Origin of the sequence: Exiguobacterium sp. s64, assembly GCF_018618035.1 — a bacterium.
GTDB lineage: Bacteria > Bacillota > Bacilli > Exiguobacteriales > Exiguobacteriaceae > Exiguobacterium > Exiguobacterium mexicanum_A.
Map to the genome: position 1 here is coordinate 1 of NZ_JACSLH010000014.1, position 47,392 is coordinate 47,392.

Annotated in this window: 48 protein-coding genes and 5 pseudogenes; 40 read left to right on the top strand and 13 right to left on the bottom strand. The window is 46.1% G+C overall.

The annotated features are described in order from the left end of the window. From KNP64_RS13915 to KNP64_RS13925, 3 genes and pseudogenes are all read left to right on the top strand, one after another. On the top strand, window positions 1-242 hold a 242-nt coding region (locus tag KNP64_RS13915; protein WP_214794064.1), incomplete at its 5' end, for a hypothetical protein. Between the two features lie 158 nt (window positions 243-400). Next, window positions 401-784: a hypothetical protein gene (locus KNP64_RS13920; protein ID WP_029595509.1), complete on the top strand. Its 384-nt coding sequence runs from the start codon at window positions 401-403 to the stop codon at window positions 782-784. 195 nt (window positions 785-979) lie between these two features. Further along, window positions 980-1,108: pseudogene (locus KNP64_RS13925) on the top strand (ATP-binding protein); the annotation flags it as partial. A gap of 378 nt (window positions 1,109-1,486) precedes the next feature. Here KNP64_RS13925 and KNP64_RS13930 read toward each other — a convergent pair. The 3 genes from KNP64_RS13930 to KNP64_RS13940 all read right to left on the bottom strand — a co-directional run bounded on the left by KNP64_RS13930 (window position 1,487) and on the right by KNP64_RS13940 (window position 5,836). Beyond that, window positions 1,487-1,879 (bottom strand): FixH family protein, encoded by a 393-nt coding sequence (locus KNP64_RS13930; RefSeq protein WP_029336184.1) that lies wholly within the window; start codon window positions 1,877-1,879, stop codon window positions 1,487-1,489. A gap of 770 nt (window positions 1,880-2,649) precedes the next feature. Then, window positions 2,650-3,987: a murein hydrolase activator EnvC family protein gene (locus tag KNP64_RS13935; RefSeq protein ID WP_029336183.1), complete on the bottom strand. Its 1,338-nt coding sequence runs from the start codon at window positions 3,985-3,987 to the stop codon at window positions 2,650-2,652. Between the two features lie 307 nt (window positions 3,988-4,294). Further along, on the bottom strand, window positions 4,295-5,836 hold the full coding sequence (locus tag KNP64_RS13940; protein WP_081828362.1) for an N-acetylmuramoyl-L-alanine amidase: 1,542 nt from the start codon (window positions 5,834-5,836) through the stop codon (window positions 4,295-4,297). Between the two features lie 384 nt (window positions 5,837-6,220). Here KNP64_RS13940 and KNP64_RS13945 point away from each other — a divergent pair, with 384 nt between their 5' ends. The 7 genes and pseudogenes from KNP64_RS13945 to KNP64_RS13975 all read left to right on the top strand — a co-directional run bounded on the left by KNP64_RS13945 (window position 6,221) and on the right by KNP64_RS13975 (window position 12,254). Next, window positions 6,221-6,895: a thioredoxin domain-containing protein gene (locus KNP64_RS13945; protein ID WP_029595508.1), complete on the top strand. Its 675-nt coding sequence runs from the start codon at window positions 6,221-6,223 to the stop codon at window positions 6,893-6,895. Beyond that, the gene (locus tag KNP64_RS13950; RefSeq protein WP_029336179.1) at window positions 6,892-7,311 is read left to right on the top strand and encodes a disulfide oxidoreductase; all 420 of its coding nucleotides are present in this window, start codon (window positions 6,892-6,894) and stop codon (window positions 7,309-7,311) included. Before KNP64_RS13945 ends, KNP64_RS13950 begins: the two co-directional genes overlap by 4 nt. A gap of 420 nt (window positions 7,312-7,731) precedes the next feature. Beyond that, complete coding sequence (locus KNP64_RS13955) at window positions 7,732-8,070, top strand: ArsR/SmtB family transcription factor (RefSeq protein WP_029336177.1); 339 nt, start codon at window positions 7,732-7,734, stop codon at window positions 8,068-8,070. Window positions 8,071-8,093: 23 nt separating this feature from the next. Next, window positions 8,094-9,035 (top strand): cation diffusion facilitator family transporter, encoded by a 942-nt coding sequence (locus tag KNP64_RS13960; protein WP_029336176.1) that lies wholly within the window; start codon window positions 8,094-8,096, stop codon window positions 9,033-9,035. A 124-nt stretch (window positions 9,036-9,159) separates the two neighbouring features. Then, window positions 9,160-9,975 carry a ZIP family metal transporter gene (locus tag KNP64_RS13965; protein WP_029336175.1) on the top strand — a complete coding sequence of 272 codons (816 nt, stop codon included), beginning with the start codon at window positions 9,160-9,162 and terminating at the stop codon, window positions 9,973-9,975. Between the two features lie 321 nt (window positions 9,976-10,296). Further along, window positions 10,297-11,190: pseudogene (locus tag KNP64_RS13970) on the top strand (arsenic resistance protein). Between the two features lie 212 nt (window positions 11,191-11,402). After that, window positions 11,403-12,254, top strand: a complete 852-nt coding sequence (locus KNP64_RS13975; RefSeq protein ID WP_029336174.1) for a cation diffusion facilitator family transporter — start codon at window positions 11,403-11,405, stop codon at window positions 12,252-12,254. Window positions 12,255-12,751: 497 nt separating this feature from the next. On the opposite strand, the pseudogene KNP64_RS13980 reads toward KNP64_RS13975, so the two are convergent. After that, window positions 12,752-13,876, bottom strand: a pseudogene (locus KNP64_RS13980) (heavy metal translocating P-type ATPase); the annotation flags it as partial. Here KNP64_RS13980 and KNP64_RS13985 point away from each other — a divergent pair. From KNP64_RS13985 to KNP64_RS13995, 3 genes and pseudogenes are all read left to right on the top strand, one after another. Next, window positions 13,868-14,663, top strand: a pseudogene (locus tag KNP64_RS13985) (IS3 family transposase); the annotation flags it as partial. The pseudogenes KNP64_RS13980 and KNP64_RS13985 sit on opposite strands and share 9 nt — an antisense overlap. 59 nt (window positions 14,664-14,722) lie before the next feature. Further along, window positions 14,723-15,109: pseudogene (locus tag KNP64_RS13990) on the top strand (DUF6036 family nucleotidyltransferase); the annotation flags it as partial. A gap of 32 nt (window positions 15,110-15,141) precedes the next feature. Further along, window positions 15,142-15,492 (top strand): hypothetical protein, encoded by a 351-nt coding sequence (locus KNP64_RS13995; protein ID WP_029336171.1) that lies wholly within the window; start codon window positions 15,142-15,144, stop codon window positions 15,490-15,492. A 188-nt stretch (window positions 15,493-15,680) separates the two neighbouring features. Here KNP64_RS13995 and KNP64_RS14000 read toward each other — a convergent pair whose 3' ends face one another. Further along, the gene (locus tag KNP64_RS14000) at window positions 15,681-16,427 is read right to left on the bottom strand and encodes a hypothetical protein (RefSeq protein ID WP_214794061.1); all 747 of its coding nucleotides are present in this window, start codon (window positions 16,425-16,427) and stop codon (window positions 15,681-15,683) included. Between the two features lie 516 nt (window positions 16,428-16,943). Between KNP64_RS14000 and KNP64_RS15020 the strand changes: the two genes are divergently transcribed. The 10 genes from KNP64_RS15020 (at window position 16,944) to KNP64_RS14050 (ending at window position 24,688) form a co-directional block, all read left to right on the top strand. Then, window positions 16,944-17,084 carry a thioredoxin domain-containing protein gene (locus tag KNP64_RS15020; protein ID WP_353048191.1) on the top strand — a complete coding sequence of 47 codons (141 nt, stop codon included), beginning with the start codon at window positions 16,944-16,946 and terminating at the stop codon, window positions 17,082-17,084. 113 nt (window positions 17,085-17,197) lie between these two features. After that, window positions 17,198-17,656 carry a CopY/TcrY family copper transport repressor gene (locus KNP64_RS14010; RefSeq protein WP_128124343.1) on the top strand — a complete coding sequence of 153 codons (459 nt, stop codon included), beginning with the start codon at window positions 17,198-17,200 and terminating at the stop codon, window positions 17,654-17,656. 45 nt (window positions 17,657-17,701) lie between these two features. After that, complete coding sequence (locus KNP64_RS14015; protein WP_029336168.1) at window positions 17,702-17,917, top strand: heavy-metal-associated domain-containing protein; 216 nt, start codon at window positions 17,702-17,704, stop codon at window positions 17,915-17,917. Window positions 17,918-17,935: 18 nt separating this feature from the next. Further along, a complete protein-coding gene (locus KNP64_RS14020; protein WP_214794058.1) occupies window positions 17,936-20,395 on the top strand; it encodes a heavy metal translocating P-type ATPase in 2,460 nt (819 codons plus the stop codon). Between the two features lie 14 nt (window positions 20,396-20,409). Beyond that, window positions 20,410-20,685 carry a glutaredoxin family protein gene (locus KNP64_RS14025; RefSeq protein ID WP_034781864.1) on the top strand — a complete coding sequence of 92 codons (276 nt, stop codon included), beginning with the start codon at window positions 20,410-20,412 and terminating at the stop codon, window positions 20,683-20,685. Window positions 20,686-20,827: 142 nt separating this feature from the next. Then, window positions 20,828-21,070 (top strand): heavy-metal-associated domain-containing protein, encoded by a 243-nt coding sequence (locus tag KNP64_RS14030; RefSeq protein WP_214794055.1) that lies wholly within the window; start codon window positions 20,828-20,830, stop codon window positions 21,068-21,070. 50 nt (window positions 21,071-21,120) lie between these two features. Then, window positions 21,121-21,798 carry a hypothetical protein gene (locus KNP64_RS14035; protein ID WP_235420268.1) on the top strand — a complete coding sequence of 226 codons (678 nt, stop codon included), beginning with the start codon at window positions 21,121-21,123 and terminating at the stop codon, window positions 21,796-21,798. 79 nt (window positions 21,799-21,877) lie between these two features. Further along, window positions 21,878-23,299: an MATE family efflux transporter gene (locus KNP64_RS14040; RefSeq protein WP_128124340.1), complete on the top strand. Its 1,422-nt coding sequence runs from the start codon at window positions 21,878-21,880 to the stop codon at window positions 23,297-23,299. A gap of 226 nt (window positions 23,300-23,525) precedes the next feature. After that, window positions 23,526-23,801 carry a helix-turn-helix domain-containing protein gene (locus KNP64_RS14045; RefSeq protein WP_214794052.1) on the top strand — a complete coding sequence of 92 codons (276 nt, stop codon included), beginning with the start codon at window positions 23,526-23,528 and terminating at the stop codon, window positions 23,799-23,801. A 5-nt stretch (window positions 23,802-23,806) separates the two neighbouring features. Then, window positions 23,807-24,688, top strand: a complete 882-nt coding sequence (locus KNP64_RS14050) for an IS3 family transposase (protein ID WP_371815596.1) — start codon at window positions 23,807-23,809, stop codon at window positions 24,686-24,688. A 63-nt stretch (window positions 24,689-24,751) separates the two neighbouring features. Here the strand turns inward: KNP64_RS14050 and KNP64_RS14055 are convergent, their stop codons facing one another. Further along, the gene (locus KNP64_RS14055) at window positions 24,752-25,471 is read right to left on the bottom strand and encodes a peptidoglycan DD-metalloendopeptidase family protein (protein WP_211779490.1); all 720 of its coding nucleotides are present in this window, start codon (window positions 25,469-25,471) and stop codon (window positions 24,752-24,754) included. 455 nt (window positions 25,472-25,926) lie between these two features. Continuing rightward, window positions 25,927-27,047 (bottom strand): IS3 family transposase gene (locus KNP64_RS14060; protein WP_214794049.1). Its coding sequence is split into 2 segments (ribosomal slippage): window positions 25,927-26,798 and window positions 26,798-27,047, totalling 1,122 coding nucleotides; the frame shifts between segments, so codons are not numbered across the junction. A 131-nt stretch (window positions 27,048-27,178) separates the two neighbouring features. On the opposite strand from KNP64_RS14060, the gene KNP64_RS14065 reads away from it, so the two are divergent. From KNP64_RS14065 to KNP64_RS14115, 11 genes are all read left to right on the top strand, one after another. Then, window positions 27,179-28,120 carry an ISL3 family transposase gene (locus KNP64_RS14065; RefSeq protein WP_256441406.1) on the top strand — a complete coding sequence of 314 codons (942 nt, stop codon included), beginning with the start codon at window positions 27,179-27,181 and terminating at the stop codon, window positions 28,118-28,120. Between the two features lie 158 nt (window positions 28,121-28,278). Next, window positions 28,279-28,713 carry a hypothetical protein gene (locus tag KNP64_RS14070; protein ID WP_051627722.1) on the top strand — a complete coding sequence of 145 codons (435 nt, stop codon included), beginning with the start codon at window positions 28,279-28,281 and terminating at the stop codon, window positions 28,711-28,713. Between the two features lie 91 nt (window positions 28,714-28,804). After that, complete coding sequence (locus KNP64_RS14075) at window positions 28,805-29,488, top strand: hypothetical protein (RefSeq protein ID WP_214794046.1); 684 nt, start codon at window positions 28,805-28,807, stop codon at window positions 29,486-29,488. Between the two features lie 71 nt (window positions 29,489-29,559). Then, window positions 29,560-30,336: a hypothetical protein gene (locus tag KNP64_RS14080; RefSeq protein ID WP_125318011.1), complete on the top strand. Its 777-nt coding sequence runs from the start codon at window positions 29,560-29,562 to the stop codon at window positions 30,334-30,336. 284 nt (window positions 30,337-30,620) lie between these two features. Next, a complete protein-coding gene (locus tag KNP64_RS14085; protein ID WP_131472743.1) occupies window positions 30,621-31,268 on the top strand; it encodes a DUF2750 domain-containing protein in 648 nt (215 codons plus the stop codon). A 143-nt stretch (window positions 31,269-31,411) separates the two neighbouring features. Continuing rightward, window positions 31,412-31,669 carry a hypothetical protein gene (locus KNP64_RS14090; protein WP_029595493.1) on the top strand — a complete coding sequence of 86 codons (258 nt, stop codon included), beginning with the start codon at window positions 31,412-31,414 and terminating at the stop codon, window positions 31,667-31,669. A 92-nt stretch (window positions 31,670-31,761) separates the two neighbouring features. Beyond that, the gene (locus tag KNP64_RS14095) at window positions 31,762-32,271 is read left to right on the top strand and encodes a GNAT family N-acetyltransferase (RefSeq protein ID WP_214794043.1); all 510 of its coding nucleotides are present in this window, start codon (window positions 31,762-31,764) and stop codon (window positions 32,269-32,271) included. A 43-nt stretch (window positions 32,272-32,314) separates the two neighbouring features. Further along, the gene (locus tag KNP64_RS14100) at window positions 32,315-32,797 is read left to right on the top strand and encodes an SRPBCC family protein (protein WP_214753368.1); all 483 of its coding nucleotides are present in this window, start codon (window positions 32,315-32,317) and stop codon (window positions 32,795-32,797) included. 6 nt (window positions 32,798-32,803) lie between these two features. Further along, window positions 32,804-33,280, top strand: coding sequence for a GNAT family N-acetyltransferase (locus KNP64_RS14105; RefSeq protein WP_214753366.1), 477 nt, complete (start codon window positions 32,804-32,806; stop codon window positions 33,278-33,280). Between the two features lie 19 nt (window positions 33,281-33,299). Further along, on the top strand, window positions 33,300-34,280 hold the full coding sequence (locus tag KNP64_RS14110) for a Gfo/Idh/MocA family protein (protein ID WP_214753364.1): 981 nt from the start codon (window positions 33,300-33,302) through the stop codon (window positions 34,278-34,280). Between the two features lie 61 nt (window positions 34,281-34,341). Beyond that, window positions 34,342-34,707, top strand: coding sequence for a hypothetical protein (locus tag KNP64_RS14115; RefSeq protein WP_214719616.1), 366 nt, complete (start codon window positions 34,342-34,344; stop codon window positions 34,705-34,707). Here the strand turns inward: KNP64_RS14115 and KNP64_RS14120 are convergent. Beyond that, window positions 34,701-35,246 (bottom strand): ATP-binding protein, encoded by a 546-nt coding sequence (locus tag KNP64_RS14120; RefSeq protein WP_214753362.1) that lies wholly within the window; start codon window positions 35,244-35,246, stop codon window positions 34,701-34,703. The genes KNP64_RS14115 and KNP64_RS14120 overlap by 7 nt on opposite strands. Before the next feature lie 218 nt (window positions 35,247-35,464). Between KNP64_RS14120 and KNP64_RS14125 the strand changes: the two genes are divergently transcribed. Then, the gene (locus KNP64_RS14125) at window positions 35,465-36,031 is read left to right on the top strand and encodes a histidine phosphatase family protein (RefSeq protein WP_214753360.1); all 567 of its coding nucleotides are present in this window, start codon (window positions 35,465-35,467) and stop codon (window positions 36,029-36,031) included. Window positions 36,032-36,190: 159 nt separating this feature from the next. Here KNP64_RS14125 and KNP64_RS14130 read toward each other — a convergent pair whose 3' ends face one another. Together KNP64_RS14130 and KNP64_RS14135 are read right to left on the bottom strand one after the other, a co-directional pair. After that, window positions 36,191-39,571 carry a dynamin family protein gene (locus tag KNP64_RS14130; RefSeq protein WP_214761715.1) on the bottom strand — a complete coding sequence of 1,127 codons (3,381 nt, stop codon included), beginning with the start codon at window positions 39,569-39,571 and terminating at the stop codon, window positions 36,191-36,193. Window positions 39,572-39,588: 17 nt separating this feature from the next. Beyond that, window positions 39,589-40,209 carry an NAD(P)-dependent oxidoreductase gene (locus KNP64_RS14135; protein ID WP_214761714.1) on the bottom strand — a complete coding sequence of 207 codons (621 nt, stop codon included), beginning with the start codon at window positions 40,207-40,209 and terminating at the stop codon, window positions 39,589-39,591. Window positions 40,210-40,384: 175 nt separating this feature from the next. Between KNP64_RS14135 and KNP64_RS14140 the strand changes: the two genes are divergently transcribed. After that, window positions 40,385-41,476 carry an FUSC family protein gene (locus KNP64_RS14140; protein ID WP_214753354.1) on the top strand — a complete coding sequence of 364 codons (1,092 nt, stop codon included), beginning with the start codon at window positions 40,385-40,387 and terminating at the stop codon, window positions 41,474-41,476. Window positions 41,477-41,521: 45 nt separating this feature from the next. Here KNP64_RS14140 and KNP64_RS14145 read toward each other — a convergent pair whose 3' ends face one another. From KNP64_RS14145 to KNP64_RS14155, 3 genes are read right to left on the bottom strand one after another with little or no spacing between them, the layout of a single operon-like run. Then, a complete protein-coding gene (locus tag KNP64_RS14145; RefSeq protein WP_214753352.1) occupies window positions 41,522-42,568 on the bottom strand; it encodes a DUF58 domain-containing protein in 1,047 nt (348 codons plus the stop codon). A 5-nt stretch (window positions 42,569-42,573) separates the two neighbouring features. Further along, window positions 42,574-43,500 (bottom strand): AAA family ATPase, encoded by a 927-nt coding sequence (locus tag KNP64_RS14150; protein WP_214753350.1) that lies wholly within the window; start codon window positions 43,498-43,500, stop codon window positions 42,574-42,576. After that, window positions 43,500-44,201 carry a hypothetical protein gene (locus KNP64_RS14155; RefSeq protein ID WP_214753348.1) on the bottom strand — a complete coding sequence of 234 codons (702 nt, stop codon included), beginning with the start codon at window positions 44,199-44,201 and terminating at the stop codon, window positions 43,500-43,502. Before KNP64_RS14155 ends, KNP64_RS14150 begins: the two co-directional genes overlap by 1 nt. A 294-nt stretch (window positions 44,202-44,495) precedes the next feature. On the opposite strand from KNP64_RS14155, the gene KNP64_RS14160 reads away from it, so the two are divergent. The 4 genes from KNP64_RS14160 (at window position 44,496) to KNP64_RS14175 (ending at window position 47,274) form a co-directional block, all read left to right on the top strand. After that, window positions 44,496-44,834, top strand: a complete 339-nt coding sequence (locus tag KNP64_RS14160) for a WGR domain-containing protein (protein ID WP_214761573.1) — start codon at window positions 44,496-44,498, stop codon at window positions 44,832-44,834. 15 nt (window positions 44,835-44,849) lie between these two features. Beyond that, entirely contained in the window at window positions 44,850-45,191 is a 342-nt protein-coding gene (locus KNP64_RS14165) for a hypothetical protein (RefSeq protein WP_214794040.1), read from the top strand. A 74-nt stretch (window positions 45,192-45,265) separates the two neighbouring features. Next, the gene (locus tag KNP64_RS14170) at window positions 45,266-45,775 is read left to right on the top strand and encodes a PH domain-containing protein (protein ID WP_214761572.1); all 510 of its coding nucleotides are present in this window, start codon (window positions 45,266-45,268) and stop codon (window positions 45,773-45,775) included. Beyond that, entirely contained in the window at window positions 45,772-47,274 is a 1,503-nt protein-coding gene (locus tag KNP64_RS14175; protein WP_214761570.1) for a PH domain-containing protein, read from the top strand. The genes KNP64_RS14170 and KNP64_RS14175 overlap by 4 nt, the downstream gene beginning before the upstream one ends. The last annotated feature ends 118 nt before the right edge of the window (window positions 47,275-47,392 follow it).

Consider the following 47,392-nt stretch of genomic DNA (forward strand, 5'->3'; position numbering starts at 1 on the left):
AATCAATCCTTTTTGATTTTATTCCCATAATGTCGGTATCACTACCTCACCAACATTGCGTAAGAACCACTCCTATTTTGCATTACACACTTCGACGCCTTCCTGACCGGCTCCAAGAAGATTTTGACGACTTAAAACTTGTGAGCATGGATCTTCTTTGTGATGTGAAGGAAGGAGAACGCTTGACCCACCTCACCGTCTTTTTCAATACCAATATGATTCGACGGAATCGTCGTACATAAGAACAAAAATATTTGTATACATGTATACATGTAGATTTGTATACGCGTATACATGTATACATTTTTTAAAGTCGTCATTTCTGTAGTTTCATGAACAAGGACTGAACTGGCTCTGGACGGGGAATCGTTCTATAGCGAAGCGGAAGGGGGGAGACGTGATGGATGAGGGGCTGCTTGATGACTATGCGTTCGCTGGATTGGATCCGTTCGTCCGGACGGTGTTCTCGGAACTGATGGAACATCCCGAATGGATGCGTGTCGTCGACAGGGAACATTGCGTCGAGAAGGTCGTCCGGTTCGATGACGGACGGAACTCGCCTTACTTCCGGGTGCTGATCTATCTGGATGCAGAAGAGCGTCCGATCAAGAAAGTGTATCTATACGGGACATGGGTGGTGGCGGATGGAGAAGTCAGCTTCGTCGTCTCAGAGCTATCCAAGGGTGTATTCGAATATGAAGTGATGCATGTCCATTGGCTCATCAAGTATCGGTTCGAGGATTGGGGCGTGTCTGAAGACGGGGCATGGGAGAAGGAATGGTGATCCGGGCTCATGCGTGAGCGTCTAACGCCAGGAGGCGAAGTCGCTCATCGCACCGCTGCCCCCCTGACGGCCCGATAACAAGAGCTGCTGGCTCACCGCCGCATCTCTATGTTCCTGGCCCTTTCTAACGGGAGGCACGGAGCGTAAGGGCAACGTCAAAAGCAAGAGCGTGGGCGCGTCTAACGCCACGCGGAGTGGCATTCGAATCTAGGACAGGCCCAAATCGCGGACGCAATTCTCGACAGGATCGTACACGACTCCTATAAAATCCTGGTCGATGGCGAAACCTCAATGAGGGAACACCACGGGCTAGGGATAAGCTAAGATCTTGGCCATCGATGAGTCGATGGCCTTTTTCTTCATATTGACTCGCTCAGTCGTCCGCACTAGTGGCTCTCTGTATCCGCAATACTCAGCAGGACAAAAAACGCATCCTTCGAGTTTTTGAGGATGCGTTTGAGCAATGTGACTCTATTTGACTCGCGTTTATATTCCTACATATAAGCATACAACTGATGGTAGTTTCCAAGGTGGAGCGACGGAATGGACGTATCAGACATTGGAGCGGAAAGGATATATCATAAAATTGGTATTTTTCGAGCATATATCACAAGGTTGATGTTGTCGCGCGATTCAATAAAAACGAGTTTTTTCATCATGGATTAGCTCGTCTATATTATTAATTGTAATAATTAAAATTTATTATTTTACTAATATTTCGTTTTTGGGCATAGAATGATAGCTTCTTGCTGTCGTATGTGAATATATAAAGTATTTACCGGGCTCTTCAAAAATATAAGAAATTACATACAGTCCGTCTTGTTGATAATTGGCTTCAATTTTTTCGTGTTGGCTTTCCTCTTGGCCTTCTTTCCATATCTCGAATTCAACTTTATCCGCATCGTCTACTTTCTCGTTTCCTTGAGAAACAGTTGCTATAAGTTCAATAACTTCGTTTGCTTTTACTATTTCAGGATCTGTTTTAAATTGTACATCAATTAATTCTGGAATCACTTCAGGTCCATTATTGCTTACTGTACTTCCACAACCAGATAATACTAACAAAACAATCAACAGTGAAAAAAACCTTGCCATCTTTTTTCTCTCCTTTAAACGATTTAATATTAACATACACGAAAATGTGATGTATTGATTATTACATTAAAAGTGACCTGATCATGCAATCTTATTAGCTATCGAGCATAGACCCCATGTCACTTTTAAGGTTCAAGACTTTATAGAGCGTCGTATGCTCGATTGGTTTACTTTTCTATATAAAAAATAAAGAAATGTACATTTTATATATTAAGTTCAATTTTATATATTAAGTTCAAAAGATATTAATTGAACTTAATCCAAAAAGTTGGATCATGAAATAGATCATCTGGTGACTTCGACAACCTAGGTTTGAATTTGGACCTTCATATCCGTAAATTTATCATCGACCGTTAGACACGGCCTTAGTAACCTAAGGTTCGTCTCGACGTATATTGCCAGTTGAAGGTCATCAAAGGAGAGAAGAGTCTGTACTTCAAGATTGAATCGATTAAAGATTGTCTACCCATCCATATCGTTTTTAATATCTACATAGTGAATGTGTATGTCGCACCTGAGATTGTATTCCCCAGGCACTCGTAGGGGGGTGGGGGCACGAACGAAAGCTCATCCTAACTTTCTGAAGTTTTTCTTGCGAGTCAGTTAGCGTTTGGTCACCGAGACTTTAAAAGCTTTCGGACATAAAAATCGCCCCATAAAAATTAGATTATCAGGTCCAACTTTTACGGGGCATCTAATATTCTGTGGTCTAAATATTAAGTGATTTACTGAAGTAATTATATAGTGTTAAACAATTTCGCCTCTGAAATTCAGAAAAATTGGGATGGGTTGACTGTATTCCCTGCACTTGTAGCTGAGTACGAATAGTTTCCTCGATGGACTTCAAAGTGTAAATGAGAACCGGTCGAATTTCCGGTACTCCCCATCGCACCGATGTTCTGTCCTCGGGTCACACGTTGTCCGGCGGAAACGGACAATGAGCTCATGTGAGCATAAAGGGTAGTCCAAACTTGACCGCCTATGACATGCGTAATGATGACATGATTTCCATAAGGTCCACCCCAGCCTGCTCGAGTTACAGTTCCTGTTTGAGCAGCCATAATAGGAGTTCCTACTGGTCCAGCTGTATCTAGTGCATTATGGAAGCTGTAGCCATTGGCCCCGCCTGCTGGACCCCATCCTTGGGTTACGATACCTGAGGTTGGACGTTGAAAAACTCCGCCACTTGTTGGAGAAGCGAGTGAATCCGTAGTCTTTGAAGTGTTTACCACTTTCTCAGAGTTTGGTGATTTTTCGAGAGAGGCTTTATTCTCGCTGATTTCATTTTTTTCGGCACTTTTTGCTTCTGCAGCTTTACGCGCAGCCTCTTTGGTACGAATTTTAGCTTGTTCTTCAAGCCTTTGGGCTTCAATCTCTGCTTGAATTGATTTTTCTTGTTCTTGAAGCGTCGATTCCATTTGTTGCAAGCTTACCAATTTAGATGTGAACTGGATTTTTTCGGCCTCTAATTTTTTTATTTGAGCAGCCCGCACTTTAATTTTGCCGTTCAATTTTTTCTGACTATTCTCTAGCTCTTCTTTTTGACTAATAAGCTTATCTTTTTCAGTGTCCAATTCAGCTTTAGCAATTTGAAGCTTATTTTTTGTTGATTGATATTCTTTGAAAAGTTCTTGATCATTTTCTTGAATCGTCCCTGCGGTGATCATGCGTGAAACCAGATCACCAAAGTCTTTTGAACCAAAAATAAATTCAGCCCAGTTTATAGAAGAACCACCGTTTTTTTGCATCGTGACCATGCGTTCTTCCATCAATGTCTTTTGAGAGCTCATTTTTTTCTGGAATTCTTTAATTTGAGTTTGAATCTGAGCAATTTTCTTTTGGGTTGTCCGAATTTCAGCCTTCTTCTGGGTGACCTCATTGATAATATCCTGTAACTCGGATTCCAAGTCATTCAGTTTCTGTTCTTCGAGTGTGATATCTTGTTCACGCTGCTGAATTGACGTATTAGCTTTACGTTGCTCTGTAGAATTTTGCGCTTGCTTCTGCTGGATATTTTTTTGTTTTTCAGTCAAGTTTAAAGCGTAAGAAGGGGATGCGCTTTGAACTAACATAACACCAAGTAAAGTTGAAGCTATAATTTTTTTCATGGTAAACAATGTTGTTGCCTCCGTAACTTATCTCTATTATAAAAAATGCGTTGCTGGATAAAAGTATTCGTATCATGATTAAAACTCGAACCGGAATCATTGTATCAATATTACTTCACCATCTATATTTCTATTTCTTTTCATTTCTATGTCAGTTGTTCTTTTGAGTTTATTGTCATTCGAGTATATCAAGAGAAATACTTATAATGCCATTTTGATGAGGAAATGAATGATGACCACTGAATTTAGGACATTTTGTCTCAAATTCAGTGGTCAAATCGTTTGTTAGTATTTGTTTGGTGTTTATTTAGTAGTAACTCTTCATAAATTTATCAATTCCTTTGGCGGTTGCTTTGATCATGTTACTTCCCGACATATAGGAGCGATCTACTGAGTTAGCAATAAAGCCATATTCGATGAGAGTAGAAGGTACCGTGTTTCTTCCTACCACATAGACATCTTGTCGCTTAACGCCTCGATTTTTAAAATCTGGAACGTTCATGGCGATTTCTTGATTAATTACTTCACCTAATCTGCGGCTAGCGTTCGCATATGGATTTGTGGTGTACGCGCTAGAAGTAGGGACGAGTGCTTCATGACCTGTAGCGAAAGAAGGTGAAGAATTAATGTGGACGCTTATGAAAGCGTCAGCATCAAGCCTTTCTGATAGATTGGTCCGCTCAACAAGTGACAAGTATCTATCATTTGAGCGCGTTAGTTTCACTTCATAAAGCTCATAGTTTTTCTTTAGTTCGTCGGCCACACGATTAGCAATGTTTAGGGTGAGTACTTTTTCTTGAACTGTACCGTTTGAAGTCACTGCACCAGCATCTCCCCCACCGTGTCCAGCGTCAATTAAAATCACGTGTTTGTTAGCTGGAATCACCGGTGATTTTATAGGAGTTTTTCCGGTAAATGGTTGCACAAAACCAGATGATACGTAACCGACTTGATTGTTATATCGCACCTTGTACCAACTGGCGCTTTTCGATATGACAGAAATCGAAGTGCCTGAGGGAATTGTTGTCAAAATAGATCCGTAACGACTCGCTTGGTTACGTAAATTAAGATTTTCGATAGTAATATATGTTGGATAAGTGGATAAAGAATCCCCCGGTGCCACTTGCACTATATAATGTCGAGCAGGTGTGAATCCTGTAATACCGTTATACATAACTTTTAACCAAGAACCCGTTGTGCCCGATTTTCCTAGTACAGTCACTTCAGTAGATGCTGGAATCGTAATAAGGACCTTTGAGTTCACTAAAGACATGCTTGAGCGAATCTCGGTCGTTTGCTTACTTCGTGACTTCATAGCCGAGGGCGATATGGTTACATACTGACTTGCCACATAGCCTTGAGTCCCATTGTATGATACTTTATACCAAGGGCCTGAGGCAGCATGGTACATTAGTGGGCTGGACTTTGGGATAGTCATTAAAACGGGTGATTTGACAGATGGGCCCTTACGCAGATTTAGTGAAGTTTTAGTTTTATATATTGTGTTTATTGAACTGACTGAATTTTTAGGTATAGGTTTTGGCGTCACGTACTTCGTTGAGACATAACCGATTTTTGAATTAAATGAAACTTTAAACCAGGATTTATCTTCTCCATATACACCTATCTTCTTAATGGTTTTTCCTTTTGGAATCGTCAAAAGGACTTTGCTTTTTGAAGAGAACGAGGAACGCAAATTCAAATTTTCAGTTGTTATGAATAGAGATTCCTCTGCATGTACGACGTTTAGGACGTTAACACTAGTTAAAAGCTTAAAGGGATAGAAAAAAGAAGTTAATAAAGCCAAGGAAATTACTAAGCTTATTCGAAATTTATGTTTAGACTTCATAATAGACTCCTCATATGTAGTTTTTTTGGTTGTAAAGACCCATGAATGGTTTTTTACTATCTGTATGGTACTTATCCTTTAAATATTAGTCATTCTATGCAACGATTATTGGCTTTCGTCTATCTACAGTTAAAAGTTTTCTTGCCCTGTTTTAAAATGCACTATTATTAAGGGGAATAGACGTATTTTAAGAAATAAATTGGCCCTCCTTTCATCTGCATAAAAGTTTAGTTGCATGAATGTGTTAGAATGTAACTTGTTTGACTCATAGATTTCGTTTTTAGAAGTCCATGGATTCAATGTTGAAAAACTAAGGATACTCTAGTATTTTTAGCTATAATTCTGATAAAAGAAATAACGAATTTATAAAAGAGGTGAATTGTTTTGAAAACTAATCAACTATTGACTATTTTTACATCCGTATTAGTAATTGCAGTCTTAGCTTTTTTATTTTTAAATGATCAAAGTTCCGAAAAATCAAAGACTAAAATTGTTCAAGATGAAAAGATATCAGTTAATAATCAACCTACAATAGGTAAAAAGGAAGCGCCGATATCAATTGTAGAATTCGGAGACTATAAATGCCCTTCGTGTAAAGAGTGGGGTGAAACAATCTATCCTCAACTTGTAAAAGATTACATTGAAAGTGGGAAAGCTTCCTTTAGTTACATTAATGTTTTGTTTCACGGAGATGAGTCCACTTTAGCTGCCCTTGCATCAGAATCTGTTTACAAAAATCACCCAGAATCATTTTGGCAATTTCACAAAGCTATTTATGAAGCTCAACCTGACGTGCAAATACACGATAATCCATGGGTTACGGTGGAGAAAATGGAAGAGATTGCGACGAAGACTGTCCCTTCTCTAGATTTAAATAAATTTAGAGAAGACCTATCAAGTCGTTCTTCTAGATTAGAATCAGTTAAAATGGATGCGGCGCTCGTAGAAAAATACAATGTTACACTGACCCCGACGATTGCAGTTAATGGGGTCATCCTTGAAAATCCATTCGACTATACCTCTATAAAAAAACAAATTGAAAAGGAGCTAACCCAATGAGCGCTTCAGTAATAAACCGATATGGACTGTACCTCGCCTGGGTTGTTTCAATTACTGCAGTACTTGGAAGTCTATATTTTAGCGAAATTCGTGGTTTTATACCTTGTGAACTCTGTTGGATTCAACGTATCTTTATGTACCCAATAGCTTTGATTCTTGCAATTGCAGTTTTCAGAGAAGATAGCTCAATCAAATTTTATGTTCTCCCTTTATCAATAATCGGATTCTGTATCTCTTTTTACCACTATCTTGTACAAAAGGTGCCCGGCTTTTCGGAAGTCAGACCATGTGAACAAGGAGTTTCCTGTAATGCACAGTACATTGACTGGATGGGTTTTATCACAATTCCGTTTTTAGCGTTGACCGCCTTTTTTCTGATTACAGTCATTCTTGGACGAATCAGTACCAAACAGTAGTTTTTGATTTGGATTTGAAAAATGAAGAACTAATTGTATCAAATTGGTATGCTTACTAAAAAACAGCTTTGATTTAGAAAAACATGAAAAGCTTTTTGAAGTTGGAAAATAGATTAGACAATACCCAGTAAATAATTCAATTGACGTTTTCTTAAAACGTTAGTGTACTATATTGATTTTTTGAAAAAGCGTGACTACCTATCGAGTATGAGATCTAACTAGCTCTCTAATAGGTAGTTTTTGTATGGCTAAAAATAAGAAATAATCGCAAAACCAGAGAAAGTATCTCAAATCTTCAAGTATGTAGAGCTGATAGAATAAATGTTTTTTAAATTAAGTGTTGACGGCACAGCAAAAGTCTAATAAGTTATATATGAACATATGAACATGTATAGTTATCATGAGCGGAGGTACTGACTTATGGATGAACCGATTGAAGATACTACAGAAAATGAAATAGAAATAGGGGCGCAGATTGACGATGAGACTCTATTTATTGTATCTCAGACGTTCAAGGCACTTAGTGACCCGACAAGAATTAAAATATTAACCCTGCTATGCACAAAGGAACATTCGGTCAACGGAATAGCTGATCTTCTTAACTTAAGTCAATCAAACGTGTCTCATCAGCTACGTTTTTTAAAAAATCTTCGACTTGTCAAGTTTAGAAGAGAAGGAACTACTCTATTTTATTCAGAAGATGATCACCATGTCATGAACTTACTAAGACAGGCGATTGAGCATGCGAAACACCACTAAATATAGTAAGGAGAGTTAATCTTATGGCACATAATCATGCACATGATCATTCTCATACCTCTAACAAAAAGATTTTGATCATTTCATTCTTTATTATTTCGGCATACATGGTTGTAGAGGCGATTGGAGGGTACCTTACAAATAGCTTAGCACTTTTAGCGGACGCAGGTCACATGCTTAGTGATGCGGCTTCGCTCGCTATTGCATTACTTGCCTTTAAATTAGGTGAACAAATAGCGAACAATCGTAAAACGTTCGGATATAGACGCTTCGAGATTCTAGCAGCTGTTTTAAACGGGGTCACACTCATACTGATTTCCATATATATCTTTTATGAGGCCATCAATCGATTTATTCAACCACCTGAGGTCGCATCCGTAGGAATGTTAATTGTTAGCAGTATTGGCCTTGCTATAAACCTTCTTGTTGGATGGATTATGTTAAGAGGTGCAGACGTAGAACATAATTTGAATATGCGAGGTGCTTATCTACATGTTGTAAGCGATACGTTGGGTTCAGTCGGTGCAATACTGGCAGCGCTTCTTATCATGGCATTTGGATGGAACTGGGCAGATCCGCTCGCAGGAATCATTGTAGCGGGACTTGTTTTACGAAGTGGTTATTTCGTGACGAAATCCGGATTGAACGTATTAATGGAAGGTGCACCACAAAACGTTGATGTCGAAAAGGTTCTTCAAGTCATTCACAACAAGGAGGGGGTACGGAGTATACACGACTTTCATCTTTGGAGTATCACAAGTGGAATGAATGCACTCTCATGTCATGTTGTCGTTGATGGTAATTTACAAATCTATGACAGTGAGAATCTACTTCAAGAAATTGAACACGATTTAGCACATCTGAACGTTCAACACTCTACGATTCAATTCGAAACTCTTTCTCATCCTCACAGCGATGAATTGCTTTGCAAACTGAAGGTAGGGGAAGTAGTACATCAACATTAAAAAAATCACCTGTTGAGTAGGATTGACAATCAAGAGGAGGAGACAGCAATGCTGATTTTGGATAATAGTTACTTAATTTTGAGCATGTATAGAAACTCGATTTTTGGCAACGGAGTTTTGATAGATGATTGAATATATTTCTTCGTTAGAACCCCTTACTCAAGCATTGCTGGGTACTTTATTCACTTGGGGGATGACGGCGCTTGGTGCCGCGTTAGTGTTTATGACAAAATCAATGAATCAAAAGCTAATGGATGGGATGCTCGGTTTTGCTGGAGGAGTAATGATTGCCGCTAGTTTTTGGTCATTACTCTCACCTGCAATTGAGATGGCGGAACAAGATTCTCTTCCGGCGTGGTTACCAGCTGCAATCGGTTTCTTACTTGGAGGATTCTTTTTATCAGGTGTTGATAAAGTGATTCCACATCTGCATCCCACTTCACCGATGGATGAGGCTGAGGGTATAAACCCTAAGAAGAGAAAGCGGAGCACGTTACTGGTGTTAGCAATAACATTGCATAATATTCCAGAGGGACTTGCCATAGGCGTTGCATTTGGAGCAGTTGCAGCAGGATTCCCTTCATCATCAATCACGGGAGCTATCGCGCTGGCAATCGGAATCGGCATACAAAATTTCCCTGAGGGTGCTGCTGTGTCAATGCCATTGAGACGAGATGGATTATCTCGTCGTAAAAGTTTTTTCTATGGCCAGTTATCTGGTATGGTTGAACCGTTCGCGGCGTTGGTAGGAGTAGTAGCAGTACTCATAATGGAGCCTTTACTTCCGTTTGCGCTAAGCTTTGCTGCAGGAGCAATGATTTTTGTTGTAGTGGAGGAGGTAGTCCCAGGATCTCAAGAAAATGGAAACAAGGACTTGGCTTCTGTTTGTTTAATGTTTGGCTTTACAATCATGATGATTTTAGATGTGGCTTTAGGCTAAAATAATTATTTTTTTAATGGTTATCACTTTATTTTTTGACTGATATATATTCAAGATACTAACTATATTCGGAAGTGTAAATAATGAGCCTTAATTATATTTACTTTCAGTCGGTATTTTTACTGTTGGATAAATAAAAATACTAGAAGAAAAAATATAAAACCTCTTGCCCTGGCAATTAAAATCGTGGAGTTATCTATTTCATTCTGAAATTTCCTGAAAATTTTGGGGGTGATTTTGATAGAGAAGGAAAGCAAATTCGGAATTCAAGTGCTAGAGAAGGTGGAAGCCCACCAAGTCAGTATATACATCATTTTTTTGATGTTGGCAGTAATCTTTGGTCTATTGAATACAGAAGCTGTATATCTCGATATTTTTATTTCTCCCCTTTTAGGAGTTTTGATGTATGGGATGTTCGTTCAAATTCCGTTTCTGAAATCGAATGGATCTGCTACAAACATGAGGTTTGTGGTAGCTCTTTTATTAGGAAATTTTGTTGCCGTTCCTTTAATAGTTTAGGTTTTGGTTATCATATTTCTTCAAGATTCATCACTAATGCTGGGGGTGTATTTGGTGTTGTTAACACCGTGCATCGACTATGTGATTGTTTTTACAAAGATGGGAAAGGGAAACGAATCAATATTGTTAAAAGTAACACCGATTCTTTTAATTTTACAGACGATACTCTTACCCATATATTTATTCGTATTATTAGGAGAAAAGGCTATTAGTATCGTTAGGATGGGTCCATTTCTAGATGCATTTCTATTTTTGATTTTTATACCGCTTCTATTAGCGATAATGACACAATTGTGTTCTAAAAAGAGTTCTTTAGGTAATCGTATCATGAAAATGCCGCCATGGATTCCCGTTCCATTTATGTCTTTTGTACTTTTTGTGGTAGTTGCCTCTCAAATTAGGGAAGTGTATAGTGACCTCGGGACATTAATAGATGTAATACCAGTTTATATTTTATTTCTACTTATCATACCATGGGTGTCAAAGTCCCTTGGTAAGTTGTTCAAACTAGATATTGCTTCAAGAAGAGCAATTACATTTAGTATGGGAACAAGGAATTCACTTGTAGTTCTTCCATTAGCATCTATATTACCAGAGCCCCTATCAACACAAGTAGCTGTAGTGATCATTTTACAGACCGTTACCGAATTGTTCGGAGAAGTCTTATATATAAAATTAGTGCCTAAATGGTTCTAACAAATTAGATACATGTATTTAATTTCGCTTTCAAAAATTACGTCCTTCGATTGTTTATTAAAATATTAAGAACTGCGCTTAAGTTCTCAAGTATGCGTTGTTTACAATCAATAGGCAAAGAAATTTATTATATTGCAGAACGCTAGAGACCAGTATTATTCTAACAACTAACCTTTTTAAGGATGGACTACCAAGTGAGGAGAGATCGAACAATGGCGAGTACTGATAAGGCATCAAAAAATATCAAACTAGCATTTATAATTAATCTTGTTTTCTCGATTGGTGAATTTATCGGGGGATTTTTGATTAATAGTGTTGCAATCATGTCGGACGCCATTCACGATTTAGGTGATGCTCTTGCATTGGGCCTGTCCTGGTTCTTACAAAAATTTTCGAACAAAAAACCCGATCATAACTTCACTTTTGGATATAATCGTTTTTCCCTTTTAGGAGCATTAATAAATGCGACAATATTAATAATTGGATCTGTATATATTTTTACTCAAGCAATTCCTCTACTGTTTGAACCGGAGCATTCTAATGCACAAGGAATGATTTGGTTTGCAATTTTTGGTGTGCTTTTAAATGGTTTTGCGGCATTCCGTCTACACAAAGGAAAATCAGTAAATGAGGGAGTACTATCTTGGCACCTTTTAGAAGATGTTTTAGGTTGGATTGCCGTTCTTGTAGTAGGGATAGTTTTACTCTTCAAGGATATACATATACTTGACCCCATCCTATCAATTGCTATTGCGTTGTTTATATTAGTGAATGTGTTTCGTAATTTAGTTAAAACAATGAAAATACTTTTAGGTGCTGTCCCTGATGGTATTGACATCGATGAGGTGAAGCAAAAGATTGAAGGTATTGAAGAAGTGATTTCTGTTCAAAACCTATATGTCTGGTCAATTGATGGCGAAGATAACGCCATGAATTTACACTTAATAGTAGAAGAGATGAATCTAAAGGATTCAACTATTGTTAAACAAAAAGTCAAAGAAGTGACTTCAAAACTAGATATTAAACATTCTACAATAGAGTTAGAATCAAAAAAACACAACTAAAGAAATAAGTCATCCTTGCACCAAATCCACACTGAGGTTCGACATATGAGTAAAAATTCTATACTTCATACCGTCTGATACCAATAAATACTTTTCTACGTGCAAGGAAACTGAATATCGAATGAGGGTATATTTAGAAACCCCCTCATTCGTTTTTTTTTTGAACACTATCGAAATTTCGTCTCTTAAAATAGGATGTATTCGAATGAATGAATGATTCCAAAACGAACGTTCAAATATTTAGATTTAATTGTCATAGTTTAGTAGACCTATCGACCGGATTTTCTTTCCATACTTCGGAGAATATTCCGGTCAATGAATAAGGTTCGGCCTCGATTAAAACTGTCTGATGATAAAAAAGCTGATAATGAAACCTAAAAAGATGACTCGGGAACAATACCGAAGTCATCTTAAAGCCGTCTTAAAAAACAGAGATCATTTATTTTTATCATACCCAGTACAAATTCGAGGATATAAAAATGAATATTTTTGTTTTTTTATTCTTTGACATTCATCAGTCTTAAACTGTTCAGTGCTACCAGAAGAGTTGCCCCCATATCGGACATAATAGCTATCCATAGGGTGAGCCAGCCCGGGATGACCAAGAGTAATGCAATCGCTTTGATACTGATAGCGAACGCGATGTTCACTTTGATAATATTTAGGGATTTTCGGCTCAATTTTATCGTAAACGGTAGTTTGCTCAAATCGTCGCCCATCAGGGCGACATCTGCTGTTTCCAAAGCGGTATCCGTTCCAGCACCACCCATGGCAATTCCAACAGTAGAGGCAGCGAGTGCCGGAGCGTCATTTACGCCGTCCCCGACCATCGCGACATTGTCGTACTCAGCTCGCAAGCGTTTAATGACATTTAATTTATCCTCTGGCATCAATTCTGCCTGGATTTCGTTGACGCCAACTTGCTGGCCGATAGCTTTGCCTGTCCCTTTGTTGTCACCCGTCAGCATAATTGTCTTTTTAATACCCATATCATGTAGTTTCCGGATGATTTCTTTGCTGGATTCCCGGACTTCGTCGGCTACGGCGATAACCGCCAATATGCTTTGTTTCGTTCCGATAATCATCGAAGTCTTACCTTGCTGTTGCAGAGCCGTTACGGTTTGGTCCAGATTATTATCAATACTTTCAACACCTAGCTCGTTAAAGAGAAGCGGGCTTCCGATAAAGTAGGTGGTGCCGTCTATCGTTCCTTTAATGCCTTTTCCTGTGATGGAAGAGAAGTCCTCAACTCTGATAGAGGTGTAAGGTATGTTTTCCTCGTCCGCTTTTTTCATGATGGCAGAGGCCAACGGATGCTGAGAACGATATTCCAATGCCGTCACGATAGAAAGCAGTTCTCTCTCGTTTACCTGCTTGTTCGTGATTTTAAAGTCTGTGACGACAGGTACACCTTTGGTCAGGGTACCGGTTTTGTCAAATGCAATAGCTTTCAGCGCGCCCATTTCTTCCAGGTATACGCCGCCTTTAATCAAGACCCCTTTTTTGGCAGCATTACCGATGGCGGAAACAATCGAAATCGGCGTCGAAGTGACTAAGGCACACGGGCAACCCACTATTAGAACCGCCAATCCTTGATAGACCCAGGTTTCCCAGCTGGCATCTCACGTGCGGCCTATTACAAATGGTTGAATCGCACCATACCGGTGCGTCAAGAAGAGAACGAGAAGCTTCTGGAGGACATCCGTCTACTCTATGACCAGGCGAACGGCACATACGGGTACCGTCGGATCACGATGACGATCAACCGGTTGCGCCGACAACAAGGACTGTCCCCGTTCAATGAAAAGCGAGTCTATCGCTTGATGCATATCCATGGGATCCAATCGGTCATCCGCCGGAAGCGGAAGAAGCATAAGAAGTCAACGCCGCAGCACGTGGCCGAGAATCTGATGAACCGAGAGTTCAGCGCGTCCCGACCGGACGAGAAATGGTGCACCGACGTCACCGAGTTTAAATATGGTGCCGGGAAAAAGGCATACCTGAGCGCAATCATCGACCTGTACGACGGCTCGATCGTCGCCTATCGCATCGGAAAGTCCAACAACAACGTTCTCGTCTTCCAGACGATGATGCCAGCCATCACGGGGCTCGCACAGGAGCGCGTCCGATGATCCATAGCGCCAATATACCTCGAGAGGGTTCAAACGCATGGTGGAAGACGCGGGACTGACCCACAGCATGTCCCGGGTCGGACGTTGCATCGACAACGCCCCGATCGAGAGCTTTTGGGGTACCCTGAAAGTCGAGATGTACTACCTGCGTGAGTTTCAGGCCTATAGCGAACTCACATCGGCCATCGAGACCTACATATCGTTCTACAACCATGACCGTTTCCAGAAACGGCTAAACGGCTTGAGCCCTGTCGAATACAGGTCTCAAGCCGCCTAGTTCGGTTTTCATTATTTGCCCTGTCTACTTGACGGGGGGCAGTTCAGTATCGTCCGACGCGAGATATTGATATTCGCGTGACGGAGGGCGTCGTGACACCTGAATTGAAAGAGGCGCTTCATGAATATGAAATTGAAATTGTCGAAGGGGTGATTCAGTTCCCACCCCGTGAAGACTTTAGGGAAAATGAATTCCGGCATAAGATTGAAGGGCTGTTCGAGGCGATTGATGTGTATATCCCCGACATTGAACTTTTAGCATGTACCAAGATTTTCTCCTCTCGCCAAAAGGATCTAGAGGATCTCGAAAAAACGAATCTATTGGCACTTTGCGATAAAGATAAACTTCTCGACCTTGTAGAGGAATACAAAGCAAACATGACGTGGGACAATCCATTTTGTAACGTGCATGACTTGAGTCGAATTTTTCAGGAAAAGGGTATATAATAAATCAAAAGAAGAGTAGAGGAGGGTGACCGATGTCAGACAGTAATCATGTACTTCTGCAAAGCGAGCTAGCGGATGAACTGAATCGTATGCAGGCAGGCGGGACAAGCTATCGCTTAGAGACGGCTCAATTGGCCCTGGCATTAAGTCGTCATGTATCGGTCCCTGAATCGCTACGTGACCGAGAAATGGCTCGCCAGTATGTTCGATCTTCACTGCATGATTTACAGGACGACCGGGCAGAGGATGTGGCAAAAATGCTTAGTATGGCAGCACGGCGTGCCTACAACACTCCTGAAAATACGTTCTCGGTAGATATGAAAGTGAAATTAGAAGAAAAGCGTAATCGATTCAAGGTGCGTGGATTGCAGGTGAAATCTTAATTGGACCAAGCGGAGTCATTCTTTATACTCTCATGAGGTTATGATTCTACGTGTGAATGAAGCATCTTTGGTCAAGTCATTGAACATGTATCAGACGATTTCTTCAAACCGTTAAATACTTTGTTTGTAATAAACATAAGGGTACTAGATTCAGTCACTGGTTGACTCAACCTAGTACCCTTTTCGTATCATTGTTTATTTTGTTGGGTGCTCCGCTCACGCAGGACCGCGAGCTCGACCTGTTCCTGTAACCGGTTCTCGAATGTCTCTTTCTCTCGACGGAGGAGCTGGACTTCTAAGTGCAGTTTCTGGTTCTCTTCTTCAAGCTGGTCAAGACGGCGTGTACGAGCTTTTAAGTCGTCGACAGCGTCCATATGACTTTGATTTTGCCGATAGAGCTGGCTACGTTCATCTTCTAGCTTTTTCATGTCTCCTTCTAGATGAAAAACTGTTTTTTTCTGCTCTTTTAGTTCTTCTTTGTTAGACACACGTTCTGTTTCCAATGCGTCTTCAACGATTCTCTTTTCAGCGATTAGTTGGTTGATTTGATCTTGTAATTGAGTGAGTGCAATTTCATGTGACGACACCTTTCGCTCATACTCCTCTTGGAGTCGTTCAGCTTCTGCAATTACGCTTTGTTCAAGGTCATGAATGGTATTTTTATATCGCGCGTTGATTCGTTCATGTTCTTTTTGTTGCGTTTCTAGTCGAGTGGCTCGTTCATTGAACAGGGCAAGCACTTGATTCAGTGCTGCTTCGAGTGATTCGTTCTCCTTGACGACTAAGGGGTCCGGTGACTGTTTATCGGCCAATGATATTAATTGCTCGAATAATTGGTTGGTTGATATTTGACGTTGCTCCATTAAACGCTGAATATGTTCTTTCACTTCTTGTGACACGCGGAATGACGTCACCTTGGTCTCGTTTGATTCCAATTCTAATCCCTCATTTGGTTATTATTTTGTATACAGCATATGTAGTTCCTATATTTAAATCATTTAAATACAAGTTGTTATAAAAAAAATCACTCATAAACTGGCACTTTGTGGTGTAGGAAGGTATACATTTCGACGTCGAAATGTATACCTTCCTACACTTTTTACTTATGAGAATGTCTCAATAGTAAGCTAGTAGTCGAATCATCTATTTAATCCTAGCGACTAAGCAACAAAACGCTTAAGACAATTCCTACTTTGTTTTATTACATCATATAAGAGATGACAGTAGTTAACAATTTAAAGCTGTATGAGTTCAAAATAAATACGACCCAACTAAGTACGAATCGAATTAGTGTTTTGAGAGAAACAATAAGCTTAAAGAAACATACAAAATGGACACGAATATATAGATTGACAAATAACGTTTACAGTTGTAAATTTAAATCGATTACAAACGTAAACGAAAAGAGAGGAGAAAAAATGCTTTCGAAATTTCAATTATCTGATTTGCAAATGGTTAATCACTCTACGCAGCCTGTAGTCTTAAAGTTCACCACCGATTGGTGCCCGGGATGCCGTCAGCTCGCACTACTATTTGAAAGCGTTGCTGAAGGATATCCAGATGCGTTTTCTAGACAAGAATATAGCCAATGAAGACTGAATAGCGAACCCAAAAACATAATGGTTGACAGACGACGTTTACGATTGTAAACTTAAATCAAACAAAACGTTTACGATTGTAAACTTAAAATTTGGAGGTTAGACAAATGGCTGGACATGTCGAAAAACAAATCACGGATTCAGAATGGGAAGTCATGCGTATCGTTTGGGCCCAAAATCACGTGACCAGTAAAGAAATCATCGAGGTATTGGAAAAGAAGATGAGCTGGAAGCCTGCGACGACGAAGACATTCATTGGAAGGCTCGTGAAAAAAGGGATGCTCTCAACCGAGGCCGAGGGGAAGAAATTCATCTACTCCGCGAACGTCGTTGAAGGTGACGTCATCAGAGAGACGTTACACGATCTACTCGATCATATCTGTGACAGGGATGTCGGTAACACAATCGGAACGATGATCACACAGGCGACACTGAGTGTACAGGATATCGAGAATCTCAAAAAAATCCTTGAGATGAAGGAAAGTGAAGCGGTGGAGGACATTCCATGCACCTGTACCCCGGGTCAATGCAGATGTCAGGACCATTCTTGTGGATCCAGACATTGAGTTTGAAATGATGTCATGAATGTAGTGAATAGGAGGAGACTCAAGATGAAAAAAACGATTTTAACGATTAAAGGTATGTCATGCGCTCATTGTGTCAACAAAGTCGAGTCAGCACTTGAAGGTCTGAATGGGGTTGAAAGTGCGAAAGTCAACTTAAAGAAAGGCATTGCAAAAGTGAAGTACGATGAAACACGACTAGATGTGAATGAATTTAAAGAAGTTGTGGGCGAGGTCGGTTACGAAGTCGAATCAGCCCAATAATAATGGAGGTAAGACGATATGGAGAGTAAGACATTTGCCGTGGAAGGGATGACCTGTGCGTCCTGCGTTCAGACAGTTGAAAAAGCAACAAAAAAATTGCCTGGCGTAGTGACCTCCAACGTCAACCTAGCGACTGGGAAATTGAGCATTCATTACGATGAGACGAAAATCTCGCCGCTGGATATTCAGACGACCGTCGAGAAGGCTGGCTACAAGGCCTCAACCGAGACCGAGCAAAGATCATTTGTCATCACAGGGATGACTTGTGCCTCGTGTGTGCAGACGATTGAGAAGGCCACGAGGAAAATGGTGGGTGTGACTGAGTCGAATGTGAACCTGGCGACAGAAAAATTAGTCATTCGATATGATCCTCAGCTGGTGACTGTATCAGATGTCGTCCGAGTGGTGGCAAACGCCGGATATGAGGCAAGAGAAGATCAAGAATCAGCGGATAGTCAAGATACCGAGAAAGAAAAGAAACTGAAAAAAATTCAATCGATGTGGAACCGATTTGTAGGGTCGGCGATTTTCACGATTCCATTACTCTATGTGGCGATGGGGCATATGATCGGCCTACCCCTACCGATGGCATTGCATCCAACGATGAACCCAGAATTGTTCGCTGTCTTGCAGCTCATGATGACCATCCCAGTGATGTTGTTCGGATGGAAATTCTTCTCCGTCGGATTTAAGACATTGTTCCGAGGGCATCCGAATATGGATTCACTTGTCGCCCTAGGGACGAGCGCAGCCTTCTTCTATAGCGTCGGTGCCACCATGGCTATCCTCTCAGGTTATGAGGGATACGTGAATAGCCTCTACTATGAGACAGCCGCAGTCATTCTCACGCTGATCACATTAGGTAAATATCTTGAAGTCCGGTCGATGGGTAAAACATCCGAAGCGATTGAAAAATTGATGGGACTGGCACCTAAGACAGCAAAGGTCGTCCGCAACGGACAAGAGTTAGAAGTATCAATCGACGAAGTCATCGTCGGCGACACGATTATCGTAAAGCCTGGTGAGAAGATTCCGGTGGATGGCGTGGTTCTATCAGGTAATACGTCTGTAGACGAATCCATGCTGACCGGTGAAAGTATCCCTGTTGAAAAAAATGTGGGTGCTCAAGTCATCGGTGCCAGCATCAACAAGAACGGGATCATCCAATACCGAGCCACGAAAGTCGGTAAGGATACAGCGCTATCTCAAATCATCAAATTGGTCGAGGATGCACAGGGCTCTCGAGCTCCTATCGCAAAACTGGCCGACATCATCTCCGGATACTTTGTACCGATTGTCATCGTCGTCGCGATCCTTTCAGGGATTGCATGGTATTTAGGCGGTCAGACCGGCCTCTTCGCCTTGACGATCACGATTTCAGTACTGGTCATCGCCTGCCCTTGTGCACTAGGTTTGGCCACACCAACAGCAATCATGGTGGGTACGGGCAAAGGTGCTGAGAATGGTGTGTTGATCAAGAGTGGCGGCGCCTTGGAGACGACCCATAAAGTCCAGACGATCGTGTTCGACAAGACAGGGACGATTACTGAAGGAAAACCGAAAGTGACAGATATCGTGACAGTGAATGGACATCAAGAAGATGAGTTGTTACGCTTGACCGCTTCCGCTGAAAAAGGGTCTGAACATCCATTGGGCGAAGCAATCGTAAGAGCGGCAGAGGACAGAATGATGCGTGTCATGGATATCGATCGTTTTGAAGCCATCCCAGGGCACGGGATCGAAGTACTGATCGATGGAAAAGTCTTGCTTGCCGGAAACAGAAAATTGATGAAAGACCGCGGCATCTCACTGGATGTCCTTGAAGGCGCTTCAGACAAACTCGCACACCAAGGCAAGACGCCGATGTATATCGCGATTGACCAACAAATCGCAGGGATCATCGCTGTCGCAGACACCGTCAAAGAAAACAGTCGTAAAGCCATTCAGAAACTTCAACGAATGGGTATCGAAGTAGCCATGATCACCGGAGACAACAAAGGTACGGCCATGGCGATTGCGAGACAGGTCGGGATCGATCGGGTACTGAGTGAAGTGTTACCTGAAGATAAAGCGAACGAAGTGAAGAAGTTACAGGCCGAAGGGAAGAAGGTCGCAATGGTCGGTGATGGAATCAATGACGCACCAGCCTTGGCCCAAGCAGACATCGGAATCGCGATCGGTTCGGGTACTGACGTTGCGATCGAATCTGCAGACATCGTCTTGATGCGAAGCGATTTGATGGATGTACCTACAGCTGTCGAATTGAGCAAGTCAACCATCCGCAACATCAAACAGAACCTGTTTTGGGCATTTGCCTATAATGTCATGGGTATCCCGTTTGCGATGGGGATTGTTTATCTACTCGGCGGGCCCTTGTTGAACCCGATACTTGCCGGAGCGGCCATGAGTTTAAGCTCAGTCTCGGTCCTGGTGAACGCACTCCGTTTAAAACGATTCAAGCCTTCGATGATCAAATAAAAGGAGGGAGTGGGATGGATACAGCCCTACAGCTCGAGCTTTACACGCGTCCGACGTGTTCAGATTGTCAGGATGCCAAAAAATATTTAAAAACAACCACAGTCCCTTATGTGAACAAAGATGTGGGTGCGAACCTTGACCTTGAACAAGAAATGGTAGCGATATCAGGGAATCGAATCGTACCACTGTTTGTCTTCTACAAAAAAGGGATGCTCAGAAAAAGAAGAGTAGTGAAGTACTTTGTTGGCTTCGAGAACAACAAAGAAGAGATTCTAACATTGCTACGATAAGCAACGATAGCTCACTCTCAGAACCTGTTGAAAGCGTGTCGCGCAATGAGGGACACGAACATAAGGTGGCGAGGGTGTAAAAAAATCGATACTTTTACACCCTACCCATGTATGGTAATTAAATAATCAGGAGGAACATATAATGAAAAAATCAACATTTCAGGTAGCGGGTATGTCTTGTGGATCTTGCATCAATAAGATTGAAGGACACGTTGGAAAGTTAGCGGGTATTGAATCAGTGAAGGTCAATCTTTCGGCGGGAGAGGTGGACGTGACGTTCGATGAAAGCCAACTCACACTTTCTGAGATTGAAACCGCAATTCAAGAGACTGGCTACGAGGTACCGGAGGCGACCGTTAAAATCGGTTGTTCTTGCTGCAAGTAATGGAGGTCGAGTGACGGTGCGATCAAGGACTACACAAAGGAGTGTTAAACGTGAAAGACCATGGACATCATCATATGAAGAACTTGACGGGAAATGAAGTGTCTGTAGAAGCCAAATATGAATTCGGGAAAATCAGTATCGAGTTAAAGGATCAACATCAGCAAGCCCCGGAACTCGAAGTCAGCCATGAAAAGGAATTCCATTTGATTCTCGTGAACGAAGACCTAACTGAGTACCGACACCTCCATCCGTTTAAAAAGGGTGAGGGTCGATTCGAGCAACCCGTCCAACTTGAGGCAGGGGCGTATAAACTCTTCGTGGATATTCAGCCTAAGGGACTGGCATATCAAGTGAAGCCGGTTCACTTACAGATTGATCATCAGTCCTCTTCCTCTATCGAATCGTCACTTAAAGTGGATGAGCGTCTGACGAAGACGATCGAAGGTCATACCGTCGAGCTGTCGATTGACTCTTTAAAAGCGCATGTCCCGACTGTCTTCAGCTATGACACCAAAGAAAGTAACCCGGAGCCATACCTTGGAGCACTTGGTCATGTCGTCATCTTGGATGAAGCCGGAGAACAGTTTATCCATGTGCATCCTTCTTCTCATGATACGACGGAATTTGAGACGGTCTTCCATAAACCTGGCCTATACAAGGTCTGGGCCGAATTCCAGTTCCATGGGACTGTGCACACCTATCCTTTCGTCATTCGTGTCTCAGATTGACCATGAGCGACCCATGGTTCCTCGTTGGGTCGCTTTCCTGTAATCGTTGTAAGCATAATTTTCGAAGGAGAGGACTCAGATGATAGAAAGTGAGCGGCTGGACACTCATGGTGATCGAAAAACCAAGATGAAATTCATCCTTCTACTCGCGTTACCAGCGGTTGCCGAGAATTTTTTCCAAACGTTGCTCGGATTTGTCGATACGCTGTTCGTCTCAAGAATCGGCCTAGCAGAAGTGTCAGCGGTAGGAGTGACGAATGCCATCCTCGCCATCTACTTTGCTGTCTTTATGGCAATCGGTGTGGCAGTAAACGTTTATGTCGCCAATAACTTAGGCGCAGAACGAATCGAGCGCGCGAGACATATCGCGCAGCAGGCCATCGTCCTATCTGTCGTGGTCGGGGTGACCTTTGGGGTCGTGACGCTATTTTTCGCTGAGCCTCTCCTGCGGTTGATGGGGGTGGAGAATGACGTTTTAGAAGCTGGTAGCACCTACTTCAAAATTGTCGGGATCCCATCGATCGTGATGGCATTGATGTTTGTGCTCAGTAGTATCTTACGAGGTGCGGGAGATACAAAATCACCGATGAAGGTGAGCATCGTCATCAATGTCGTCAATATTGTGCTCGACTATATGTTGATTTTCGGTTTTTGGATCATCCCCGAACTTGGTCTCGTCGGAGCGGCACTCGCGACCGTCATCGCCCGGCTCGTCGGGACGCTCTTATTGATGAACTATATTCGTAAGACGGAAGTCATCGCCTTCAGGAAAGATTTCTGGAGACCGGATCTCGAACACCAGTTGGAGCTCGTGAACCTTGGAAGCCCGGCGGCTATCGAGCGATTGGTCATGAGAGCCGGACAGATCGTGTATTTCGGATTCATCGTGGTACTCGGGACGAACACCTTCGCCGCGCATCAAATTGCAGGGAATCTAGAGGTGTTCTCTTATATGTTGGCATATGGTTTCGCGACAGCAGCAACCATTCTCGTCGGTCGCAACATCGGAGCGGGAGACCACGAGACCGCCAAAGAATATGCCAGATTGAGCACGTTCATGGCGATGGGCTTCATGTCCTTATTCGGGGTTGTCTTATTCTTCTTCGGAGGATGGGCAGGTTCACTTTTCACCGACGATCCCCAAGTCATCAAAGACATCGATGTCGCGTTAAAAATAGCAGCGGTCTTCCAGCCTTTCCTAGCAGTTGTCCTTGTATTGACCGGTGGATTCCAAGGAGCGAACAATACGAAGTTTCCAATGTATCTGACCACGATCGGTATGTGGGTGATCCGGACTGGGGCAGTATATGTATTGGCGATTCAGATGCAGATGGGCATTGCAGGAGTGTGGATCGCCATCGGTCTAGACATCGTCTTTAAGGCGATCGTCCTTTGGATTCAATTCAGCCGAGGGCGTTGGATTGTAGTGGAATCCGAACCGCAGAAGCCCTGTCATCCCAAAACTAAGCATGAAGACGTGCGATGTATAAATAATTATTAACACTTGGCTGAAATTGTAGGAAAGAGCAAAGTTGTTCTTTCCATTTATCTTTTCTAAAAAAGTTATTAAAGGAGCACGTCACGCCGACCTAAAGAAATCGAATCAGTGGTGAAAAACACACATATGTCATGCGGCCTATTGGGCTAACCTAAATTTTTGAGACAATATAAAAACACCTTCGCAGTGGTACACTTAAAAAAAGTGCTAGCATCGGAGGTGTTTTTGCGTGGGCAAAAACGTATATTCAAGTGAAGTTAAATGGGCAGTGGTGAAAGACAAACTGAGCGGTGAGTTGACGAATAGAGAGATCATGGAGAAACACGGAATCAAAAGCGAGTCCCAAATCCACACATGGATGAGATGGTATCGGTCCAATGAAATCTATCGATTTGACCAGCCGATCGGTAAGCAGTACACCTACGGACTCGGTCCTGATTCCGCCAGCGAGGATAACAAGAAAGAGCGTCAACTATCCCACCTGAAGACGGAGAACGAAATCTAAAAAAAATTCATGGGGATCGAAAGAGAGTTGAGAAAGAAGTAGTCCTAAAGGTTTTAGAGCTCCTGAGGAGCAAATATACAGTCACGACAATCCTACGTGTGCTAGACGTTCCGCGGGCAACCTATTACCGTTGGGCCAGAGAACCGGTGAAGCACCCTTCGGTGCTAGAGCAAACAATCGTCGCAGTATGTAAGCTCACGAAGTATCGATATGGACATCGAAAGATAAAGGCCCTGTTAAAGCAAACCTATGAATTGGCAGCAAACCGGAACACCGTACAGAGAATCATGAAGAAGCACCATCTCCAGTGTCGGATCAAACCCAAACGAAAATGGAAGTCTCAGGGTGGGAGCATCGTCATCGCCCCTGACCTTCTCAAGCGAGACTTCACTGTCAGTAGACCGAATAAGAAGTGGGTGACGGACATCACCTACATCCAATACGGGGGCACGACGAAGTACCTCTCCACGATCATCGACCTATTCAACAATGAGATTGTTGCCTATAAGCTAAACGATCATCAACAGACGCCCCTCATCATCGATACGTTAAGGATGGCGTTGGAGAGTCGGAACAATCCCGAAGGGATTATCATCCATTCAGATCAAGGAAGTGTCTATACATCATATGCCTTTCAAGATTTCGTAAAGAGGAAGCATCTGACGAGCAGCATGTCTCGAAGAGGCAACTGTTGGGATAATGCGGTGATCGAATCGTTTCATTCGAACTTGAAGTCTGAGGAGTTCCAGTACGTCAAGTTCAACTCGTTAAGCGACCATGAAGTGCGTGAGCAGGTGAATCATTACTTAACTTACTACAACGAAGAACGTATCCAAGAAAAATTAGGCTACCTCACACCGATAAAATATGGTGTGGCGGTAGCCTAATCAAGGTATTTTTATTAGTGTCTCATATAGCTAGGTCAGTCTAATCTTTTCTTTTTTTTTAGGTTACAAATAGTTCATTGGGTTGACACTATTCGCTGCAGAATAACTGCTGTATTTATAACTGTTTTTATGAATCTCAAAGTGCAAATGATTTCCGAACGAGTTTCCTGTATTCCCAACTGTTCCAATCTTCATACCTTTAGAGACTGTCTGACCACTTTTTACCGAAAGGCTGTTCATATGAGCATAAACGGTTACGTATTTTTGATTCTGTAGACTATGTGAAATCATAACGTGTTTACCGTATGCACCGCTGTTTTTAGATGTAATGACTTTTCCACTGGCAGAAGCGTAGACGGGTGTGCCTTTTGCTGCAGCTAGATCAACGCCATTATGGAATGTATAACCGTAAGCACCATTAGAATTTCCGTATCCTTGGGTCAGCCGACCTTCTGTAGGAGAAGCAAAAAGAGAGTTATTATATGATGTTTTTTTGGCAACGTGGCTCTTATATTTTTTTAGGTAAGAACTATAGATATACCGTGTGTTTCCTTTGTAAAGTACTTTTGTCCAAGCTCCTTTTTTTCCCAAATAAGAAAAGGTCTGCCCAGTGTTAGTGATGCCGACAATTTTGTGATTGAGAGAAGGACCAGTCCGAACACGAAGATCGTCTGTCTTCACTTTTACGTTATATGCACTACTTGCTTCGACTTTTGGACTATGCATCGAAAAAGTTGTTGTGAGTAAGACACTAGAAGCGATAAGTATTACCTTGTTTTTCATTAGTTGTACTCCTTTAAAGATAAAGATACAGTGACGAACGATTTGTTAAAAGGAGTATAGCATCACTATATTACAAAAAAGTATATCAAATTCATTTCAAAAATTGACAAGAGATTTAATCAAAAAATGCATAGTTTTTTCACAAACGGATTTTATGATAAGATGGTTTGTCAAATTAAGCGCAACACTTCCTCGGTGAAGGCCTCGTGTGCGGTTTTCCAGTCCAGGCACTTCTGAACTGAACCCTGAATGATAGACACTTGATAAAAAGTGCTCATTCAGGGTTTTTTGCGTGCGGTCGAATCGATATAATGAACCTATTCATACAAACGGGGGAACGCATCCATGAGTAAAATCATCTTCAACGAACATCAAATCAGGCAGCTTGAGTTAAATCCGAACGTAGCGTCTGTCTCGGACCGGTCGATCCAGTACACTGGATTGTCAACACTTAACTAGACATTTTTTAAGAGGTCTCTTTTTTTGTATTCTTTCGGTGTCAGGTAACCTAATGTCCCATGGATTCTGATGTTATTGAACCAATGTATGTAATCACGTAATTCACGGTCGAGAACCGTCAGATTCGGGAAAGTCTGCTTCTTGACGAACTCGATTTTGAGAACCTTGTACGTCGCCTCTGACACTGCGTTGTCGTAAGGACACCCCTTGTCACTGAGCGAACGACGGATCCCGAAGCTACGCAACGTGTCGCTCACGAGTTTGTTGTTGAACTCGCTCCCACGGTCGGTGTGAAACATGCCCACCCGACGGAGGTCAGCTGGAATTGTTGCGATCGCCCGGGCCACCAGGTCCGCATCCTTGCGTTCGCCGACGCTATGTCCGATGATTTCCCGATTGAACAGGTCGACAAATACACAGACATAGTTCCATTTGTTTTGGACCCTGACGTATGTCAAATCGCTCACGATGACCGACAGTTCCTTTTCCTGACGGAACTCACGATTCAGCTCGTTTTTCACCGTGGACTCGTTAGGATTGCTTCGTTTCGGTTTGAATTGTGCGACGGTGTAGGAGGACACGAGCCCCTGCTCATTCATGATGCGTCCGATGCGTCGGCGTGACACACGCTTCCCTATACGCTGTAGCTCGACCTTGATCTTGCGCGTCCCATAATTGTCACGACTGCGGCGGAAAATCTCGATGACATCACCGGTCACATCGTCGACCGCCGGTCGCCTCTTGGATTCGTAGTAGAAGGTGCTTCTTGATAGTTTCAGGACTTTACACATTGCTGATACCGAGCATTTGTGCATATTGTTCTTGATGACAGTTACTTTCGTCCTATGATCAGCGTGGCTTGCTTTAAAATGTCGTTCTCCATCTCGAGCTGCCTCACTTGCTTGCGCAGGTCACGGAGTTCACGGGCCTCGTCGCTCAGGTTGTCCTCTGCCTTGAACGAACCGGTCGTACGGCTCTGGTTGATCCAACGTCCCAGTGCCGATGGTGTCAAATCGTACTCGCGAACGATATCGATCCTCGGCTTCCCGTTGAGATAGAGCTGGACGACCTGTTCTTTAAATTCATCTGTGTAAACGCGGTGCGCTCTCTTTGTCATGTCTAATGTTCTCCTCGTGTTCATAATTTGTTTCAGTCTAATCGACCTCTTCATTTATGTCCAATTGAGTGTAGCCCATCCATCGCTTCCGACACGGTCACGCATGGAACGTCGGTATACTCTGGATTGAGCTGGATGTCCCACGTCAAAGATGCTTCTCTTGTGATTTGACGTTCGTGTATGACTACGGTCTCGGGCTCGTCCGCACCTCCACCGAGGTGTTCCGGAAAGGCATCGCAGAACGTTGCCACGGTAGGACGATCTCATATGTAGCGCGTGAATACGGATTACCTTACACGACGGTGGAACGATGGTTTTATCGGTACGCCTCAGTAGAGACAGAGAAGCATACAACAGACGTCCTCATCGACGAGTTCGCCACACGAAAAGGACATCACTATGCGACAATCGCCCTCGATGCGGAGAGTGGTCGGCTCCTGTCCATTGTCCCGGGAAGGGACGTCACGGCCATCACGGCTGCACTCCAAGGCATAGCCGGAGACATCCGTTCTGTCGTCAGTGACTTTGCACCGACAATGGCGAAGGCCGTCGCACATGTCTTCCCGGATGCGAAACATGTGCTGGATCGTTTCCATCTCATCCAGTTCTTCACGGACGCCCTTCGCCGTCGGCGTCGTTTTTTGAACGAGGTGAAACGTCACCATCATGTCCGTGTGATTGACCGTGCTCTCGCCTGTCGTCCGGAGACGCTGTCCCCCGAAGACCGGGAGGTCGCCGATTCTTGCCTTCGGGAAGATCCGTTCACCCGGGACCTCTATCAAGGACTTCAACATATTCGATATGTGCTGAAGGCCACGTGCCATGGACAGGCGAAACGTCGACTGACCGATTGGTTGGATCGTTATCAGTCCCATCCTTGCGGGCCTCTGGCGAAGATCGCGAAATCGATCCAGAACCGAGAGGAAGCGATGCGTCGAACAATCGTGTCCAGTCTATCGAACGGAAAGATGGAAGGAACGAACAACAAAATCAAGCTTATCAAACGCCGTGGTTATGGCTACCGAAACCTCGAACGTTTCTTTTTAAGATTACGCTTCGAGCTTGGTCGTTAAAATAGCAACCACGTGTTATGGTGATGAGCCAATGATTATAGCGTGTGATAGTTGCGGAAACAAATCGAGGATTCTTCGTTCCATCGCGCTAGGTTTTAAACGGAAATGAATGAAAAAAAGAGCGTTGATGAATCATCAAGGAAGGGGCAAGCGTTCAAATGAGCCTGAAAAAACAACTACACAAGGCGATCCTCTCAAATGACCGAGCGACCGTTCAACGTCTAGTGAAGCCGCTCGCTCACGAAGTGGTGTTAGATACATTTCTTGAAGTTGCGTTTGATACGGATGACTTAGCGGTCTACGAAATCGTATGCGATCAGATTCAAGTTGAGCAGACTGCGGATTGGGAAGAGGCTGCGTCGCTTCTCATGAGCCAACCGTTCTGTCACCATCCTCATGCCTATGAACGGGCCTACGAACATGCGAAACGTGCTGTCGTGCTTGATTCTAGTCGCATAGATCTAAAGGAATACTTGCTCTTTTTCAATGCGATTCCCGACAAATTAATGACGGATGATGAAGCGAACGAATTAGCGACCGAGATTCTAAAGCTGCGGCCAACAAGTCAGGTCGCTAAGATGCATCTTCTGTAAAACGATGACTAGAGTCGTGCTGAATGATTATTCCAAGTGGAAACGTCCAATGATACAATGTGATGTAAGTCATCCCTAGAGGAGGCGCAACATGCGTTGGATGATTCGGCTTGGTTTGACCGCAGTGCTGACAGTAGGAACGGTCTTTATTGGACTTCGTCTCATCAGCTTGTTGATGGAATGGTGGTATGAGCCTCCGACCTCGGGGTTAAAGTTGCGACCGACACCGGCAGAATCTGAGTATTTGATGGAGTCGTCCGAAGGAAAGATGAGGATACCGAAAGAAGAAGAACAGTCTCGTCTGAAACTGGACTATTTGGATTATACGATTGATTCTGTGACTACCGTCATCGAACGAGGCGATGGCCTCTTCTATTGGGTGTTGATACTAGCCTGTGTATTGCTTAGCGGAGTGATTTTTGCCGCTAACATTCGTTTTCAGCACCGCAAGCGAGCTGACGAAACAGCTTCGTTCACGACGCGGACGTTCTCGCGTCATTCAGTCCCGAGCTCGATAACGAGTGTCGAAGAACCGGCTTGGACAGGTGTGACGATTCGGGACGCTCTCATCGCGTTCAATCAGGCGCTACCGCCGGCGAAGAAATGGTTGCCGACAGAAACGGTTTTAGAGTGGGCACGGCGCATCGAATTGACGGACATCGATTTCAAGCCATATTTGGACGAGCGCTATGGAATGACAGATTCGGTGACTCGGGAAGAAGTTGACCGCTTCCACAGAAGGCTCGAGCAGTATCAAGACCGTCTAACTCGTTGAGTAAACGTATAAACGATTCATCGTGTTTGATTGAACAACAAGATAGCGGTGAATATGGGAGGTGAAACTGGATGAAACTGCAGATTGAGAGGATATTTATAACCGATGAATCAAGAGTATTTGATGCCGATTTATCAGGTGGTGAAGTGATTGTTCTGGTGGATCAGGATGGCCCGGTCGTCTATTGGAATGAGCGGACGATACGACTGCCGTTTCATTTGAGTTCGCCATTCATCCGTCTCCTTGATTCAGAAACGTTTCTCGTCGTCGATGTGACGCACGAAGGTACACCCGGCAATGTCTGGGTCATCGATGGACGAGGGTCGATACTTCATTCGTTCCATGCGGGCAACGCCATCGGAGCGGTCGCCGTCAACGACACGGGGGTTTGGATCGGCTATGCCGATGAAGGGGTGTTCGGGGAAGGGATATCCACCGAGGCACTCGTCTGTTTCTCGAGGACAGGTGAAGTGTTACAACGCTATCAGTCAGATTTTGTACGTCCACCGACCATTGTCGACTGCGAATTGTTGCAAGCAAATCGAACCGGGGTCTGGCTCTGTCCGTCGATTTGGTATGACTTGATTCATGTTGATTCAACCGGTCGACTCAACAAGTATAAGACGCCGAAGCGACTTCACGACAGTTCGGCGCTGACGATTCAAGGACAGGTCGGCTACTTCGTAAAAGACGGGTTGTTGTACAAGTGGCCGTTCGGTGCACGCAAACGCCCTGACGTTGTAGCTGAGTTTTCGGGAACTGCTAGAGGGTTAGCCGAGGACGGACGGTTCCACTTCATTCAAATCGGTGATTATGAAGTGAGCGGCGTTCAGCTCGTTAACGAGTGATGACGCGTATAGGTAGTCGGTGAATCGACTAAGAAGTTACAACTTACAACCGAATGATTTCTCGTGACGATGGACCTTGTCTATAGGTCCTTTTTTACGTTTTACAAACGTTTGGCGCAACAGAATCGTGATCATTATTGAATCAACTTGTCGGAATCAATTCCCTCTTTTTTGTAAATTCAGTATACTCATGTTATTGATGTTAGAAAGAAGGCGATGAGATGAGGCTTGATACGAATCTTTCAGGAATTTCGGTCGAAACGATTGAACAGGTAGAGTAACAAGTGGGGTCACGCTTCCCGGACGGCTTACGTGACGCATGGGGTCATGAGAACAAGTTCGAACTTGGGGATTGGTTCTTTTATCCGATCAAGGACGAGCGGTTTTTCAATAAGACATGGGATGACGTCATTCGAGCCAACGAATTGAAACAAGAGGAGTTACCGCATGGGTTCGTGACGCTTGCGACGAACGGATCCGGTGATGAGCTCGGTTTTTTGAAAGACGACCGGGAGACGATTTACGCCTGGTGGCACGAGATAAATGACCTCGAGGTGGCGGCGCATTCGTTTGAGGCGTTCGTCGAAGTGACGCAGGCGGAAAGCGACGTGCTCGAGACATTTTGCGAACGAGTCGAGAAGAATGGACTCGTCTTCGGATTATCTGCGGAGCAAGACGAGGGGTGGGCGTACGCACCATCGCACGTCGAAGACACAGACGTCCTGTTATTCTTTTCGTCACGAGAGCTTGCGCTCGCGTGCCGGGTTAAAGAATGGGCCGACTATCATGTGATCGAGTTGCCGGTCGAGCTATTCCTTGAACGCTGGTTGCCGAACATGTCGGATGATGAGCTGCTGTGCGGCCTCGATTGGTCGAGCGAGCTGGTAGGGTTGGAATATGACCCAGAAACCATTCTAGAGTATTTTGAATAATTTTATTTCAAATACCGCATGTGATATCTTTTCTAAAAAATATAGCAACGAATATGATAAATTCTTTTTCTAAAAACGCAATCATATCGACAGAATTACTAGCGCTCATCGTGGAAAGCGACGTGGGAGAGGAGAACACATCTTTGAATGATTATAACGTAGGGAATATCTTTGAGCTGTATTCAGGCAACGAGACCCTCTCGGTGGAGCAACAGGCGATGATGGATCCCATCGACGCCTACGTTGAGGCAAACCAGTTCAAACAGCTTGAACATTACCTTCAACAAACCCGAGGCATCGAGCAGATGTTGATTGATCATGTGATGATGGACCCGACCGATAACAGCCGATGGGACATGCTCATCGGGTATGAGTTGATTGATACCATCCACAATCGCTGAGCTGCTCGGTCTAAGCATGGACCACGACGAGTATAAAAAATACGAGCGGATCATCAATAAAAGATAGTCACCCTAAAGAACGGAGCATTGGAATGAACACAATCGCATTAGCCAAACCATCAGATTTAACTGCAATTGAACAACTGTATCTCGCTTGTAAAGACGATTTGCTCACCCGACAGATTTTTCAATGGGACGACACGTATCCGAACCGCGCCTATTTCGAAGCATGTATCGAAGAAGGTTCTGTCTATATTATGAAAGGCGGTGAGCAGTTGATCGGCGTCGTCGTGCTCGACGAATGGCAGTCGCCGGAATGGGAAACGATTGAGTGGCGTCACGACCATCCACTCGTCATCCATTCCTTAATGGTGCATCCGGAGCGGCAAGGTCAAGGTAGCGGAAAAGCCCTGTTACATGCCTCTGAACAGTTGGCAAAAGCGGAAGGTTACACTAGCATCCGGCTCGACAGCTTCTCAGGAAATGGGGCAGCCTGCAACTTTTACAAACGACACGGCTACGTGGAACGTGGAAGCGTCCATTTCGATTCGAAACCGAAAGGGCATGAACGGTATGTCTGTTTTGAAAAAGATCTTGTCTAACGTAATGAAAAAAAGAATGTCGATCGATGAAGGAGGATTTGATGTGAAACAACTTGAAGTGGCTACATATACAATGACAATCGACGCACCGATTGACCATACGTTCGCTTGTCTCGCAGAAGACGAACATATCATCAAATGGAACGACCATTTGATCGAGAACATCTACGAGGATGGTGACGCCTCACTCGTGACGGGAAAAAGGTTCATCTCGGTCCAACAGTTCGAGAAGAAAGAGATTCGGGTCGAATCCGAGTTGACCCATGTCAATCGTCCATATGAGTGCGAGGTGCAGGCGATGACGAATCAAGGAGTGTCGACGGCGACATATACGTTAAACGAGACAGCAGACGGGACGGACGTTACGATTCGCATCACACTCGCACCGTCCTCATGGCTGTATACCCTATATGTAAAAGCGTTTCGCTGGGCGATTCGCCTGATTTATGATGAACAGTTCAAACAGTTCCGCATCTACGCCGAGGCGAGTGCGCCAAAACCGTCACCTGCCCGAGAGGCGGAGTGATTTGCGATGATTGAACCGATTACCTCTTTGACGCGTGACGCGGTCCGTGCATTCTTTATCGATGCCTGGGGCTCACCTGAGATGGTCATCTCGACCGGTAAGTATGACTGCGCCACGCTTGACGGGTTCGTCTGGTCGGAAGCGAACGTCATCATCGGCCTCCTCACGTATGTCATTCGGGAAGACGAGATTGAGATCATCTCGCTCGACAGCCTCCAGGAGAAGCGTGGCATCGGCTCGGCGCTCCTCGATGAAGTGGAGAGAGTGGCCAAGCAACATCAGCTCGAACGGCTGTCGCTCATCACGACGAACGACAACCTGCGTGCGCTCTCCTTTTACCAACGCCGAGGCTGGCGCCTCGCACGGATTATCCCGGGTGCGGTCGATGCGGCCAGGCTACATAAACCGTCAATCCCCGTCATCGGTGAGCACGGCATCCCGCTCCATGACGAAATCGTCCTTAGCAAAGCCATCACAACCTAAAGAAAAGAGGGATTAACCCATGATTCGATTCGGTATCATCGGCACAAACTTTATCACCCGTTCTTTTATTGAAGCGACCCATCAAGTCGAAGACGCATCCGTGTCCGCCGTCTATTCCCGGACAGATGAGCGCGCGAAAACGTTCGCCGAAGAATTTGATATTCCACATACGTTCACCTCACTCGAGGAGATGGCATCCAGTGAATTGATTGATGCGGTCTATATCGCGAGCCCGAACTCGCTCCATGCCGAGCAGAGCCTGCTGTTCATGCGTCACGGCAAGCACGTCCTCTGTGAGAAGCCGTTCGCCTCGAACGTCGAGGAAGTCAGACAGATGCTTGAGATGGCACGCGAACAGGACGTCGTCTTGCTCGAGGCGCTCCGCAACCTGTTCATGCCGAACTTCGATGTGTTGCGTCAAGAACTCCATCGGGTCGGCCACGTCCGGCGTGTCATCTTGAACAAGTCGCAATACTCGTCACGCTACGACTTGTATAAACGCGGAGACAATCCGAACACGTTCAATCCTGCCTTCTCGAACGGCTCACTGATGGACCTCGGCGTCTATTGCCTCGGCCCGGCCTTGAAACTGTTCGGTCGACCTGACGGCGTGCAAGCAAACGCGGTCAAGCTCGAGTCAGGTGTCGACGGCAGTGGTTCGGCCATCTTGTCGTATGACGGCATGGACATCATCGTGCTCCACTCGAAGATTCACGGAACGGACGCTCCGTCCGAAATCATCGGGGAAGCGGGGCGCATCGTGATTGACGATATCGGTTCGCTCGACCGCTTGACATTCGTTGGCCGAGACGGGGCGACCGTCGAACTCGGTTTAGAACAGGAAAGCCATATGACGTATGAGATTCAGACGTTCGTAAACATGATTGAAGCAGGGGAGCGGGAGACCGAGGTCCATTCGTTTGCCGATATGCTCACACTCGCGGACGTCATGACCGATATCCGGCAGCGCATCGACGTGCGGTACCCGGCTGACGCATAACAAAGAGCCTCGAGCACACATACTCGAGGCTCTTATTCTAAATAGAAGGTGAGGAACAATAATGAACGTACAAGAGATTTTAGAGGAGATTGAAAAGATATATTATTGGGATGCTCGTGTGCTCGGGTGTGATTGTCGGTACTACGGGGATGAAGTGTTAATCAAAATTGAAGAAGAAAATGAGAGTTATCATCACCAGATCGAATTTTTAGGATGTATCAAAGTGGACATCGTTGCTCCTTTGAACGACCGGGTGGCACCCATCAAAGAATTATCTAGATTACAGCTACCTTACTTTATGCACGATATCGCTGTCTCGAGTTACATGTTGGATGGGACCGAGGTGTTCGTCTGTAATCTGTTGTTCCCTCCCGCAAGCGCTGAAATTCATTTCACCAAAATCAGGATCGGGAAGGAATATCATTGATGCTGATTCTGTTTTAACACATCCATGACCATCGCGATTCGTTCCTCGGTCGAGTAGTCGCCTTCGATTCTTAGGATGGGACAAGCCAGTTCAGCCAGCCATTGTTCATGCGACGACTTACTTCTAACTTCTGTCCCGGCATGGTCGTAAAGGGCGGCCCAACTCAAAAACGCTTGTGATTGCTCGTATAGGCTACCGCCAGCGAGTGCTTCCGCACCATAGCGCTCGAGTTCCCGTTGTTGCAATCTGGCCAAGCGGACGTCAGGCGGAATCCATAAAAAGATAACCAAATCAAAATAGGGCATGAAACAGTCGCCCCAACCTGCGAGAGATCCTGATAGAATCCACCGTTCAGATTGTAGCAACTCTTCCTTGAGCATCTCGCGTCGTTCAGGGACAGGTCTCGGTTCGGTGAACTTGTTGATCCAGAAATAATCGTCCGTATCCAGATGAGTATGCGGCAGGACGTTCGCCAACGCGTGGCCAAGTGTTGACGTGCCGGAGCCCGAAGCGCCGAGTATGTGAATTCTGCTTCTCATGTTTGCCTCTCCCATCAACCTATATTTTTGCGGCTTACATCGTGAACTCCAACGGTATATTCTCACCGTTCCAACTTCGATGTTCGTCTTCATCGGAAAAAATATGTAGGCGTTATCCTCTTTTTGAGGAATATAATGAAGTCACGCTGGATAATTTTACAATAAGTTTCAGTGGAATAATAGTGAATGATGACATCCATAGAACGGGAGACGATGACATGACGACCTTATATTTCGTAAGACATGCACACTCTACATATACAGCCGATGAATGGACGAGACCCTTATCTGAAAAGGGAGAGAGAGACGTCCGTAACATCACGAACACCTTGAGTGAAGAAAAGATTGATCTCGTCGTTTCGAGTCCATATAAACGAGCTATTCAAACCGTCCAAGGGATTGCTGACCAGATTGGGACAGAAGTGCTACTCATGGACGATTTGCGGGAACGGATGTTGACGACAGAGCCGGCCGAGAATTTTACCTTGGCGATGACAAAAGTGTGGGAAAATCCTACATTTGCATGGGAAGGGGGCGAATCGAACGTTGTTGCTCAACAGCGGGTAGTCCGTGCGATCTTGTCACTACTCGACCAATACGAAGGAAAGCGAATCGCAATCGGTACGCATGGGAATATCATGGTGCTGATCCTCAATTATTTTGATGAACAGTATGGCTATATGTTCTGGAAAGAACTCGATATGCCGGACGTTTATAAAGTGACGTTTAACAAACATGAACTAGTGAGCGTTGAAAAGCTATGGGACCGTCAAGAAGCGGTTTGAAAGCCGTTCATGGCGTCATAAAAAAGGATGGGGCCGGTCTCGGTCCCATCCTTTTTAGTCTACTCTCTATTCAAATACAGGTGGCGAATAAACAAGCCGAGTGCGACCGTCATGATGACGGCCGGAATCAATCCGACGAGCAACAAGGAACCCATGCGTTCAGTCCTTTCTGAGCGCAGCGAGGCGCTGTGTCATGTCTTGGAACGATTGTCCGTCCGAGAGCACGCTCAGTTCGCCGGCGACGAGGTTGTTCACTTCACGGTCCCAGTCCTGGCTGAGTGTCTTCTCGAGCGCGGCAAGCTGCGTCGCCGTCCGTTCGACTTGATGACTTCCGACGCGCGCGAGTTGCTCGCGCACCGCCGTCTTCAACAGGGCGCTCAAGTCATCGCGCAGTTTCGTCCGGCCGTCGCCTTCGAAGAATTGGTTCGCGTTCTTATAGTGCTTCAGGACGGGACGGAACGGGGCCGCCTCGAACGCGACCGGGTCGACGGCGTCACGGAACCAATCGATGTCGATGTCGTCCTCAAACGACAGCGTCGGCAGGAGCGGACGCAGTTTTAGCGTCTCGCGCTCGATCAAGCGTTCCGTCTCCCGTTTCAAGAAGCGCTCGAGCCGATATTGGAACACTTGCAGCTCTTGATGGATGTCATACGCATACTTGTCGAGTGTCCGGCTGAGGGCGCGCTCGAGGCTCGCCTTCGATCCATCGACCTCGACCGGATGGAACGTCTCTTTGACGAAGTCCGACAGCCGGAGGAGCGAGCGGGTCTCGAGGTGGGCGAGCAACTCGTCCGTCTCGCGCTTGAACGGGTCTTCGAGCGTCGTGACGTTGAGACGATTGTCAGAAGTGCGTACTTGTTCGAGCTTGTCACGGCGGGCCGCCTTGACGCTCGCATCCGCTTCGGCCTCGCGGACGACGTCCTCGAACGCGGTGACGAGGGCATGTGCCTCATCTTTGATGCGGACCGCGTTCGCCTGACGCAAATCGTGGTCGACGAATTGCTCGAGCTTGACCGAGAATCGGTCGAACCCGGCGTCCGTGCCCTGGATGGCGTTCCGGCTCGAAATCGGTAGCACCGTCGGATGACGGACGCCAAGTTTCGTCAACTGGTTCGACACATAATCGCTGACGGCGAGCCGTTCCGCCTCATCCGCCGCCAAATCGGACGCGTTGACGAGGAAGAACATGTGATGGTCACCTGTCCCTTGGACGCGTCCGAGCTGGATGACGAGTTCTCGGTCGGCCTCGGTGAAGGCGTGATTGTAATACGTCACGAACAGGACGGCGTCGGCGTCACGCATATAACCGAACTGTACTTCGCTATGACGGTTGAACTGCGAGTCGGCACCTGGCGTGTCGACGAAGATGATGCCACGCTCGGCCCAAGGGGAGTCGATGGCGAGCTCGATCTCTTTGACGATACAGCTCTTCTCTTCCTCCGTGACGAATGAGCAGAACGTGTCATAGTCGACCGTCTCCTGGCTACCGAGATAGGACAGGGGAGCGTTCTTGAGAGCGTTGACGAACGGATGGTCGAGATGGAGTGCGTCGAGTGACGCCCCGTAACCGTTCAGCTCGGCCTCGAGTTCGGCACGTGTCTTGAACGTGATCAACGCACTCTTGTTGGCGCGGCCGTTCGGCGGCACGATTTTCGTGATCGACGCCGTCAGTGGGTTCGGTGACGTCGGGAGCACCGTCTCACCGAGCAACGCGTTCAATGTCGACGACTTGCCGGACGAGAACGCCCCAAAGATGGCGAGCGTGTATGTCTCGGATTCGGCCCGGGCCAATTTATGACGGAGCGACTTGACGCGTGACTTGAATAAGGGATGGTTCTCTAATATTTCACATACCGCATATTCATAAGAAAAATCAAACGACAAAGCGGTGATATCATCCACCAGAAGCGAGGTCGAGGCAACTTCTTGTTGCTGATGTTCGACTTGTTTCTGCGGTAATTGGTCGGCCGTGACGTAGTGACGGGTCTCAAGGTCCGTCAAACGCGAATCCGAGAGGTCACGTGTCGTGTAATGGGTGAGCTCGTCTCTCTGTTCGGCCAGCTGACGTTGTAGCGCCAACGTGTCGAGCATGTCATACAATTCGTCTTGCTCGGTCTCGATGGCATGGATTCGGTCTTTACCTTCGGCCTCAAGATACGTTTCGACGGACGTGACCCACGGTTCGGACACTTTCGTCACCCAAGAGGCGAGAGCCGACTCGATGTCGCGGCTGAATTGAAGCACCGTGTCACCGCTGAGCGATGCGCCGGACTTCACTTGGTCACTGATGAGCGCGCTCGGTGCAGTCGGTAACGTATCCGGACGGGACAAAATCGCCTCGGGCAGTTTCAAATCACGGACGATGTCTTCGGCGTACTTGATCAAGTGGGGGCGAAGGTTCGTATCGATCAATCGGTTGAACTCCTTGACAGCGATCTCTTCACGACGTAGCCGTTCCTGGCGCGTCTTGTCTTTTGAGAAGAACAGGCCGACCTTGAACTCCGGCGCACAACTCTCGAGATAGTCCCGCAACAGTTCACGGAACTCATAGTTCATGATCGGCGCGCTCGCGACGATCGGTGTCTGGTGTTTGAAGAACTCGCGACGGAACGCGGTGAGCCAGATCGCTTTCTTATCGAGGCGTTGCAGGCGGGCTTGAATCTCCGTCGGCTGCTTCTCGATGACCGGCAACTCGTCCAAGAGGGCGTCGTTCGCACGAGTGGACCGGGCGAGCAACGTATCGACGAGCAAGTCGGCGCGTGCTTCCGCATGTTCACGCGCGGCGTCGATGACGGTTTGGACGTACGTCCGGAGGCGTTCGACCTCATTTTCCGGGTGATCGAGCTCACGGAGCGAAATATAGAACATGTCGTCCGGATTGATCGCGTGACGGGTGAAGGCGGTCTCGAGCGAGCGTTTGAACGTGTGGAACGGAAGCTCTCCTTCATCGTGCTTATCGATTTGGTTGATGATGATCGAGTAGGGACGCCCCTCGGCGCTGAACTGTTTCATCAGTTTGATGTTTTGTTCGGACTGGACGTGATTGTAATCCATCATGAAGAACAGATGGTCGGCGAGGAAAAGCGAGCGTTCCGTCGCTTGACGGTGCCGTTCATCGGTCGAGTCAATCCCGGGCGTGTCCATGAGGACGACGTCGCTTCCGAATGGGAAGCGGGGCAGGGCGTACTCGACTTCTTTAATCTCTTCGATTTTGCAGTAGTCGCTCAAGCGGTCGAGTTCATCCGGCGCGAGTCGAATCCAATCTGTGTCGTTGACGGCGACCGATGCCCCGACGTCCCCCTGTCGAAGCGTCACGATGTTCGCACTCGTCGGAATCGGGCTCGTCGGCAACACGCCATCCCCGAGCCAATTGTTGAGGAGCGTCGACTTACCTGCTGAAAAGTGGCCACAGACGGCAATCCAAATCTCGTCACGTGTCACTTTTCGGAGTGCGGTCTTGGCGAGACGAGCCGACTCGGTCTCAGCTTGTGTGTCAAATACGTCGGTCAATTGCGCGAGGCGCATGCGTTGTTCGTTCATAAATCCCCATCCCCTACTTATGATTCCGTCGTGATGCCGACGCGGTGTCTACGATATGATTTGTCTTTCCAGGCTTGAATGACGAGCTCCGCCACATCGTCACGCGAGATTGGTCCCGAGTTCTGCGTCCCGAGCACGTCAGCTGTGATGACGATGTTCCCGACGGACGCGTCTTCAATCAATTGCGTCGGGCAGACGATTGTATAATCGAGCGTCGATGCGTCGAGCAGTTCGTACGCCTTGGCGTGGTCCTCGGCCGCGGTCGTCATCGAACGTTTCGATTCTCGGGTCTCGAAGCGATAGTGATTGGAATCGTGTGCCTGCAAGATGCCGGCCGTCCCGACCGTCAAGATGCGGGTCACTCCGTTTGCTTCCATCGCCGAGATGACGAGTGGGGTGAAGCGGGACAAGACGTTCTGCTTGTCTGTGCCGAGCGCCGACATGACGACGTCGGCTGATTGCACCGTCTCCGCGATGGCATCTGCATCGGTGGCATCCCCGATGATGACCGTGAGTCGTTCTCTCGGTTCGACCTCACGGCGTGACAACAGTCGGACGTCGTGTCCGTCTTCTAATAAACGTTCGAGCAACCGTATCCCCGTGCGGCCGCTCCCTCCAAATAAAGCAATGGTTGACAAGTAAACCCCTCCCCATCAAGATTAAAGAAAATATCCAACGCCATCATACCACGGAAGCGCTATCGAAACAGGGGACAACGGCTTGAAATGTTTTGAGGTTTCAGGGCATGGTAAGTGGGATACAAAAAGTTAAGACGTGTATAAAGGGAGGAAGACACCTCGGTGTCGACACCGCATGAGATTTGGAGCTAGAACAATCAAGACCGGCATATCCGTCGCCTTGGTGTTACTCATCGCCGAGGCATTTCAATTTCAACAGATCGTCGTACCGGCGCTCGCGGCCTCGCTCGCGTTATTGCCGTCTGTTTACCAGACGGGTGTCCGGCTATTAGAAGAATTAAAAGGGAACTTGATCGGGGCTTTGCTCGCCGTCTTCTCCTTAATGTTGACGCCGAACCCGACACCGATCGCCATCGGGGTCGTCATCATCATCGCCATCTCGATCCTTCTCTTCTTGAACCTCGAGTCGACGACCCGGACCGTCATCTTGACGACGATTCTGATTATGGAAGGGGCGAGCCAATCGGACATGCCCGTCTGGATGTTCGCCGGAGAACGTTACTTGCTTATCATGATGGGGATCACGGTGGCGCTTCTCGTCAACGCGCTCTTGTTCCCGCCACGCTATGAGCGGAAACTTGAGGACGAAATTACGACCGTCTTCCAAATGGCCGTCCGTATCGCCCGTCTGTTCTCGGAAACGGAAGGGGGGCGCTCGTCGTTCGAGTCACTCGAGGAGACGAAGAAGAAACATCGGGATTCGAAGACAACGTACGACTTCTTTGAAGAAGAGATTAAAGCCAACCGCTGGCTCGAGAAGAAGACACCGATTTATCGCCGAGCCGTCTTGAAGTCGAAAATGATTGATACGAACAGTGCCGCTATCCACGTACTCGACAAGCTGCATGACGATTTTCTGACGCTCGAACACTTGCCTCCACAGCTCAAGGACGAATTGATGCGTCATATGCGACACTTGCTCAGACGACATGAGCGTCTATTCTCGGCTTATGAGTTAGAGAACGAGCACATCATCGACCGGGAAGAGGATCTTATCCACGAGAACTTCGACTTCGCCAAGCTGATGATCGAGAAGATGCGGGATGAAGAGGAAGACCTCATCCTGACCGTCGTCCCGCTCGTCGCAACGATGACGGACTGGGTCAAGGCGATGAACGAACTCGAACGCTACCTCATCACCGAGATGAAGAAGCATGGGGACAATTTGAAAGTGGAGCCACGCAAGAAGTGGTTCTTTGAAGACTGAATGTCTGTTAAAAAAATCGCCTTACCTTACTTGGCTTTTAAAAAGTCAGTGAGGTGAGGCGATTTTTATGAGCTGAGCTTGCTTGTTTTTTATTTTCGTCACGTAAGGCGAGAAACGGGTTGAACCCATATAGTGATCTTGCTCCGAGAGACTAGAGAGTAAGGCGAGGATGTTTTTAAGCTGCTTCGCCCCTTCTTGGATGCTCAAGTGATTGACATGTCCCTTTTGATCTAATCGGTTCACAAACAGCTCGACCTTCCCGCCGCTTTCAATCAATTCCCGACTGACCAATGCCGTATCCTCTATCAACTCTTCGAACTGATGATGAAGGCCGATCCCGTTCGAAGCCGACAAGTCGAGATACACCGTGAACATGTCTTGATTGACCGGCTGGTACAGTTTCGTTTGCAAAGTGGATTTCTTCGCCGTCGCATACCAGTCGATTTGTCTAGACGGTTCATCCTCATAGGGCTTCGATGAGATTTGTAGTAATCGATCCTTAATTGGAGAATATTTAGAGACGCGCTCACCAAGCTTCAGGTGTGATCGTATACGCTGCGCATGAGTACTTGAAATCGATGGATATACCGTCCAACGTAAAGGGGGAGCCAAATAGAGTGTTAACGTCCCTAACGATAGAGGCAAGCTAATCGTGATGGAGATTTCTGCTATTTCGATGGGCCCTCTTCGATTACTTGTAAGTTCGAAGACGAAATCAGACGGCAGCTCGTCCAATTCGATGATGGTTTCCGTATGCCCCTCTAAGTTCACGACGTAAGGTCCATCCTTTGGCGTACGTATATACGTTTTCGTGCCCATTTCGTTTAAGAGGTGCACGTTCGTCAGTTCAAGGGTGAACTTACAACTTTCGTCCTTGAACAGAATCGAGTCGAACTGTCTCCACGTGACGTCCATTTGTGCAGTCAGTCGTTTCGTGTAACGCTCGATATAAAGACTTGCTGCCAAAAAAACAGCAAGAACGAATGAAAAGATCGAGAGGTACGGCACGAACAACAAGATGACCATCACTGAAAATAAGACGATTTGGATTCGTTTTTCAAGCAAGAAAAATACATTGGTCGTGATGTTCATCGGAGTCACATGCCCATCTCGACCGGGACCGGGATGGTCGCCAAGAGTTCTTCCATGACCATGGCCTTCGAGGACTTGATCTCGCCCTCGAGCGTCAGTGTCAATCGATGTGCGAAAACGTATGGGGCCAAGAACTTGATGTCCTCTGGTGTGACATAGTCACGATTTTGGATATAGGCATAACTTTGAGCGGCTTTCGAGAGCGCGATCGTCGCACGTGGACTGATCCCCGTCTGAACATTCCGGTGACTACGTGACGCGGTCGCAATCGAGACGATATAACGTAACACATCTTTCGAGATGTGGATTTTCATGGCATCGGCTCGATATTGTAGGAGTTGCTCGAAATCGACATTCGCCAGTACCGCCTTCCGGGTCTCGGTGACGGATTCCTCCAACAATTGAAGTTCGAATTCTTCGGTCGGGTACCCTGTATGTAAACACATCATGAACCGGTCAAGCTGCGCATCAGGCAAAGAAAAGGTACCAGATGATTCAATCGGGTTTTGCGTCGCGATGACGAAGAATGGGGTAGGAAGGTGATATGTCTTGCCCCCGACCGTCACCTGTCGTTCTTCCATCGCTTCAAGCAATGCAGACTGGGTACGTGGGACGGCCCGGTTGATTTCATCGATGAGCACGATGTTGGCGAAGATTGGGCCTTGCTTGTTTTCAAACTCTTGCGTCTTTAGATTGAAAAAATCTGAACCGACAATATCTGACGGTAATAAGTCGGCTGTGAACTGAATTCTTGAAAAGTCGCCGTGGAAACTCGTCGCCAATGTCTTGGCCAACATCGTCTTTCCGGTGCCCGGTACATCTTCTAAGAGAACATGTCCGTTTGCCAAAAGTGATGTCACACACAACTCTACTACTGTCGGATTGCCCAAATAGACTTGGTTGATTTCCTCAATCATCGTACGAATGTTCATCAAGATTTCTCTCCTTTATAGTGTTGGATGTATTGTCTGACAGATACTTTGAAATCATGAAGTGAGCGCTCGTCGATCACGTCCAGTTCTCCATATCGTACATCGGCATAAGGTTTCACAGATTGTTCGAATCGAATGCGTGCAAACCACTCTGAGACGGTCTCGTGAGGTTTTCGTTTTTGAGTGTCGCTCAAGATGTCATTCAACTCCACGAGTAGTTTCCCAAGCTCAGTATCAGAGGCATAAAGAAAGGTTGGTGTTGTATTGGTCACCGTGTTCATGTTGGCTCGAGATGATAATGGTCTCTCGTCAGCTGAGGACGGTGTCGCTTTGCGTCGCCGCTTATCCCACCAGTTTCGTACGCGCTTGTAGTACTTGAGAAATAAAATGAGCAAGAAAGCTATAACTGCCCATTTTAGGACATCTGAAACAGTCTCTTGATCTTCGCCAGACGTCTTCTTCTCAAACCGTTCTTTCGACAAAAGATCATACCACTTCGGTATATCATTAGTATCCTCTAGATTCTCTGTTTTGTCTTTAAAGGTTGCCAACTCACCGTCGATATACCTTGGATTTCCCGACATGTCTTGTTGGGTGGGACGATCTACAATCATTCCATAAAGGAAAGTCCCGCCGGTTTTAAATAAAGCGAGGATGACCAAGGTCGAAATGATAAAATAATACATTTTTCTTTTCTGCATAAACCCTCCATCATCAAAATGCCTGCCTACTTTTGTAAGATTAAGTTATTGTTAGTAGAATACACATTGCTACTTTATTTCGCAGAAGTGATTCACCTTCTATTTGATTCTATTGATAAAAAAAACGGATCTACCAATCAAACCGTTACTACATCGCATAAGTTTATACTTATATATTCCATTATAAAAAAATAATGTCAATAATTGAATTTAATTACATTAGATTGATCTGGTCCTTCATCGTTCAAATTCTGCGTATAATGAAAACATCTTAAGCGATATGGGGATGAGCAGATGCAAACCTACTTACAACACACCACGAAGTTTTGGAACATCCGTGTCGGGTCCGACGAGTTCGCCTTACATTACGGAAAGCTCGGGACAATCGGGAAAGTGCAAATCAAATCGTTCGAATCGGAGGACGTCTGTCAGAAAGAAGCGGACAAGCTGGTTCGCCAGAAACTCCGGAAAGGGTACATCGAGACCGAGATTGATTGGGACGACTTCATTTATGTCGACGACCCGGAAGTCGGTCCTGACCGACTCACCGCACACCCTCGGTTCAATGATCATTTTCAGGAGGATTTTTACTTGGATTGCAGGGATGAGTACAGTCCGTTCGGCAGTGACTAAGGGGCCGACGTTCTCGTGATGTTCGAGGATGCGATTCGAAAACAGCGGGACATCGATTTTCTCGTCGGGGCGTACGACATCGTGTCGGGCTGGATGGAGCGGGACGTGTCGGGCTGGATGGAGCGGGACGTGTCGAGCCCGGACGACTGGGCGACATATGAATATGGCTTCGACTGTGACGTCGCTATCATGGCAAGTACGTTCGCGTCGATTAAACTGACCGGTCATCTAGACGCTGCGCTACAGGGGGAAGGTGTCGCCGCACTCGACCGCCTTATCCAGCAAGTGGAGGCCGAAGACAAACCGCGCTTTGAGTTGATGAGATCACGGTTGAACAGTTTCCCGACCTCAATTTGAAACTTTTTTAGGGAGTGCACCGTATACTAGAGGTAGAACGGGCACATGCTCCGAATTGTTAGGGGGAAACACTAATGTCAGACATAGAAACAACACCAACATCATTCAGCGGCACATTGCCGATTGAGGCACGTACCGTCTTCCGGTTGTCGAGTGCCATCTTTTATCTCATCGGCCTCGTCATCATAGGTGGACTCGTCGCCGCCGCGCTCTATTTTGACTGGCCGACGTGGCTCCAATATACGATGTACGCTTTACTCGCCATCGATCTCATCTATAGTGTGATCGACATCGTCGTCTTCCAAAAGTGGAAGCAAGAGCGGTTCACGTATGACGTGAAACCACTCGAGATCCGCCTGCATCACGGGATCATCACGACGCATGACGTATTGATTCCGATGACGAAAGTCCAATACGTCCACGCCCAGCAAGGCCCGTTGCTACGAAAGTACGGCTTGCAGACGATCACGATCGGGACGGCCGCCGGATCACATGACATCTATGCGATTGAAGAATCGTTCGCGAAGTCGCTCCGTGAACAGATCGCGGTCTATGCCCGCATCGAGGAGGAGGATGTCATATGACGGAAGCCGCTCTCACATGGCATCGCCTGCCGAGTCGCGTCTTGCTGTTGCGTGTCTTAGAGCTCATCAAGTCATTTATCATCCCACTCGTGTTGTTGTTCGTCATCAACAATGACTGGAGTTCGACGTTCGGCATTATCTTGCGGGTCGGGATTCTGCTGTTCCTCTTGTTCGATATTTTGCAGAAGTTCTTCGGCTGGCTCAACTTCCGGTATGCGCTCGATGAGAAGACGGTATATATCATCGATGGCAATTGGATTAAGAAAGAGAAGTCGCTTCCGCTCTATAAGATTCAAAGTGTCCATTCGAACAGCCCGTTCTTGTACCGATTGCTCGGGGTCGTCGAGTTGACGTTCGACACGAACGCGAACAGTGACGACGCCTCGTTCAAACTGGCCGGCGTCTTCCCGAACGAGGCGAAGCGGCTCGAGGACATCCTTGACCAGGTGCGTCATCGCAAGACCGAGACCGACATACCGGTAGAAGGGGAGACGGACGGGACAGTTGCACCGGTGGCGATTGAAAAACCGTCGAGCCGTTTACTGTACGCCCTCTCAACCCGAGAAATCATCATCGCCTCGCTGACGTCATTGTCAGTGTTCGCCATCTTCCCGGTCGCCTCGACAATCATCTCGTCGATTGATGACTTCATCAATCTCGACGGGACGTTCGATACGATTGGGGATTGGGTCGTCCATGCGTCAATCATCGCGGTTGGTGTGCTCGTCTTAGCGGTCCTGATCTTGTCGATTGTCATCGGCATGGTCATCAATTTCTTGAAATACGGGAATTTCCGACTCGAACGACGCGGCGACCGCATTCGCGTCGAGAAGGGATTGCTCAACCGTTCCGCCAAAGAGATTCCGTACGAGAAGATTCAAGCGGTCCGGGTCAAAGAGACGTTCATCCGGCGGTGGTTCCATATCGTCGGTGTCGAACTCGTCGCAGCGGGGACGATGGACGAGTTGAAAAATGAATCATCGACCATCCTGCCGTTCGTGAAACGAGAGCGGGCAATGAATGTTTTGAACGAACACTTCGACCAGTTCGTCTGGTCTGATGCGCTCCATCGCCTGCCGAAGCGTTCCCTCTGGGTTAAACTGTTGCGCATCAGCTGGGTCGGACTGATCGTCTCGGGAGTCGTACTGTACTTCTTCCGTGAGTATGCCTGGTGGCTCATCCTGTTGTGGGCCATTATCATCGGCGGCCGTTTGTTGAGCTATATGACGACACGCTACGCCCAGAACGGTCAGTTCATAGAACTACGGACCGGCGCCTTCAACGTCACGTCGTTCTTGACGGACAAGCCGAGGATCGAACAGATTCAAGTGACGCAGACGCCGCTCCAGCGCCGTTTCGATGTATGTAACGTCCTGTTCTCGACGCGCGGTGTCCTATCACATGAATTGATTGAGGATATCCCGAAGCAAGAGGCGGATGCCATGTTGCACTGGTTCTCCCGCTATACGGTAGAGGAAGATATTAAAACACCGGGCTAACGCCCGATTATCGACGAGCCCACTCGCGTAGTGATATGCTCCCCAATAAGTAGACAGATGAAATAACAAATCTGTTTATCTGATTGGGGAGTGTTTTTTTATGACGAGAAGTCGACAT

Coding starts and splice junctions, on each gene's coding strand:
- KNP64_RS13920 (WP_029595509.1), top strand. CDS start 401: ATGGATGAGGGGCTGCTTGATGACTATGCGTTCGCTGGATTGGATCCG.
- KNP64_RS13930 (WP_029336184.1), bottom strand. CDS start 1,879: ATGGCAAGGTTTTTTTCACTGTTGATTGTTTTGTTAGTATTATCTGGT.
- KNP64_RS13935 (WP_029336183.1), bottom strand. CDS start 3,987: ATGAAAAAAATTATAGCTTCAACTTTACTTGGTGTTATGTTAGTTCAA.
- KNP64_RS13940 (WP_081828362.1), bottom strand. CDS start 5,836: ATGAAGTCTAAACATAAATTTCGAATAAGCTTAGTAATTTCCTTGGCT.
- KNP64_RS13950 (WP_029336179.1), top strand. CDS start 6,892: ATGAGCGCTTCAGTAATAAACCGATATGGACTGTACCTCGCCTGGGTT.
- KNP64_RS13955 (WP_029336177.1), top strand. CDS start 7,732: ATGGATGAACCGATTGAAGATACTACAGAAAATGAAATAGAAATAGGG.
- KNP64_RS13960 (WP_029336176.1), top strand. CDS start 8,094: ATGGCACATAATCATGCACATGATCATTCTCATACCTCTAACAAAAAG.
- KNP64_RS13965 (WP_029336175.1), top strand. CDS start 9,160: ATGATTGAATATATTTCTTCGTTAGAACCCCTTACTCAAGCATTGCTG.
- KNP64_RS13975 (WP_029336174.1), top strand. CDS start 11,403: ATGGCGAGTACTGATAAGGCATCAAAAAATATCAAACTAGCATTTATA.
- KNP64_RS13995 (WP_029336171.1), top strand. CDS start 15,142: ATGTCAGACAGTAATCATGTACTTCTGCAAAGCGAGCTAGCGGATGAA.
- KNP64_RS15020 (WP_353048191.1), top strand. CDS start 16,944: ATGGTTAATCACTCTACGCAGCCTGTAGTCTTAAAGTTCACCACCGAT.
- KNP64_RS14010 (WP_128124343.1), top strand. CDS start 17,198: ATGGCTGGACATGTCGAAAAACAAATCACGGATTCAGAATGGGAAGTC.
- KNP64_RS14015 (WP_029336168.1), top strand. CDS start 17,702: ATGAAAAAAACGATTTTAACGATTAAAGGTATGTCATGCGCTCATTGT.
- KNP64_RS14020 (WP_214794058.1), top strand. CDS start 17,936: ATGGAGAGTAAGACATTTGCCGTGGAAGGGATGACCTGTGCGTCCTGC.
- KNP64_RS14025 (WP_034781864.1), top strand. CDS start 20,410: ATGGATACAGCCCTACAGCTCGAGCTTTACACGCGTCCGACGTGTTCA.
- KNP64_RS14030 (WP_214794055.1), top strand. CDS start 20,828: ATGAAAAAATCAACATTTCAGGTAGCGGGTATGTCTTGTGGATCTTGC.
- KNP64_RS14040 (WP_128124340.1), top strand. CDS start 21,878: ATGATAGAAAGTGAGCGGCTGGACACTCATGGTGATCGAAAAACCAAG.
- KNP64_RS14055 (WP_211779490.1), bottom strand. CDS start 25,471: ATGAAAAACAAGGTAATACTTATCGCTTCTAGTGTCTTACTCACAACA.
- KNP64_RS14070 (WP_051627722.1), top strand. CDS start 28,279: ATGAGCCTGAAAAAACAACTACACAAGGCGATCCTCTCAAATGACCGA.
- KNP64_RS14075 (WP_214794046.1), top strand. CDS start 28,805: ATGCGTTGGATGATTCGGCTTGGTTTGACCGCAGTGCTGACAGTAGGA.
- KNP64_RS14080 (WP_125318011.1), top strand. CDS start 29,560: ATGAAACTGCAGATTGAGAGGATATTTATAACCGATGAATCAAGAGTA.
- KNP64_RS14095 (WP_214794043.1), top strand. CDS start 31,762: ATGAACACAATCGCATTAGCCAAACCATCAGATTTAACTGCAATTGAA.
- KNP64_RS14105 (WP_214753366.1), top strand. CDS start 32,804: ATGATTGAACCGATTACCTCTTTGACGCGTGACGCGGTCCGTGCATTC.
- KNP64_RS14110 (WP_214753364.1), top strand. CDS start 33,300: ATGATTCGATTCGGTATCATCGGCACAAACTTTATCACCCGTTCTTTT.
- KNP64_RS14115 (WP_214719616.1), top strand. CDS start 34,342: ATGAACGTACAAGAGATTTTAGAGGAGATTGAAAAGATATATTATTGG.
- KNP64_RS14120 (WP_214753362.1), bottom strand. CDS start 35,246: ATGAGAAGCAGAATTCACATACTCGGCGCTTCGGGCTCCGGCACGTCA.
- KNP64_RS14125 (WP_214753360.1), top strand. CDS start 35,465: ATGACGACCTTATATTTCGTAAGACATGCACACTCTACATATACAGCC.
- KNP64_RS14130 (WP_214761715.1), bottom strand. CDS start 39,571: ATGAACGAACAACGCATGCGCCTCGCGCAATTGACCGACGTATTTGAC.
- KNP64_RS14140 (WP_214753354.1), top strand. CDS start 40,385: ATGAGATTTGGAGCTAGAACAATCAAGACCGGCATATCCGTCGCCTTG.
- KNP64_RS14145 (WP_214753352.1), bottom strand. CDS start 42,568: ATGAACATCACGACCAATGTATTTTTCTTGCTTGAAAAACGAATCCAA.
- KNP64_RS14150 (WP_214753350.1), bottom strand. CDS start 43,500: ATGAACATTCGTACGATGATTGAGGAAATCAACCAAGTCTATTTGGGC.
- KNP64_RS14155 (WP_214753348.1), bottom strand. CDS start 44,201: ATGCAGAAAAGAAAAATGTATTATTTTATCATTTCGACCTTGGTCATC.
- KNP64_RS14160 (WP_214761573.1), top strand. CDS start 44,496: ATGCAAACCTACTTACAACACACCACGAAGTTTTGGAACATCCGTGTC.
- KNP64_RS14170 (WP_214761572.1), top strand. CDS start 45,266: ATGTCAGACATAGAAACAACACCAACATCATTCAGCGGCACATTGCCG.
- KNP64_RS14175 (WP_214761570.1), top strand. CDS start 45,772: ATGACGGAAGCCGCTCTCACATGGCATCGCCTGCCGAGTCGCGTCTTG.